This is a genomic window from Fluctibacter corallii (assembly GCF_025751585.1).
GTDB classification, from domain to species: domain Bacteria; phylum Pseudomonadota; class Gammaproteobacteria; order Enterobacterales; family Alteromonadaceae; genus Fluctibacter_A; species Fluctibacter_A corallii.
This window is the reverse complement of sequence record NZ_JAOWKX010000002.1, coordinates 279,662-337,332: the sequence shown is the minus strand read 5'-3', so window position 1 is coordinate 337,332 and position 57,671 is coordinate 279,662. Positions and strand designations below refer to the sequence as shown.

58 protein-coding genes, 4 tRNA genes and 1 riboswitch (1 of these 63 cut by a window edge) are annotated in these 57,671 nt (G+C 43.5%); of the genes, 27 read left to right on the top strand and 35 right to left on the bottom strand.

From position 1 onward, the window contains the following. The 3 genes in view from nrdA to yfaE are tightly spaced (at most 53 nt apart) and all read left to right on the top strand, a layout consistent with a single transcriptional unit that may run on beyond the window. Positions 1-2,299: the 3' portion of a class 1a ribonucleoside-diphosphate reductase subunit alpha gene (gene nrdA / locus OE749_RS05075; protein WP_263711271.1), read on the top strand. Its footprint begins 20 nt before the window's first position; the window shows 2,299 of its 2,319 coding nt (coding positions 21-2,319); the start codon falls outside the window, past its left edge; its stop codon occupies positions 2,297-2,299. Positions 2,300-2,352: 53 nt separating this feature from the next. Further along, a complete protein-coding gene (gene nrdB / locus OE749_RS05070; RefSeq protein WP_263711270.1) occupies positions 2,353-3,483 on the top strand; it encodes a class Ia ribonucleoside-diphosphate reductase subunit beta in 1,131 nt (376 codons plus the stop codon). Between the two features lie 11 nt (positions 3,484-3,494). Further along, on the top strand, positions 3,495-3,764 hold the full coding sequence (gene yfaE, locus OE749_RS05065) for a class I ribonucleotide reductase maintenance protein YfaE (protein ID WP_263711269.1): 270 nt from the start codon (positions 3,495-3,497) through the stop codon (positions 3,762-3,764). A 59-nt stretch (positions 3,765-3,823) separates the two neighbouring features. On the opposite strand, the gene OE749_RS05060 is transcribed toward yfaE, so the two are convergent. From OE749_RS05060 to OE749_RS05040, 5 genes are all read right to left on the bottom strand, one after another. Continuing rightward, a complete protein-coding gene (locus OE749_RS05060) occupies positions 3,824-5,425 on the bottom strand; it encodes a cadherin-like domain-containing protein (RefSeq protein WP_263711268.1) in 1,602 nt (533 codons plus the stop codon). Beyond that, positions 5,419-5,781: a hypothetical protein gene (locus OE749_RS05055; protein ID WP_263711267.1), complete on the bottom strand. Its 363-nt coding sequence runs from the start codon at positions 5,779-5,781 to the stop codon at positions 5,419-5,421. Before OE749_RS05055 ends, OE749_RS05060 begins: the two co-directional genes overlap by 7 nt. A 3-nt stretch (positions 5,782-5,784) precedes the next feature. Next, on the bottom strand, positions 5,785-6,801 hold the full coding sequence (locus OE749_RS05050; RefSeq protein WP_263711266.1) for a fibrinogen-like YCDxxxxGGGW domain-containing protein: 1,017 nt from the start codon (positions 6,799-6,801) through the stop codon (positions 5,785-5,787). A gap of 158 nt (positions 6,802-6,959) precedes the next feature. After that, positions 6,960-7,973, bottom strand: coding sequence for a fibrinogen-like YCDxxxxGGGW domain-containing protein (locus tag OE749_RS05045; RefSeq protein ID WP_263711265.1), 1,014 nt, complete (start codon positions 7,971-7,973; stop codon positions 6,960-6,962). Positions 7,974-8,163: 190 nt separating this feature from the next. Next, positions 8,164-9,804 (bottom strand): hypothetical protein, encoded by a 1,641-nt coding sequence (locus OE749_RS05040; RefSeq protein ID WP_263711264.1) that lies wholly within the window; start codon positions 9,802-9,804, stop codon positions 8,164-8,166. Positions 9,805-10,056: 252 nt separating this feature from the next. Between OE749_RS05040 and OE749_RS05035 the strand changes: the two genes are divergently transcribed. Beyond that, positions 10,057-11,202 carry an FG-GAP repeat domain-containing protein gene (locus OE749_RS05035; protein WP_263711263.1) on the top strand — a complete coding sequence of 382 codons (1,146 nt, stop codon included), beginning with the start codon at positions 10,057-10,059 and terminating at the stop codon, positions 11,200-11,202. A 70-nt stretch (positions 11,203-11,272) separates the two neighbouring features. Here the strand turns inward: OE749_RS05035 and OE749_RS05030 are convergent, their stop codons facing one another. The 3 genes from OE749_RS05030 to dapA form a co-directional block, all read right to left on the bottom strand. Next, entirely contained in the window at positions 11,273-12,379 is a 1,107-nt protein-coding gene (locus tag OE749_RS05030; RefSeq protein ID WP_263711262.1) for a phosphoribosylaminoimidazolesuccinocarboxamide synthase, read from the bottom strand. A gap of 98 nt (positions 12,380-12,477) precedes the next feature. Next, positions 12,478-13,590 (bottom strand): outer membrane protein assembly factor BamC, encoded by a 1,113-nt coding sequence (gene bamC / locus OE749_RS05025; RefSeq protein WP_263711261.1) that lies wholly within the window; start codon positions 13,588-13,590, stop codon positions 12,478-12,480. A 10-nt stretch (positions 13,591-13,600) separates the two neighbouring features. Beyond that, positions 13,601-14,482, bottom strand: coding sequence for a 4-hydroxy-tetrahydrodipicolinate synthase (dapA, locus tag OE749_RS05020; protein ID WP_263711260.1), 882 nt, complete (start codon positions 14,480-14,482; stop codon positions 13,601-13,603). A 297-nt stretch (positions 14,483-14,779) separates the two neighbouring features. Between dapA and OE749_RS05015 the strand changes: the two genes are divergently transcribed. Continuing rightward, the gene (locus OE749_RS05015; RefSeq protein WP_263711259.1) at positions 14,780-15,307 is read left to right on the top strand and encodes a glycine cleavage system protein R; all 528 of its coding nucleotides are present in this window, start codon (positions 14,780-14,782) and stop codon (positions 15,305-15,307) included. A gap of 8 nt (positions 15,308-15,315) precedes the next feature. After that, the gene (gene bcp / locus OE749_RS05010) at positions 15,316-15,777 is read left to right on the top strand and encodes a thioredoxin-dependent thiol peroxidase (RefSeq protein WP_263711258.1); all 462 of its coding nucleotides are present in this window, start codon (positions 15,316-15,318) and stop codon (positions 15,775-15,777) included. A gap of 63 nt (positions 15,778-15,840) precedes the next feature. Here bcp and OE749_RS05005 read toward each other — a convergent pair whose 3' ends face one another. Further along, entirely contained in the window at positions 15,841-16,902 is a 1,062-nt protein-coding gene (locus tag OE749_RS05005; protein WP_263711257.1) for an AI-2E family transporter, read from the bottom strand. 330 nt (positions 16,903-17,232) lie between these two features. On the opposite strand from OE749_RS05005, the gene bepA reads away from it, so the two are divergent. Beyond that, positions 17,233-18,711, top strand: a complete 1,479-nt coding sequence (bepA, locus tag OE749_RS05000) for a beta-barrel assembly-enhancing protease (RefSeq protein ID WP_404828126.1) — start codon at positions 17,233-17,235, stop codon at positions 18,709-18,711. On the opposite strand, the gene OE749_RS04995 is transcribed toward bepA, so the two are convergent. Next, positions 18,697-19,176 (bottom strand): TlpA family protein disulfide reductase, encoded by a 480-nt coding sequence (locus OE749_RS04995; RefSeq protein WP_263711256.1) that lies wholly within the window; start codon positions 19,174-19,176, stop codon positions 18,697-18,699. The genes bepA and OE749_RS04995 overlap by 15 nt on opposite strands. An 80-nt stretch (positions 19,177-19,256) precedes the next feature. Between OE749_RS04995 and arsC the strand changes: the two genes are divergently transcribed. Genes arsC through OE749_RS04975 form a run of 4 tightly spaced genes read left to right on the top strand, consistent with a single transcriptional unit; the run spans position 19,257 to position 22,568 of the window. Then, a complete protein-coding gene (gene arsC / locus OE749_RS04990) occupies positions 19,257-19,610 on the top strand; it encodes an arsenate reductase (glutaredoxin) (protein ID WP_263711504.1) in 354 nt (117 codons plus the stop codon). After that, positions 19,610-20,224, top strand: coding sequence for an NAD(P)H:quinone oxidoreductase (gene wrbA / locus OE749_RS04985; protein WP_263711255.1), 615 nt, complete (start codon positions 19,610-19,612; stop codon positions 20,222-20,224). The genes arsC and wrbA overlap by 1 nt, the downstream gene beginning before the upstream one ends. Before the next feature lie 32 nt (positions 20,225-20,256). After that, positions 20,257-20,679, top strand: coding sequence for a DUF2069 domain-containing protein (locus OE749_RS04980; RefSeq protein ID WP_263711254.1), 423 nt, complete (start codon positions 20,257-20,259; stop codon positions 20,677-20,679). Further along, complete coding sequence (locus tag OE749_RS04975) at positions 20,679-22,568, top strand: hypothetical protein (protein ID WP_263711253.1); 1,890 nt, start codon at positions 20,679-20,681, stop codon at positions 22,566-22,568. The genes OE749_RS04980 and OE749_RS04975 overlap by 1 nt, the downstream gene beginning before the upstream one ends. 775 nt (positions 22,569-23,343) lie before the next feature. Here OE749_RS04975 and hda read toward each other — a convergent pair. Continuing rightward, positions 23,344-24,045 carry a DnaA regulatory inactivator Hda gene (gene hda, locus OE749_RS04970; protein ID WP_263711252.1) on the bottom strand — a complete coding sequence of 234 codons (702 nt, stop codon included), beginning with the start codon at positions 24,043-24,045 and terminating at the stop codon, positions 23,344-23,346. Beyond that, complete coding sequence (locus OE749_RS04965) at positions 24,045-25,139, bottom strand: DUF2066 domain-containing protein (protein WP_263711251.1); 1,095 nt, start codon at positions 25,137-25,139, stop codon at positions 24,045-24,047. Before OE749_RS04965 ends, hda begins: the two co-directional genes overlap by 1 nt. A 365-nt stretch (positions 25,140-25,504) precedes the next feature. Between OE749_RS04965 and purM the strand changes: the two genes are divergently transcribed. Genes purM through OE749_RS04950 form a run of 3 tightly spaced genes read left to right on the top strand, consistent with a single transcriptional unit; the run spans position 25,505 to position 27,926 of the window. Then, positions 25,505-26,542: a phosphoribosylformylglycinamidine cyclo-ligase gene (gene purM / locus OE749_RS04960; RefSeq protein WP_263711250.1), complete on the top strand. Its 1,038-nt coding sequence runs from the start codon at positions 25,505-25,507 to the stop codon at positions 26,540-26,542. Between the two features lie 3 nt (positions 26,543-26,545). Next, on the top strand, positions 26,546-27,196 hold the full coding sequence (gene purN / locus OE749_RS04955) for a phosphoribosylglycinamide formyltransferase (RefSeq protein ID WP_263711249.1): 651 nt from the start codon (positions 26,546-26,548) through the stop codon (positions 27,194-27,196). Beyond that, positions 27,156-27,926 carry a DUF3108 domain-containing protein gene (locus tag OE749_RS04950; protein WP_263711248.1) on the top strand — a complete coding sequence of 257 codons (771 nt, stop codon included), beginning with the start codon at positions 27,156-27,158 and terminating at the stop codon, positions 27,924-27,926. Before purN ends, OE749_RS04950 begins: the two co-directional genes overlap by 41 nt. 98 nt (positions 27,927-28,024) lie before the next feature. On the opposite strand, the gene OE749_RS04945 is transcribed toward OE749_RS04950, so the two are convergent. Then, positions 28,025-28,807 (bottom strand): class II glutamine amidotransferase, encoded by a 783-nt coding sequence (locus tag OE749_RS04945; protein WP_263711247.1) that lies wholly within the window; start codon positions 28,805-28,807, stop codon positions 28,025-28,027. 349 nt (positions 28,808-29,156) lie between these two features. Between OE749_RS04945 and fadE the strand changes: the two genes are divergently transcribed. Beyond that, a complete protein-coding gene (fadE, locus tag OE749_RS04940) occupies positions 29,157-31,619 on the top strand; it encodes an acyl-CoA dehydrogenase FadE (protein WP_263711246.1) in 2,463 nt (820 codons plus the stop codon). A 78-nt stretch (positions 31,620-31,697) separates the two neighbouring features. Here the strand turns inward: fadE and add are convergent, their stop codons facing one another. Together add and acs are read right to left on the bottom strand one after the other, a co-directional pair. Continuing rightward, the gene (gene add / locus OE749_RS04935) at positions 31,698-32,708 is read right to left on the bottom strand and encodes an adenosine deaminase (RefSeq protein WP_263711245.1); all 1,011 of its coding nucleotides are present in this window, start codon (positions 32,706-32,708) and stop codon (positions 31,698-31,700) included. Between the two features lie 102 nt (positions 32,709-32,810). Next, entirely contained in the window at positions 32,811-34,754 is a 1,944-nt protein-coding gene (acs, locus tag OE749_RS04930; RefSeq protein ID WP_263711244.1) for an acetate--CoA ligase, read from the bottom strand. Between the two features lie 256 nt (positions 34,755-35,010). Between acs and cmoA the strand changes: the two genes are divergently transcribed. Together cmoA and cmoB are read left to right on the top strand one after the other, a co-directional pair. Beyond that, complete coding sequence (cmoA, locus tag OE749_RS04925) at positions 35,011-35,733, top strand: carboxy-S-adenosyl-L-methionine synthase CmoA (RefSeq protein WP_263711243.1); 723 nt, start codon at positions 35,011-35,013, stop codon at positions 35,731-35,733. A gap of 5 nt (positions 35,734-35,738) precedes the next feature. Further along, positions 35,739-36,710 (top strand): tRNA 5-methoxyuridine(34)/uridine 5-oxyacetic acid(34) synthase CmoB, encoded by a 972-nt coding sequence (gene cmoB, locus OE749_RS04920; protein WP_263711242.1) that lies wholly within the window; start codon positions 35,739-35,741, stop codon positions 36,708-36,710. A gap of 207 nt (positions 36,711-36,917) precedes the next feature. Here cmoB and OE749_RS04915 read toward each other — a convergent pair whose 3' ends face one another. Next, on the bottom strand, positions 36,918-37,487 hold the full coding sequence (locus OE749_RS04915; RefSeq protein ID WP_263711241.1) for a hypothetical protein: 570 nt from the start codon (positions 37,485-37,487) through the stop codon (positions 36,918-36,920). 251 nt (positions 37,488-37,738) lie between these two features. Between OE749_RS04915 and OE749_RS04910 the strand changes: the two genes are divergently transcribed. Together OE749_RS04910 and OE749_RS04905 are read left to right on the top strand one after the other, a co-directional pair. Further along, on the top strand, positions 37,739-38,317 hold the full coding sequence (locus tag OE749_RS04910) for a hypothetical protein (protein WP_263711240.1): 579 nt from the start codon (positions 37,739-37,741) through the stop codon (positions 38,315-38,317). A 123-nt stretch (positions 38,318-38,440) separates the two neighbouring features. Beyond that, positions 38,441-38,980 carry a MerR family transcriptional regulator gene (locus OE749_RS04905; protein WP_318527865.1) on the top strand — a complete coding sequence of 180 codons (540 nt, stop codon included), beginning with the start codon at positions 38,441-38,443 and terminating at the stop codon, positions 38,978-38,980. 23 nt (positions 38,981-39,003) lie between these two features. Here the strand turns inward: OE749_RS04905 and OE749_RS04900 are convergent, their stop codons facing one another. From OE749_RS04900 to moaA, 9 genes are all read right to left on the bottom strand, one after another. After that, on the bottom strand, positions 39,004-39,315 hold the full coding sequence (locus OE749_RS04900) for an AzlD domain-containing protein (RefSeq protein WP_263711238.1): 312 nt from the start codon (positions 39,313-39,315) through the stop codon (positions 39,004-39,006). Continuing rightward, complete coding sequence (locus OE749_RS04895; protein ID WP_263711237.1) at positions 39,312-40,031, bottom strand: AzlC family ABC transporter permease; 720 nt, start codon at positions 40,029-40,031, stop codon at positions 39,312-39,314. Before OE749_RS04895 ends, OE749_RS04900 begins: the two co-directional genes overlap by 4 nt. Next, on the bottom strand, positions 40,019-40,666 hold the full coding sequence (locus tag OE749_RS04890) for a LysE family translocator (protein WP_263711236.1): 648 nt from the start codon (positions 40,664-40,666) through the stop codon (positions 40,019-40,021). Before OE749_RS04890 ends, OE749_RS04895 begins: the two co-directional genes overlap by 13 nt. Next, entirely contained in the window at positions 40,663-41,079 is a 417-nt protein-coding gene (locus tag OE749_RS04885; protein ID WP_263711235.1) for a hypothetical protein, read from the bottom strand. Before OE749_RS04885 ends, OE749_RS04890 begins: the two co-directional genes overlap by 4 nt. A 237-nt stretch (positions 41,080-41,316) precedes the next feature. Further along, positions 41,317-41,763, bottom strand: coding sequence for a molybdopterin synthase catalytic subunit MoaE (gene moaE, locus OE749_RS04880; RefSeq protein WP_263711234.1), 447 nt, complete (start codon positions 41,761-41,763; stop codon positions 41,317-41,319). A 1-nt stretch (position 41,764) separates the two neighbouring features. Further along, on the bottom strand, positions 41,765-42,010 hold the full coding sequence (locus tag OE749_RS04875; protein ID WP_263711233.1) for a MoaD/ThiS family protein: 246 nt from the start codon (positions 42,008-42,010) through the stop codon (positions 41,765-41,767). A 1-nt stretch (position 42,011) separates the two neighbouring features. Continuing rightward, positions 42,012-42,515 (bottom strand): cyclic pyranopterin monophosphate synthase MoaC, encoded by a 504-nt coding sequence (gene moaC / locus OE749_RS04870; protein WP_263711232.1) that lies wholly within the window; start codon positions 42,513-42,515, stop codon positions 42,012-42,014. Continuing rightward, positions 42,515-43,024 carry a molybdenum cofactor biosynthesis protein B gene (moaB, locus tag OE749_RS04865; RefSeq protein WP_263711231.1) on the bottom strand — a complete coding sequence of 170 codons (510 nt, stop codon included), beginning with the start codon at positions 43,022-43,024 and terminating at the stop codon, positions 42,515-42,517. The genes moaC and moaB overlap by 1 nt, the downstream gene beginning before the upstream one ends. A 90-nt stretch (positions 43,025-43,114) precedes the next feature. Then, on the bottom strand, positions 43,115-44,083 hold the full coding sequence (gene moaA / locus OE749_RS04860) for a GTP 3',8-cyclase MoaA (protein ID WP_263711503.1): 969 nt from the start codon (positions 44,081-44,083) through the stop codon (positions 43,115-43,117). Continuing rightward, a riboswitch (molybdenum cofactor riboswitch) is annotated at positions 44,076-44,239 on the bottom strand. Its footprint overlaps the gene before it by 8 nt. 377 nt (positions 44,240-44,616) lie before the next feature. On the opposite strand from moaA, the gene OE749_RS04855 reads away from it, so the two are divergent. Genes OE749_RS04855 through OE749_RS04840 form a run of 4 tightly spaced genes read left to right on the top strand, consistent with a single transcriptional unit; the run spans position 44,617 to position 45,591 of the window. Beyond that, the gene (locus OE749_RS04855; protein ID WP_263711230.1) at positions 44,617-44,823 is read left to right on the top strand and encodes an EF-hand domain-containing protein; all 207 of its coding nucleotides are present in this window, start codon (positions 44,617-44,619) and stop codon (positions 44,821-44,823) included. A 55-nt stretch (positions 44,824-44,878) separates the two neighbouring features. Beyond that, positions 44,879-45,085, top strand: a complete 207-nt coding sequence (locus OE749_RS04850) for an EF-hand domain-containing protein (protein ID WP_263711229.1) — start codon at positions 44,879-44,881, stop codon at positions 45,083-45,085. Positions 45,086-45,142: 57 nt separating this feature from the next. Continuing rightward, a complete protein-coding gene (locus OE749_RS04845; protein ID WP_263711228.1) occupies positions 45,143-45,346 on the top strand; it encodes an EF-hand domain-containing protein in 204 nt (67 codons plus the stop codon). A 38-nt stretch (positions 45,347-45,384) separates the two neighbouring features. Then, the gene (locus OE749_RS04840) at positions 45,385-45,591 is read left to right on the top strand and encodes an EF-hand domain-containing protein (protein ID WP_263711227.1); all 207 of its coding nucleotides are present in this window, start codon (positions 45,385-45,387) and stop codon (positions 45,589-45,591) included. A 127-nt stretch (positions 45,592-45,718) separates the two neighbouring features. Here the strand turns inward: OE749_RS04840 and OE749_RS04835 are convergent, their stop codons facing one another. The 3 genes from OE749_RS04835 to OE749_RS04825 all read right to left on the bottom strand — a co-directional run bounded on the left by OE749_RS04835 (position 45,719) and on the right by OE749_RS04825 (position 48,063). After that, positions 45,719-46,066, bottom strand: coding sequence for a VOC family protein (locus OE749_RS04835; RefSeq protein WP_263711226.1), 348 nt, complete (start codon positions 46,064-46,066; stop codon positions 45,719-45,721). 63 nt (positions 46,067-46,129) lie between these two features. Next, positions 46,130-47,323 (bottom strand): alginate export family protein, encoded by a 1,194-nt coding sequence (locus tag OE749_RS04830; RefSeq protein WP_263711225.1) that lies wholly within the window; start codon positions 47,321-47,323, stop codon positions 46,130-46,132. 404 nt (positions 47,324-47,727) lie between these two features. Beyond that, positions 47,728-48,063 (bottom strand): DUF3718 domain-containing protein, encoded by a 336-nt coding sequence (locus tag OE749_RS04825; protein ID WP_263711224.1) that lies wholly within the window; start codon positions 48,061-48,063, stop codon positions 47,728-47,730. A 369-nt stretch (positions 48,064-48,432) separates the two neighbouring features. Here OE749_RS04825 and OE749_RS04820 point away from each other — a divergent pair, with 369 nt between their 5' ends. The 3 genes from OE749_RS04820 (at position 48,433) to OE749_RS04810 (ending at position 52,118) form a co-directional block, all read left to right on the top strand. Continuing rightward, on the top strand, positions 48,433-49,308 hold the full coding sequence (locus tag OE749_RS04820; protein WP_263711223.1) for a TraB/GumN family protein: 876 nt from the start codon (positions 48,433-48,435) through the stop codon (positions 49,306-49,308). 194 nt (positions 49,309-49,502) lie between these two features. Then, complete coding sequence (gene moeA / locus OE749_RS04815) at positions 49,503-50,744, top strand: molybdopterin molybdotransferase MoeA (RefSeq protein ID WP_263711222.1); 1,242 nt, start codon at positions 49,503-49,505, stop codon at positions 50,742-50,744. 24 nt (positions 50,745-50,768) lie between these two features. Continuing rightward, positions 50,769-52,118 (top strand): MATE family efflux transporter, encoded by a 1,350-nt coding sequence (locus OE749_RS04810; RefSeq protein ID WP_263711221.1) that lies wholly within the window; start codon positions 50,769-50,771, stop codon positions 52,116-52,118. 130 nt (positions 52,119-52,248) lie between these two features. Here OE749_RS04810 and OE749_RS04805 read toward each other — a convergent pair. The 6 genes from OE749_RS04805 to dnaQ form a co-directional block, all read right to left on the bottom strand. Next, a tRNA-Asp gene (locus OE749_RS04805) sits at positions 52,249-52,325 on the bottom strand. Between the two features lie 32 nt (positions 52,326-52,357). Continuing rightward, a tRNA-Asp gene (locus OE749_RS04800) sits at positions 52,358-52,434 on the bottom strand. A gap of 30 nt (positions 52,435-52,464) precedes the next feature. Continuing rightward, positions 52,465-52,541, bottom strand: a tRNA-Asp gene (locus OE749_RS04795). A gap of 33 nt (positions 52,542-52,574) precedes the next feature. Then, positions 52,575-52,651 (bottom strand) — tRNA-Asp (locus OE749_RS04790). Between the two features lie 181 nt (positions 52,652-52,832). Continuing rightward, entirely contained in the window at positions 52,833-54,290 is a 1,458-nt protein-coding gene (locus OE749_RS04785; protein WP_263711220.1) for a TIGR03503 family protein, read from the bottom strand. A gap of 5 nt (positions 54,291-54,295) precedes the next feature. Continuing rightward, positions 54,296-54,997 carry a DNA polymerase III subunit epsilon gene (gene dnaQ, locus OE749_RS04780; protein WP_263711219.1) on the bottom strand — a complete coding sequence of 234 codons (702 nt, stop codon included), beginning with the start codon at positions 54,995-54,997 and terminating at the stop codon, positions 54,296-54,298. A gap of 157 nt (positions 54,998-55,154) precedes the next feature. On the opposite strand from dnaQ, the gene rnhA reads away from it, so the two are divergent. Next, positions 55,155-55,619, top strand: coding sequence for a ribonuclease HI (gene rnhA / locus OE749_RS04775; RefSeq protein ID WP_263711218.1), 465 nt, complete (start codon positions 55,155-55,157; stop codon positions 55,617-55,619). A 224-nt stretch (positions 55,620-55,843) separates the two neighbouring features. Here the strand turns inward: rnhA and OE749_RS04770 are convergent, their stop codons facing one another. Further along, the gene (locus OE749_RS04770; RefSeq protein ID WP_263711217.1) at positions 55,844-56,800 is read right to left on the bottom strand and encodes a TolB family protein; all 957 of its coding nucleotides are present in this window, start codon (positions 56,798-56,800) and stop codon (positions 55,844-55,846) included. Positions 56,801-57,671 lie beyond the last annotated feature (871 nt).

Genomic DNA, 57,671 nt, shown 5'->3' with positions numbered 1-57,671 from the left:
GACAAAACGCAATGGAGAACGTGAATCCATTGATCTTGATAAAATCCATAAAGTCATTACATGGGCAGCGGAAGGCCTTAATAACGTATCTGTATCTCAGGTTGAGATAAAAGCTCACCTGCAATTTTATGACGGAATAAAAACTGAAGATATTCATGAAACGCTAATCAAGTCAGCGGCGGATCTTATTTCAACAGAGTCACCAGACTACCAATACTTAGCTGCACGTTTGGCAATATTCCACCTACGTAAAAAAGCCTACGGTCAATTTGAGCCGCCCGAATTGTATGACCATGTAGTCGATATGGTTGAGCGCAATAAGTACGATGCTCACCTTCTTGATGATTACACAAAAGAAGAATTTGCCGAGCTAGATGAATACATTGATCACTGGCGTGATATGACGTTCAGCTACGCCGCGGTTAAACAACTTGAAGGGAAGTATCTGGTTCAAAACCGAGTAACCGGTGACATCTACGAAAGCGCACAGTTCTTGTACATCTTAGTGGCCGCTTGCTTGTTCGCCAAATACCCGAAAGAGACACGTCTAGATTATATAAAGCGCTTCTATGACGCTGCCTCTAAGTTTAAAATTTCACTGCCTACACCTATTATGGCAGGGGTAAGAACACCAACGCGTCAATTTAGCTCATGCGTACTCATAGAAACTGACGACAGCCTTGACTCTATCAACGCGACAGCCAGTGCCATTGTGAAATACGTAAGCCAACGCGCAGGTATTGGTGTGAATGCCGGACGCATCCGTGCTTTAGGTAGCCCAATCCGTGGCGGTGAAGCATTCCATACTGGGTGTATTCCGTTCTACAAGTATTTCCAAACTGCAGTGAAAAGTTGCTCTCAAGGCGGCGTACGTGGTGGTGCAGCAACCCTGTTTTACCCTCTTTGGCACCGGGAAGTTGAATCTCTGCTTGTGTTGAAAAACAACCGCGGCGTAGAAGAAAATCGTGTTCGTCATCTCGACTATGGTGTGCAGTTCAATAAGCTGATGTATCAGCGTTTAATTAAAGATCAGCACATTACATTATTTAGCCCATCTGATGTGCCAGGACTCTACGATGCTTTCTTCTCTAATCAAGAGGAATTCGAGAAGCTGTACGTCAAATATGAACAAGACGACAGCATCGAAAAGCGCACCATCAAGGCAATTGAGCTATTTAGCTTATTCATGCAAGAGCGCGCAAGCACAGGTCGAATTTATCTGCAAAACGTTGACCATTGTAATACCCATAGCCCGTTTAATGCGGAAGTAGCGCCAGTACGTCAAAGTAACTTGTGCCTTGAAATTGCGCTTCCAACGAAACCGCTTCAACACGTAAATGACGAGAACGGTGAAATTGCGCTGTGTACCCTGTCGGCATTTAACCTAGGAGCAATAAAGAACCTTGACGAGTTAGATGAGTTATCTGATTTAGCAGTACGTGCACTAGATAGCCTATTAGATTATCAAGACTACCCCGTGCCTGCCGCTTACAACGCCACCATGGGACGCCGTACACTAGGTATTGGTGTGATTAATTTTGCCTATTACCTTGCTAAGAATGGAGTGAAATACTCTGACCACAGTGCAAACGGCCTTGTTCACAGAACGTTTGAAGCCATGCAATACTACTTGCTGAAAGCATCGAACAATCTTGCAAAAGAAAAAGGCGCTTGCCCTAAATTTAATGAAACTACTTACTCGCAGGGCATCCTGCCTATCGATACGTACAAAAAAGATTTAGATCAGGTCTGTAACGAACCTCTTCACTATGACTGGGAAAGCCTGCGTAAAGAGATCGTTGATCACGGTTTACGTAATAGCACCCTATCAGCGCTTATGCCATCTGAAACATCGTCTCAGATTTCTAATGCGACGAATGGCATTGAGCCGCCACGTGGTCATATTAGTGTTAAGGCAAGTAAAGACGGTGTGTTAAAGCAAGTTGTACCTGAATACGACACCCTGAAAGAAAAATACGAACTACTGTGGGATATTCCGTCAAATGATGGCTATCTTCAGTTAGTGGCTATTATGCAGAAATTTATTGACCAAACCATTTCGGCTAATACCAGCTATGATCCGAGTAAATACGAAGGCAATAAAGTGCCTATGAAGTTGTTGCTCAAAGATTTATTGACTGCATATAAGCTCGGTGTCAAAACCATGTACTATCACAATACCCGTGATGGCGCGGCTGATACAAGTCAACAAGAACAGGCAACACAATCTCAACCACACGCTCAGACAGCGGTTGAAGTAGAAGATGATGGCTGCGAAGGCGGCGCGTGTAAAATTTAATTAGCATTATCCCCCACCTCGATGTGGGGGTAATTGATTGATAAGAAGTCGACATGAAATATACAACGTTTAATCAACAAACGACTAATCCTCTTGCTGAGCCGATGTTTTTCGGGAATCCCGTTAACGTTGCACGCTACGACCAGCAAAAACATGAAATTTTTGAGAAGTTAATCGAAAAGCAAATCAGTTTTTTCTGGCGTCCGGAGGAAGTTGACGTTAGTAAAGATCGCATGGACTTCCAAAAGCTAAGCGACTCTGAAAAGCATATCTTCATTTCAAACCTGAAATATCAGACCTTACTCGATTCAGTACAAGGCAGAAGCCCAAACATTGCATTTTTGCCTATTGTGTCACTGCCAGAATTAGAGACATGGATTGAAACTTGGTCGTTTTTTGAAACAATACACTCGCGCTCTTACACGCATATTTTGCGTAACCTATATACAGAGCCAGGCGAAATTTTTGAAGACATCGTAGTAAACGAAGAAATCAAGAAGCGCGCAGGTGATATTTCTAAGTATTACGATGACCTCATCTTTTACACGCAGCTATGGCAAACTCAAGGCGAAGGCAAACATTCCGTCGATGGCATTGAATACAACGTTACCATGCGCGAACTTAAAAAACGCCTGTACCTTTGTATGAATTCAGTCAATGCGCTTGAAGCGATTCGCTTTTATGTATCTTTTGCCTGTACATTTGCTTTCGCAGAGCGTGAATTAATGGAAGGTAATTCAAAGATCATTCGTCTTATTGCTCGTGACGAAAATGTTCACTTAACCTCTACTCAGCATATCTTGAACCTGTGGCAAAAAGGTAAAGATGATCCTGAGATGGCAGAAATTGCCGAAGAGTGCCACGAAGAAGCGAAGCAAATCTTTTTAGGTGCAGTAGAACAAGAAAAACAGTGGGCACGTTATTTGTTTCAGCATGGCTCTATGATTGGCTTGAACGAAGACATTCTGTGTCAGTATGTCGAGTTTATTGCTAACCAGCGTATGTCAGTGATTGGTATGGGCAAACCGTTCGACATTTCAAGTAACCCATTACCGTGGATGAACAACTATCTGAATTCTGACAATTATCAGGTTGCACCTCAAGAAGCGGAAATTAGCTCGTACTTGGTGGGTCAAATTGACTCAGAAGTCAATGCTGGTGATTTTGGCGACTTCGATTTGTAATTTCCTTTTACATGTCTTCCGACAATCAACGTTTTGTGATCCAAGTCATTGATCACAAAACGTTTGAGGCCACTCAAGAAAAAACCTTACTTGAACACGCAGAAGCCCACGGCGTAGAGATTCACTATCACTGCCGCGAAGGTTTTTGTGGTGCATGCCGAACCAAGTTAATTTCAGGTAAGGTTGAATATACGGTTGATCCCCTCGCCTTTATAGATGACGACGAAATTTTGCCTTGCTGTTGCAAGGCAAAATCAGACTTGATACTACAAATCGAATAGCTGTCTAAATATCACATTGGCAACTAGACTAGAATCTCCCAAAAAGAAAGCAAGGCTAGTTACTGATACCTCAAACGTGGGCCAGGTATTTTTTCAACAAGAAGTGGCGATTCAAATTGTTGCACAACTTGCCCTATCCAATTCTTACAAACCCATTTTTTAAGGGGCTTTCCTTGGGGTGTGGGCGAGAAAAACCTTACCATATTTAATGTTAAATCTATCGAAAACTCAGGATACCCCTCAGCATGACAATAAGTCGCCAAAGAGTTCACATCGTTTAAAAATGTTGGCTCACCAATACTCACTACTGATTTTTCCCAACTAGGAGGGCGGTTAGATTCGACTGCCAATACGACTTCACCAATCTCTGTTGAACGCTTGCCCTCATTGTCAGCAACAGTAAAGAAAAACACATCTAATCCAACAAAGCCTGGATCAGGCGTGTATAGATACCAATGATAAACAATACCGTTTTTTAATGTTCTTGACAGAGGTTTCAACGTCCCATGTCTTGTTCTTTCTGGATCATCCGTAGGAAATTGCCGATTCTTAGAAATATCGTATTTAAATGACTGAAATAATTCGAGTGATTGATGCGCTTCAGGATCAAAGTATAAGGCTTGAAAATTAAACCGATATTGACTTCCTTCAACGACTTCTAGCCTTATGTGAGCAAGATCTCTTGGAGCATCATTGATTGAGTTAACAGTAATTTTTGCATCAAACGGCGCTGATTCATATTCACCGTCTGATAAAACGACAGATATAACCCTCTCACCATGAGCATCTTTGTAAGGCTTGACTCGTAGCGTTTCAGACAGCGTACCTAATCCGTCATCAAGTTTAAAATAAAATTGACTCGAGTCAGGGTCTTTAATAGTAAACATGGATGGAGTCAGCTCTATCCATTCGTCTTCATCGAAACGAATTGGCTGTTGCCCAATTATTTTAGGTGCTGGATGTTCAAGAATAGATAAAAGCCTTTCGATAAATTGCGGCGGATTGATACCATCAGTTATCCAAAACGACAATACTACATCGCCAGCAAAATCCTCTGGCGCGAAGTACGTTAAAGAATTTGACATCATACTCACTGACCCTTCAGATACGGCTAAATCATAAATCTGAGTAGCATCGCTTTCAGCATCAAATACAGTTAAAGAAATTGCGTTTTCAGGGCCTCCTGAGTAAAGCTGTTCATACTCAAAGTTAACTTCAGGTATATCATTGATAGGCTCCACTGTAACCCTAGCGTAGGCGTTTTTAACATGACCTACGCCATCAGAGACATGATAAGTAATAATTGCTTCACCGTAAAAATCTGTTGCTGGTGTAAAGGTTAGTGTTTGGTTAGTATTTATTGAAACCTGTCCAAATTCATTCGCATAAGCAGCCACGATACGAAGCGCATCATTGTCGGGGTCACTGTCATTTTCTAAAACATTGATGTCTGACAGAGTTTCGTCTTCCAAAATAGTAAATCTCTCATCGACTAATACCGGAGGTTTGTTGTTCTCATCAATATCAAGATTGACGAAATACGTTAGCCAAGCATTAGGTTGCCCCGCATAAAGTTCGCCAGAAATAAACGCAATTAAACAGAGACTTATTGATCTGAAAATCCCACAAACTAACTTTGAGGTGTTGCTCAAGCTTACCACTGAGTCACCTGCGAATATTGATAGTGTATTTCAACGCGGTTCAGACGTTCATAACCAGGCGCTAGTGCACAGTCATTTGCCGACACTATTGTGGCTGAATAGCCGTTTTGCAACGCAATTATCAAAGAGCTGTACTGGGCTTTACCACCTGCAGATTCAAGCGAAAAAGTCCAAAATTGTGATACATCCTCCTGAACACACTCTGGCAACTGATTCTCTTTTTCTTCTTGAAGGGTAAAAAAAACGATACCGTCTTGAATATATAACGCTTTCAACGGTGAAGAGTTGGCATACACGTTGGTAATACCCAGCAGAAGCCAGCATACGAGCACAGCAAAGATTAGGTTTATACGCACGGCCTATCGCACCCACATGGTAAATGAAGAGTCATGTTTCTGTGTACCTTGATCTAAATTAGGGAGGTTTGATTGACCAGAGCCATAGCTATAATTGTAGGGTTCTGGTGAACCTACATACCAGCTAGCGCCAAAGTTTGAATCTACATTCGTGGCGAGCCAAATCTTATGGTCGCCTTGATAATAATAAAAACCACGTAAAGCAGTTGTACTGAGGCTCCCCCTCTCATTTTTGTAAGTGTGGATTTTGCTCAGCATCGGTGAATGCAACACGAGATTAGTACTAGAGCGGGCAGCTTTAGGATTAGTAGCATTATGCTGATAGCTGGACTTAAAATACAATGGGTGAGGCCACACATCGCTATCAGGCCGAACCACATACCATTCGCTAAATAACGAATTCATTACGTCATCAGAGAATTTAAATGTTCCACCTGAAGGATTGGTGGCCCGTTCAAAATTCAGAAACTTATTAGTCTTCCACCCTTCAACATCCCCTTGCTTAGCGCGCATCACCAATGTCCAGCCACCGCCATCGCGGGTCATATCGCAATAGGCTTTAAACGGTTTTGACGGGCCAATTAAATCAATATCAAGCAAATACACGCCGTCTGGCGCTGAGGGCTTAGCACGCTTTATTGCTTGGCACGAGGTATAGTAGGTAGGTAAGCTCACGTCTACGTTATTGCCTAAAATCGAAATTTTCGCTGCACGCTCAGTATCGCTAATATCTGCGCAATCGTTTGCGCCTTCTACGCGCACGTGCAAGCGTGAGGATAACGCCGACATTATCAAGGCATAATAGGCTCGGCCATCACCCGTTTGTAAATTGACCGTATAATCGCGCGTCGATGCACACGCAGGACCGGCTATTTGAGATTGTGTATTAAGATTAAATACCGCAACATTGTCTTGTACGGTTAATTGCTCTACCGTTCCTGTTGTCGATGCAGCTAACGCTGATACTGACGTGAATAATGCACCACATAGCATGCCAACACACGCATTCCTTCGACTCATTGACATTATGATTCTCTACTACTTAAATTTAGATGTAAAAAGACCGAACTAATGCGCTAACGCACCTTGATAGTAAAAGTGCTTTAGCGCATATAAAATTGGGCGGGATTCTATATAAATCAGATAATGGGTTCAAGTACAGAAAGCAATCGAGTCCATTAGCGCACCCACATGGTGAAGGATGCTTCGTGCTTTTGCGTACCTTGGTCTAAGTTTGGCACACTTGATTGCCCTGAGCCATAACTATAATCATACTGTTCTGGCGATCCCACGTACCAACTTGCACCAAAGTCTGGGTGAACATTGGTTGCAACCAATATTTTATGCTCCCCTTGATAAAGGTAAGCGCCACGTAAAGCATTGCGCATAACGATGTCACGATCATCTCTATAGAAATGCTGAGTGCTACTGACCCCTCTTCTTTCACCATTAATCAATTCTGCCCCAGAGCGATACCGGGTAGACATATGATCATAAGGCCCTCCGAAAAAAAGTGGATACTCCCAGATATCCGCATCAGGCCTCACCATAATACCGAAGGTGGTAAGCGCATTTATCAACGCATCAGAAAACTTAAACGAACCGCCATAAGGGTTGATTGCTCTTTCGAAATGAAGAAAGTTGGTTGTATCCCATCCATCAACATCACCCTGCTTTGCGCGCATTACCAATGTCCAACCCCCGCCATCTCGGGTCATATCACAGTACACGTTAAATGGTTTAGACGGGCCGACCAAATCAATATCAATTAAATACACGCCATCAGGCGAGTTAGGCTTATCTGCTTTGATAGCTTTACACGACGTATAATACGTAGGTAATGACAGGGCTGCATCACTACCCAAAATAGAAATCATTGCTGCACGCTCGGTATCACCCCTATCAGCACAATCACGCGCCCCATCAACTTGAACCTGTAAACGCGATGATAACGCAGACATAATCAGGGCGTAGTTGGCTTTCCCCTCTCCGGTTTGTAGATTCACGGTATAGTTATCGGTTGTTGCACAGGCTGGGCGTGACACTGGCGCGCTGGCACTCACGCTAAATACGGCAACATTATCTTGAATTCGTAATCGTTCAACCGTGCCCGTCGCAGACCCAGCTAAGGTAAAAAATGGCGTACACAGGGCGCTGAAACAGATGCCAACGCATGCTTTCCTTAAACTCATTGACATATCACTATCTACTTCCGTCAGACAAAATTTAGTTGGAGAAATGCTTAAACAGGATTAAAAAGCCTACACAGGCTTACTGCGCGCGCAGTGTATGCAATCAGCGTGAATAGTGCAAGCCGAGGCAACCATTGTTATCGCTAGCTACAGACTCATTTCTATCGTTCACATGCACTCATGTTAATTGTTAACGCACTGCAAATTGCAATGTTTCAAGCAATAGCTCTTCAATATTCTCTGATACGGCTTCGCCGAGCGCTTGTTTAGACGTAAGTATTTGGTACTCAGTGTACGCTTGCTGATTTTGATAAAGTGACAGGCGCGACTCAAACTCCTCTAACATCCAATTAAGCGACGCGTCCTGTGCCACTTGTTGTGCCAATATTGCATTGGCTTTTTGCTGTGTTTCAATCGCCTTTTCAAATTGGCCAGCCGCCGCCATCGCCGCAGCTGCCGTATCTATATAGGCATAACTATTTTCGTATTGAGGATGATCAATCACTCTTTGCGCCAATTCCAAAGCAAACTCTGGCCCAGTCAGCGTATTATTTTCCAGTGTGGCTAAAAACCAAGCAACTGCGTTCGTGCCTTGAGGAAAATACCGATTGGCCAGTTGCTCCATCACGTTAACCGCTTTTTTACGATCCGCTTTAACGGTAATTCCACTGGCATACATACTGACCAATAAATCAAAAGGAACAATATCAGGATCAACACGGTGGCTTGACGTCAACGCCTCTTTCACTGTCATGGTCTCAAGATCTGCAATATCATTCGTTAGATACAAAGAGGCCAAATAGGCGTCAGCAGGCTTGAAGCCCTTCTCCATCATTGCATTTATGCGCGCCTTGCCATTTTCTATATCGTTTTCGCTATCACCTAACTTGTACAATAAAATGCCTGTCAGAAGGGCTGCTTCTTGATTTCGGTTAGAGGCTTTTACGGCCCAATCAAACGTCTTTTGCCAACTGTCTTCAGCATCACTTTGTGAATACAGCCATGCTAATCGCATTTGCGCGGCTAAATGCCCTTCTTCAGCAAAGGTCTTACATTGCGCAAATTCATCAGATTCATCAGGCTTAGTGATTTTATTGCAGACTAACAGGGGTGACGGAGGCGTAGCGTCTACGTGCGTGGTCTCCCTGTCGTTACCGACAACATAGTCAAAGCCAAACATCATTAGCCTGATAACAATAAACCAAATAACAACCAGTTTAACAATCCGCCACAGCCACGCACTTGAGGATGCTTTTTCTGACTCTTCAAATACGGCCGCTTTGTTACCAAAAGTGTGAACAAATAGCACGTCTAATTGCGCAGGGTTAAATATCTGGTACATGTCTGAGCGCCGTTGTAACCAGTTAAATCGGTTAGCAATCAGCGCTAGAATAGGTTGTGGAAGCCGACTATGCGCTTGCTCGCTAGACTCGCCAACCTCAATTTCAAGCAGCGTAGGAAGGATAGCATCATTGACTTTATGACGAACAGTGGGGTCGTTTAATTCAGACGCGTGAGTAAGGTGCTGCCAGTTCGCAATTTCATTGCGCTCATCGGGTTTATTCAGTAGCGCTATAAATCTAGCAACAATGGAAGATGTATTTTCTTCGGCCTGTTCTTTGTCTGGCTCGTTTTCGATGGCAAGCTCCCTTTTCATCATCGCATCCTGTTGGGCAAGTTCAATCGCTTGATTGTAGGCTTGACCAATCAGTTCAATGTCACCTGAATTGTCGGTTTTGCTCAGTAATGCTATTTTATTTTCATACGCGTGCGTAATTTGATCTAAGTCGTGTGTGGGTTCAATACCGAGTATTTGCCAACATTTCATCATACGTAATACTATCTTTTTACATGCTGCGGCGTTCAAAGCCAGTTCATTGAAATCATCTTGATGAGTTTATCAATCTTAATTAAGAAAGAAAATGCCAACGACTTCATCACTATAGAGGTGGCCTGCATGAGGTGGCCTGCATAACGTGGCCTGCATACTGTACATGACCACAGCACCGTCTTTAACAATGGTAAACAAGGCGCGCCACTGCTAAGGTGAGTTATTAATTGCAACACTATTTAGGTTAGTAAGATGATCACCCGTGCTGGTTATGTATTTATACTCCTAACAACCTTAATCGGTTTTACATCCCAAGCTAATAACCCCATTAAAGTAGCGAACACGCATTATACGAAGACCTTACTTGACGTCGGCAAAGGCCAACCTTCGGTGTCTATTTCTGACATAAATTCAGATGGCAACGCAGATGCTATTTTTACTTCTTATGAGAATGGAAAAGCCAGCGTTTTTCTCGGAAATAAGCAAGGAAAAATGACATTACACGGCATCTTTTCTGCGGGAACAAATCCAACAGATATCGCAGTATATGACTTTACCAATGACGGCAATGATGACATTGCTATCGCCAACCATGAAACGTCTTATATTACCTTGCTTAATGGTGACGGAAATGGAAATTTCTCACCAACCCCCCAATCTCCATTGAATATTGGCGCAACCCCTCATCCCCATGCAGTTAAACTGCGTGATCTTGATGGCGACAATAAACCAGAATTAATTATTGATAGCCGCGATAATCTCGGATTGATGATACTTAAAGGATTAGCGAACGGAACATTTAGCAATGAGAAACACATTATTGCCATGGGAGGCGATCCATACAGAGGATTCGCAATTAACGACATAAACAAAGATGGTGCGTTGGATCTCGTTACCCCCAATCAGCGTGACATTGGCATCGCACTGAGCTTGCATCAGAGTAATATGACCTTTTCTTTAGACACATTAACGCATGCGGATTCACCGTTCACTGTTGAGTTAGCCGATCTCAACGCAGACACCCATCTAGATTTAATTGTTCTTACAAATGGCAATACCGTTACGGTATATTCTGGAAACGGACAAGGTCAATTCAACGTCAAGTCAAAAACCACTATTCCATTTTATTCAGGCGCAAAGCAAGTCGCAATTGGCGATATTAATGGCGATAAAATAGATGATGCACTCATCAGTAATTGGTCAGGTGAGATATTGATTATTTTGGGAGATGACAGTGCTTTTCTTACCGCTACATTTACACTCGAAGACATCGCCAAGCCTTGGGCTGTCGCACTTTCTGATCTGAATAGAGACGGAAAGAGTGACATGATAATAGCAGACGGAAGCAGCAACCTCGCTGCTGTCTATGTGAGCGAGAAAAATAATGGCCATGAATAGCGCAGGCTAACTGTCAATCAAATGCGATAGTCAGCCTTACACTGTTCGTTACCACAAACGCTATTACGCTTTACTCATTGATCAGTCCGTATTGATCTTTCAAAACATGAATAATTTCTTGCCTCGGATTATCACTGATAGCTATTTTATGGCCCGTGATTGTTTCGGCAATTGAGGTATACACATCAGATACCTGCATAAGCACATCAATAGGCAACGGATTATTCTTTGCCAACTGCGTTCTTTCGTCCATTCTGTCTTTATTAAGTAAAATATCAGGATCGGGGAAATGGTTTAGTAACAACTGCCTAAACCCCTCTTTAGAGTTCTCAACTACCTTGCCTTCTTTATACGCTGCAGCATCCCAAATGCGTGAAGAGTCTGGCGTGCCTACTTCATCCATATAAATAAGCTTTTTGTTTCCTTCACGGTCATGTACGTAGCCAAATTCAAACTTTGTATCAACAAAAATTTGTCCGCAAGATGCCAGCGCATCACTGATTACGTTGAAACCGTTCTGTAGCAAAGATTCATATAACGACACGTCATCTACTGAGTTAAAGTTGAACGCGCCATAATTTGCAACAATATCATTTCTTGAAATATTCACGTCGTCAGCTTCTGGCACACCTGGAATACCGCGCAGGATTCCTTTTGTAGACGGCGTCATCAGCAATGAAGGTAATTTACTATCTTTTGCAAGCCCTTCGGGCAGCTCCACCCCACAAAAAACACGCTCGCCTTTTTCATAAGCCCGCCACATCGACCCCGTAATATATTGACGACAAATCGCTTCTATTTTCACGGGCTGTGCCGAACGCACAATCCATACCAAAGGATGAGGAACGTCCAAAATATGGCTGTCAGCCAAACCTTTTTCTTTGAATAATGAAAACCAATGGTTTGAAATTGCATTTAACGCTGCACCTTTACCAGGTACACCGTTTAATCCATCTTCACCTGTCCATATGCAATCAAACGCAGAAATTCGGTCGCTAATCACCATAATTGCCAGCGGTGTATTATCTGGCACATCATAACCACGTTCTCGAATCAATCTAGCGCTATCTTCTTCAGTGAGCCAATAAACGGAACGCACTTTTCCGCTATGTACCGGTTTACGGGTTCTAATAGGCAGGTCATCATTGACTGCAAGCACTTGATCTGCGTGTGCCATGGTATATTGGTCCTCATGAAATTGTGCCGAGATGCACATAAACTAATTATCTGTTTCTAAAAAAAATAAAGGCCGCAATGCGGCCTTTATTAACATCATTAACGAATATCTAAATCGTCGTCTGCCATTGTTTTGGCAAATGCTGCATATAATTCTGTGATTTTAGCAGCATCAAATGGGACACTTTCGTTGTCCATCAATGTGATGGCTGTTCTATCCTCACTAAGTGAAGACACCTGCATTCGGTATTCATCTTTTTCTAGATTAAACTTCTCATCATCACTGGAAAATAGAGAAGACCACCAACTGCTCTCACTATTACCATACGACACAAATAGCAGCCCATTGGATTGGTCTAAATCTTTTACATTGAAACCTAGTTTACGTAAAACAAGCAACAATCTTGGCCAAACAACCTCATATTTTCCATTTACTACGTAGGCGGAGTCACCATTTTGATTGAAGCCCAGCTCCATCGGCAAACCACGACGAATTTCTCGAATACGCTTCATATCAGCAACACGAATTTGATGTTGATAGTGGCTAATGACGCGGTTAAGTACATTCACTTCATTGCGACGTTCAGATTCTGCGTCTAATTCAGCAATTACGTCTTCCCCTACCGTCTCCATGTAATCTTTCATGTTCACTTTTAAGGCTGCTGTGCGCCCATGAGGCTTTAGTGTTAGCGTAAATTCAAATCGCTTGCCGATACTTCTTTCAGTTGATGTCCAATCAAACCACCCGTTACTTTCACTCTCTTCGATAATAAGCCAATCGGTAATTAAGGTTTGATTATCTTTATCAAAAGACGATACGCCAATACCCTGCTCTTCCAAAAAGCTAAGTAAAGAGTTCCATATTGTTTCATCAAGTGGTTTGCTGTCGTCAATTTGATCAAACCAGACCGTCGCTTCTTTTTTTCCTTCTTCAATATGAGAGCCAGACACCAACGGTAACACCAATGCTGGAGACACCACCGTGATGTTGTCACCAAGCAAATCAGAGGGTGCATTCGCGCCAACACTGGGTAAATCATAATCGCCTGAATAATCAGGTTGATCTAATTCTTCGGGTACTTTAAATGAGCTTAAACGTGATTTTTCAAGATATTCAAAATCACCATTTGCTGTTTGTCGTTCATGTAAACTAGTACAGGCCGTTATACACGTTAGTCCTATACCAGCAACTATCGCTGAAATCCGAGTCATGCTTTCTCCTCTATGATATAACGCCTATTTCGCGCATGACTTGTTCGAGTGCGTTTTGACTTTGGAGTTCCGGAGTGACCAGAGGTAAACGCAAATTTGCACAGGGTATCATGCCCATTTTAAATAATGCCCACTTAGGCATAACAGGGTTTGATTCCAAAAATAAGGTTGTATGTAATTGCTTGATGCGACCATTGATATCCATCACATCATCAAAACGTTTGTCTAATGCTGCTTCACACATATCAGACATTGCTTTGGGGACGATATTTGCTGTTACCGAAATAACACCATCGCCACCCAACGTTAAAAATTCTGCGCCTGTAGCGTCATCTCCGCTAAGTAATACGAAATCATCTGGTACTAATGCTTTCGTTTCCTTGTAGCGAGACATATCTCCGGTTGCATCTTTAAGTCCGACAATATTTTTATGCTCTGCCAGCTCTGCAACGGTTTCGGGTAACATATCTGCAACCGTTCTTCCGGGCACATTGTAAAGCAGTACTGGCAGGTCTGCTGCATCGGCAATAGCCGAAAAGTGAGCAACCATGCCACGCTGTTGTGGCTTATTGTAGTAAGGCACAACACTTAAAAAGCCAGCAATACCGGTATTCGCTAACTTGTTACTTAGAAATATTGCTTCCTCGGTAGAATTTGCACCGCTTCCCGCGATTATCGGGATGTTGCCTTGCGCAAATTGAACCGTTTTTTTCACCACATTGATGTGTTCTTCGAAGGGTAACGTAGCAGATTCGCCCGTTGTACCTACTGAAACGATACCATGGGTGCCATTTTCAACATGAAACTCGACCAGCTTTTGCAAAGCGGTATAGTCTACTTTACCAAGGTCGTCCATTGGTGTAATTAGCGCTACATAACTGCCCTTGAACATGCTGTCTCCCGTTAAAATGAGCGACTTATGGTAATGACACCTATGCGTAAAAACAAGGGATTATTCGCGTAAAATAGGGCTAAACGGTAATTTAGAATCATTCCTCTATTTATGCGTCTATTTTTCGTACACTTTTAAGGCGCTACAACGACTAGTGTCATGTCACACTAAATATAAAGATGTGCAAAAATAAGGGGTTATGTGGTTCTAAAGGCGATGATCTAACCATTCGTAAAATATTAATAAACTGTGATAGACTACGGCACTTTTATTTAGCGTCTAACACACGTCAGAAACATGAAGCATCAGTTAATTGTTACCATTCTCGGCTCAGATCGTGTCGGAATATTAAGTGCCTTAGCCTCTGCTGTAAGCGAAGCAGGGTGCAATATCCTTGACAGTAGACAAGCGATTTACGGGCAGGATTTCTCTCTTACCATGATATTAGAGGGCACGCAATCTTCCATTACAAAAGCAGAGCTAAAGCTACCCATGGTATGCCAGCAGTTAGATCTTTTGTCTATGATGAAACGTACTCAGAAACACAGTAAGCAAAATCTTAAACATATGGTGGACATAAAGCTTTCTGGTGTTGACACCGTAGGAGTTATGCAAAAGGTTACCTCATTTCTTGCTCAGTTCGATATTGCTGTGAATGCGTTTCGTCAAAAAACGTACACAAACAAAGAGACGCAACAAGAAATGATGCAATGCAAAATGGTAGCTAGCGTACCTGACGGAATCGAACTAACGGACGTAAATCTGGCCTTTCAAACCCTGCTTGATGCGTTAGGGCTGCAAGGGCAGATTTCAGAGAAATATTAGAGGACATTATGAAAAGATTACAAGCAGGCGACAAAGCGCCCGCATTTTCACTGCCCAATGAAAACGGTGACACAACCTCATTGGCAGATTTTAGCGGTAAAAAAGTACTGGCTTACTTTTACCCTAAAGCCATGACACCTGGATGCACTGTTCAAGCTCAAGGCTTACGCGACAGTCAGCAAGAGTTGGAAAAGCACAATGTTGTCGTGCTGGGTATTAGTCCCGACCCGGTAAAACGTTTACCTAAATTCATCGAAAAAGAATCCCTCAACTTTGCCCTGCTTTCTGACGAAGACCATGCCGTAGCAGATCAATTTGGCGTGTGGGGCCCCAAAAAGTTTATGGGTAGAGAATTTGACGGTATTCACCGCATTACATTTTTAATTGATGAGAATGGCATGGTCGAACATGTCTTCGATAAGTTCAAAACCAAAGAACACCACAATGTCGTGTTAGATTACTTTAATTAAAATAATCTAACAGAAGTTGCTGACGTTGCGTGAAACAACTGAGCAGCAACTTCTCTTTACTCATTACTGAGACAATTGAGGTTCACTAGACCACGCATTAAAGACAGCTTTCACCAGCGTTGCTAACGGGATAGCGAAAAACACCCCCCAAAACCCCCACAATCCGCCAAAAAATAGCACCGCGACAATAATATAGACTGGATGCAGGCTTACCGCTTCGGAAAATAATAACGGTACTAACAAGTTACCGTCTAATGCCTGTATTACGCCATAGGCAATCATCAAATACCAAAATTCAGGCGAAATGCCCCACTGAAACAAAGCTACAATAGCAACAGGAATAGTCACTACCGCCGCGCCAATGTAGGGAATCAACACAGAAAAACCAACTAGCACGCCAAGTAAAACAGCATAACGTAAATCCATAAACGCAAACGTAATCGCAGACACTCCGCCTACAATGATGATTTCAATCACTTTTCCGCGAATATAGTTCGCAATTTGCGCATTCATTTCAGAACCGACTTGGTTTATTAATCTCCGTTCTTTTGGCAATAGACGAGACACGTTTGTGATCAGTTCTTTTCTGTCTTTTAACATAAAAAAGACCATTAACGGCACAAGAATGAGGTAGATCAGTAGGGCCGCAATATCCACAATTGAGCTCACAGATGCAGTGATAAGTTGCTCACCAAATGCTGCGACGGTCTGATCAAACTCTTCCAGCATCTGTTGAATGTGGCCAACACGCACCAGGCCAGGATAGGTGTCTGGCAAGGTGAGTAGCCATGACATTCCCTGATCCCATATCTGCGGTAGCTCTTTGAGTAAGTTTGCGCTTTGTTGGGTAACCACAGGGACTAACCCAACAAAGGTAAATATCGAAACACCAATAAAGGTTACCAATACACCGATGACAGACAGTGTTCTTGATGCACCCAATTGGCACAGTTTATTCACCGGCCACTCCAATAAATAAGCGATAACAAACGCGACAAGCACGGGCATTAAAATATCGCCCCAAAGGGCCAAAACTAAAAATGTGAATACCAGCAAAAAAAGAAGTGTTACTGAATCTGGATCTGAGAATTTTCGCTTATACCAGCGCCCTACGACACCAATCATGCATATTCCTTATTGGTTTATCTCACAAGGATTAGCTATTTCCGAGATTCGGAATTATCGACAATGCGATTCCATTTGGAAAGAACTAATTACAAAAGTTGCGGTCACAAATATTTCTTATTCATGTTAAGAATATGTGTTGCAACAAAAACGCTAAGTCAAATTTAGGTGTCAGATAACGGAGACATAACCTATTAGTAGACCTTGATTTTTATCATAACACGCACATCTAAAGTAGATACACCTGTTTCAAAGTACTATGCAAGGGTTTATAGTAAAGCGTTGAGACGGATGTAAGCTCGACAGGCACGAAGACAGTAGGAATTATCGTTGATTAGAGTATTTTTTAAGACCATTTCCCTTGCTCTAACGTCTGCATTGGCAGCCGTAGCATTGTATAGTAGTGCGCAATCCATCTCGGGCGTTGGACAAAGCTCTAAAAACAAATTACCTGAAATTGGCGTGGTAGCCGCCGACGCTATCAGCATAGACAAGGAAATGGAAATTGGGGATATCCTCATGCGCCAAATGCGTGCGCAAGCCCCCGTCATTAGTGACCCATTACTTGATGAATATTTACAAGACATTGGCAATCGCCTCGTCGCTCAAGCACAAAATGTTAAATTTCCCTTTACCTTTTTCCTGTTAAACAATAAAGATATTAACGCTTTCGCTTTTTTCGGTGGTCATATTGGTATCCATACCGGACTCATCTTTCATGCAGACAATGAAAGTGAGCTTGCATCAGTTTTGGCTCACGAAGTAAGCCACGTGACCCAACGACATATCGCCAGAAGCATTCAAGCCAGACAAAAATCAACGCCGCTGCAAATCGCCTCAATGTTTGGCGGCTTATTACTCGCGATGGCGAGTCCAGAAGCGGGCATTGCAGCCATACAAGCCAGCAACGCCGCCGCAGCGCAAGCGTCTATTAATTACACGCGCTCAAACGAAAAAGAAGCCGATAGAATCGGCATTCAAATATTGGCACAAGCAGGATATGATCCTCGGGCAGCAGCCAGCTTTTTTGGCAAACTTGCCAGCCAAACACGAAACCGTTCTAAACCTCTTGCCTTTTTGTTAACGCACCCGTTGCCAGAATCACGTATCGCTGATGCACGCACACGTGCAAATACAATGGGAGGCAATTTCAATAGCGACTCAATGAATTTTCACTTGGCGAAAGCACGTGTGATAGCTCGGTATTTCTCAGCACCAAACACCAATATTGCATTATTCAAAGAGCAGCTTGACAAGCAAAGTTATGTGTATGAAGAAGCTGCAAAATATGGTTTAGCGTTATCTTACCTTGCCAATGATAATATTGAGGCCGCAGATGCTATTATCACTCAGTTGCGCCAGACCTACCCTGACAACTTATTTTTTGTTGACACTGCTACAGATATCGCACTGGCTCAACATCAACATGACAAAGCCTTGTTAATGTTAAGTACAATGCAAAAGCGTTATCCCAACAACCAAGTGGTCGCACTAAATTATGCTAATGCCGCCATTGAAGCGAAACATTACGACACAGCGATTGAAGTATTAAAAGATTTTTTACTGCTAAAGCCCAATCATTACCTCGCCATCCAATTGCTTACTGAAGCATACCGCAAAAATCAGCAGCCCCTAGAGATGCACCAACATAAAGCCGAAATGTTCGCTTTGGCGGGGGCATACAAACGGGCAATTGATGAATTACATACCGCTTACAATTTTGCAAATGAACGACACCTTGAAAAGCAACGAATCAAAGCACGTATCGACCAATTTCGCAGTGCACAAGACCGACTAAAGGCCTTGTAATGCAGCAAGTTTGGCAGACAGTTTTTCTTTAGTTTGCTCCCCATATAGCGTAATCACATCTCCTCCGTTAGGCGGGAATATAAACGTAGCAGGTAGCCCTCTAGGGTTCACCGCCTGTGGAAGTATTACATCACCGTCTATAAGCGGGAATTGCATATTGTAGTTCAACTTGATTGTCTTAAGTTCGTTTCCTGTTATGCCATCGAAATTCACGGCAAAAAAGGCAACGTCTGCTGCGCTTTCTCTCTGAAGATCTGCATAAAATGCGTTAAGCTCTGGCACTTCACGAAGACATGGCGCACACCACTCCGCAAAATAGTTAACGATAACCCATTCATCAGACAATGAAGACCAGCTGTATGCTTCACCACTCACTGTCTTAAAGTCAGTACGCATACTCTGAAAGGTAAAAAAACCAAGAATAAGCGCAAATAACGCGGTGAAAATAATAACTATTTTTTGCAATCTCGATCCCTGCCCTTTACGTAAAGAGAGTCTCGAAGATAGAATACAACTAACGAAACTCATTGAAATTACTCATTACTATGTCTGAAATTAAAATTTTGCACAATCCTCGCTGTTCAAAAAGCCGTCAAACTTTGCAGCTTCTTGAAGAAAAAGGGGTATCTCCCGTTATCGTTGAATATTTAAAAACACCGCTTGGCGTGGAAGAAATCACCAGCATTATGAAAAAGTTAGGCATTTCTGACCCTCGCGAAATGATGCGCACAAAAGAAGACGAATATAAAGCGCAGAATTTGAAGGACAATGCATTGCTTCCTCAGCAATTAGTTGAAGCAATGGCGAATACCCCCAAACTGATTGAGCGTCCTATCGTTATTCATGGCGATAAAGCCAAAATAGGCCGTCCTCCAGAGAGCGTGTTGGATATTCTATAATGACCGAATCATTGGCCTCGTCAGCGAATGTGTTAGTGCTGTATTACAGTAGAAACGGCAGCACCAAAAACCTGGCTTACAAAATTGCACAGGGAATTGAAAAAACAGGGGCACAAGCCACTATACGTACCGTCCCCCCTGTTTCTGATAATCTATCAACGACACAGTCATCTGTGCCAGAAACAGGCGATCCCTATGTTACTAAGCATAATTTAATGACATGCTCAGGACTTGCGTTGGGAAGTCCGACTCGTTTTGGCAATATGGCCTCTGCTATGAAATATTTCTGGGACAGCACGTCAGACACATGGTTGTCAGGGCATCTTGAAGGTAAGCCCGCCTGTGTATTTACGTCAACTGGCAGTATGCACGGAGGGCAAGAGTCTACTTTACTGACAATGATGATCCCACTGCTGCACCACGGTATGATTTTGTGTGGTCTACCCTACTCTGAGCCCGCTTTACACACTACGCAATCCGGAGGCAGCCCTTACGGCGTAAGTCATGTGTCTGGCAATAAAGAAGATGCTACATTAACCGCTGAAGAAACCGCACTGGCTATCGCACAAGGCGAACGACTTGCGGCTCTCAGTATCAAATTAAACGATAAATAGGGCGCAAAACAGCGCAATAAACATTCACTATTATGACCGACACCACTAAGATAAAACGTTATCGTATACTCGCGCTGACAGGCTATTTCGGCCTACTCATTTTCGTTGCACTTTGGCAATGGGTTTTAGTTGAATCTCCGCAAACCTCTTTACTGTTCCGTTCGTTGTGGATTATTCCACTACTTCTTCCTTTAAAAGGCATGATTACTGGTAATCCCTACACGCATGCGTGGGCCAACTTCATCGTGCTCATCTACTTCTTACATGGGCTAACGGCAATTTATGCTGTTCAGGAAGAATGGTTTTATGCTTTATTGGAACTACTTTTTGCCAGTATGATGTTTATTGGCTGCGTTTACTACGCCCGCCTAAAAGGAAAAGAAACAGGTTTAGGCTTAAAGAAATTAAAAGACGTAATGGCAGAAGAAAAACAGCGATTTGAAGGAAAAGAATAATGAGATATTGGGCGTGTTTGTTCACTAGTATCCTCCTCGCATCATGCGGCGGCGGAGGTAGCGGAAACGACTCGCCCAACTCCCCCACTCTTCCACCCGCTCCGGCTCCCTCAGTGGGTGACGTTACCCCACTTAAAGACACGGATACCTATACCCTATATGGTTCGACTCGTGCTCAAGTAGGTGAGTCTATATCCTTTGCGATTGTGACGAAAAACACCCCAATTACCCAAATAGCGTGGCATCAATTATCAGGGCCTGACCTTACTTTTTTATCCGAAACCAGCCAACTTATTGCCTTTGACGCGATAGAGGAAGGGAATTACGACATCTTCCTGTCTGCTACGCTCAGTAACGGAACCGTCATAGAAGAGTCCCTTGAATTTAGCGCTGTCAGAAACAGTCAAGCATTAGCTAATCTGCGTCTTGATCACGAAGCAACTGAACTGGCTACCGCGTCATTGCGCGTTGATCATACTGAAGAAAAAGACATCGATAACATCATATGGAAACAGCTTGCAGGCCCAAAAATCAGCACCTTTAGCCAAGACGGTGCTTACGCATTTTTCACGCTTCCTTCTGTGAGTCGTGATGCCATTATTGAGTACGAAGCAACCGTTCAATTTACGGATGGCACTGAAGCAAAAGACCGTGCCTACGTCTTAGTAAAAGACACCACGTTTAGTGCCAATCGATACTTTAATCGCGCCGTTGCAACCACATTTCCCTATCGCAAAGACTCACCGTACCAGTCTGTATTACAGCCATGTATTTATAACAACACGCTGGAGACGTCTTGCGCATTTTCAACGTTGCCGCTGATTGGCATGAGCGCCAATGCCGTTCCAACCAATGAAGACATATTAAACAGACTTTTAGTATCTCACTCATGGATGGGCGATGCTTTCAAAACGTTTCTGGAAAATTCAGCCTCTTCTCAAGATATTAAAACCTTGTTGGGCGCGACCACCGCGATTGTGATTTCTTATGATATTAACCCGTCGTTTTATACCGCTCAAACAGGCGCAATTTACCTTAGCGCGAACCACTTCTGGCAAACGCCAGCACAACGAGATAGCGTCAATGACACGCCCGATTATCGGAGTAACTTTGGAGAAGAACTCGGTTTTGTAATGCCTTGGCGATATGTTAAAGACGGCAAAAACTACATTGACAGAGACGGCTATCCTGCCAGTGCGAGACTCACCCGCACATTTTCCGACATGGAGGCAAATGTTGTTTGGCTGTTGTATCATGAACTTGCTCACGCGAACGATTATTTTCCACCCTCTGTGTGGGCATCGATTAACAAATCAACGACCCCACTTGCGTATTGGCGAGACAATCCGCCACTGTCTGAGCAATTTAGCCAACAATACCCACTTAACTCAGAACAAATGAAAAGCCTGGCACAGGTTCGATTTCAAGGTGAACAAGCCACTGCCAGACAACAAGCTTACACTGGCGATGATGTAACCTTATTCTTTAAAGATGATCGCGCGCTGGAATTTTATAGTTATTCCACTGAACGCGAGGATTTTGCGCTTCTTGTAGAACAGTTTATGATGGCCCACAGAATGCAAGCATTAGCCGATGTTGCCATTATTGATAAAAACCAACCCGCCGATGAAGATGCAATCAGCTGGGGGGAGCGTAACAGGGTCAACCATCCAGACATTCAAGCCCGAGCCAAGGCGGCGATAGAGCGCATTTTACCCAACTTAGATGCGACGACAATTCAATCAAACCTGCCTGAATCAATCATACTCAAGCGAGGAGAATCTTGGTCAGGGTTAGTCGCGCCCAGCGAATCACCTAGCCGACATATTGAAGGTAGTGAAAAAGGATGGTTACGCAGACATGAATGGCGTCATGGTTCGTTTCACTAAAAACTGAACCATCAAAATGAGTTGCATAGTTAAAGAACGCCTCTAATTAAAAAGAAATGCAAGAATACTGTCGCTTATGTGTCGGGGGCATTCTACAAATGGTACTAATAGCGTTAGAAAACTACAATGCGCTTGCGGTAAGGCAGAATACAGACATTCTCTTCTCAAATTTTACCTAAATTTTTTTGCATAACGTACAATGAGCAGACAAGTTGTAGTTCTTACTGTAATGGTGGATAACGAGTGTATAAGAGCCAAGCTAAAATAGGCAGACTAACAAGTCCAATAAAACTAATGTGTATAATTCCGTAGCGACCTAACAATTTAGCTAATGGTAAAAAAATGAGAGGATGAAGCATGGCCGCGATAAATAGCAACAAAGCACCAATCCATGAAAAATTATATCCCCACATTATCAAATAAATAAAAAATCCAATAGAAAATATATTTGAATTAATGGTAATAAAAATACGTACGCTTTTAGGTGTGCCTCCCCAACTAGAATGCTTTGATTGGCACACAATGAAACCAGTCAAGAGTATCCAGTAAATTATTTGATTAATTTCCAGAGTATCCATATACACCTATGAACTTTCTTAGCGACATCAATTACTATTAAAACCCCATATCATGAGTTTCATCGGAAAGAAATTAGGAGAACTCTTTGGCACACTATCAAGCCATTGTGCTCGCTCATATGCTCCCACACAACCATCTATCAGAATAACACTCGCTCAATTATTGAAAATCTCAAGCCGAGTGGTATTGAAACTACTTAAAGTGACAAGACATCTTTAATAAAGGGAATCGTTAGCCGTCTTTTCTGTTGCAAAGAGATATTGTCTAGTTTTTCCAGTGCTTTCATTAGGCTCGCCATGTCACGTTGCATGTGGGTCATCATGAATCTTGCGACATCCATTGACAAAGCAATACCTCGTCGTTCAGCACGGCTAATCAGCGTCAGCAATCTTTCGTCTTCAGACAAAGGCTGAACATGATAGGCAACTCCCCAACTCAGGCGTGATGCCAAGTCGGGCAGCTCAACCCCCAACTGCTTGGGGCCTGCGTTTGCTGTCATAATTAACAAGCTGTGTTGTGCCTCTCGCACACGATTAATTAAATCAAACAAGGCTAACTGCCAAGCAGGGTCATGAGCGATCGCATGCACATCATCGATACAGATAACTTTGACGTTCTCAAGATCGTTAAGAATAGACGTCGACCATTCCGAACGCTGACTTAAGTTAAGGTAAAAGTGCGAATAGTGGCGTTTTTCTGCACGATGGCAAACACTATACAACAAATGACTCTTACCAGCGCCTTGGTCACCGCTAATAAAGGTTAAGAATGGCTGATCACTGTCAGGCTCTAATAGTTCGTTAAGATACGTAACCAGCTGGATATTTTGCCCTGTCATAAAACTTGAGAAGGTTTCATCATCAGGCAGTTGAACAGGCAAAGACAGTTGTTTGGCCATTAGGGCACCCATATGAACTTAAGTTCATCAGACACTTGTCCAAACGCATCGCGTGTAGGGCGAATTTTATCATCCAACTTAAAGGCATTTTTTAGGTCATCCACATTGCCAAATAACGTCAGTGAATAAATCGCTTGTGTACCAGATTGCTGCTTTAAACTGACTTGTTGCACCACGCTAAGGCTTTGCAAAAACTGACTTACGGCAACATAGGTTTGTAGGTTGCTAACGTTAGCCATGGTAATATCGACGACATTCCCCTCTTCACGGCCCGCCGCAAGATCTATCGCATACCGTTTAGCCAACGTATCAGCCAAAATCGTCATCAGCATGGAAGCAAGATTTTCCTTCGTCGATGCTGAGATAGATTGCTGCGTCACATTCCCTCCAGAAATTAAAGAGTAATCTGCAATCCAGCCAGTGAGGGAATCACTCTGAGGATCTTCATAATCGAGCAACCACTGCGGCGTGTCTTGCTGCGCTTCAACGGCACTGTTTAAGGGCACTTCTCGCTTTTCGGAGGCGTTTGCTTCGTCATCACGAAAGTACACCCGAGCTGAGAGAATATAATCCGCCCGATAGCGTTCACTTGCCCGCTGTATTGACGTGACAAATTGTCCCCATACGTCAAACACACTTAGCGCATCAATATCGGTTAAATCATAAAGTGGAAATGCCAATGGAATCCCGCGGCTTTGTGCGGTACGCTTAGCCATCTCAGAAAATGGGTCTTGCTGTGCTTCAGACAAAATCCGTCGTTCGCCTGACTCTATATCTTCTAATGCGATCCATAGCAGACTGTCGGGACGCCTTGCCCCCCAGATAGAAAAACCACTGGCTAAAATCGCGCTTTCAACCCGCTGCTTATCAAACTCTGCAAGAAGAAACTGAATGCCTTTGTCATTATCGAAGCGGTAAGATGTTAAAAACGATTGGCTATTCTTGAGTTGCTGCTTGATTTGGTCATGCTGCAAGATTAAATCAGATCCACTTACCTTTACCAGTACCCGCCCTAGTGCGTCTTTGACCGCACGCGATTGCGCTCGTTCAGATTGGTCTGATACCTCTACTTTGGCTTGGTATAAATTCGTCATCACGGCACTCATCGCCGTGGCAGAAAAAAAGCACAGGCTGACAATCGCCAAGCAACATATAGTTCGAAACGGTGAATGAGGCCGAATTGTATTCATCACGCAAATATACTCGCCAGTGTATTTTGTATCGCTGAGTTGGGGTAGTTTTCTACCACGAAACAGACAACCTAAAATGAACCCCTAATTAAACCATAAACGAGGCCATTTTGCTTGCGAAATCAAGGTATTGAGCAACTTTTTTTAAACGTCGTTAAAAATAGTCATATCAATAACATAAGAATACTATAAACGCTGGAAATTTGACGTCGGAAAGATTAAACTCCGCACAATTTTTCTGCCGCCCTGAATAACTGTCGGAGTATACTGTGAGCGACAACAAGCCCTCTCTAAGCTACAAAGATGCAGGCGTTGATATCGATGCCGGAAATCAACTCGTCGAAAGAATTAAATCAGTCACGAAAAAGACACATCGCCCCGAGGTAAAAGGCGGACTTGGTGGGTTTGGCGCACTGTGTGCGATTCCTGAAAAATACAAAAAGCCGTTGTTGGTGTCAGGCACTGATGGCGTGGGTACCAAACTTAGACTCGCCATGGATCTGAAGAAACACCGTGGTATTGGTATCGACCTTGTTGCAATGTGCGTTAACGATTTGATTGTACAAGGCGCTGAGCCATTGTTCTTTTTAGATTATTATGCAACGGGCAAGCTGAATGTCGACACAGCCGCCGAAGTGGTCACGGGAATCGGTGACGGCTGTGAATTGTCAGGTTGTGCGTTGATTGGCGGCGAAACAGCCGAAATGCCAGGCATGTACCATGGTGAAGACTACGACGTAGCTGGCTTCTGTGTCGGCGTAGTAGAAGCAGACGACGTCATTGACGGCAGCAAGGTTGCTGAGGGTGACGTGCTTATCGCGCTTGGCTCTTCTGGCCCTCACTCAAATGGGTATTCGCTGATTAGGAAAGTACTTGAAGTGTCAGGCGCAGACCCGCAAGAAGCATTAGAAGGCAAAGCCATCGCTGAGCATTTACTAGAGCCAACACGCATCTATGTGAAGTCTGTATTGGCACTTCTTGAAGCGCATCCTATTCATGCGATTTCTCATATCACTGGAGGCGGGTTCTGGGAAAACATTCCTCGCGTACTACCTGACAATGCAAAAGCCGTCATTGATGGCAGCAGTTGGCAGTGGCCAGCCATATTTAACTGGCTACAAGAGCAAGGTAACATTACTACACACGAGATGTACCGTACATTCAACTGTGGCGTAGGGCTAATCATAGCCATGCCTGCCTCTCATGCTGAATCGGCAATATCTCTTCTTAATAGTTTAGGGGAAAATGCTTGGCAAATTGGTACAATTGCAAATGCAGATTCTGGCGAGCAAGTGGAGATAAACTAAGCGATGTCTGATACTAAGAAGCGTATTGTTGTCCTGATTTCAGGTAATGGCTCAAATCTACAGGCTATTCTAGACCGTTCACTGGAACAGAATATTCATGGTCAGGTCGTAGCGGTCATTTCCAACCGCCCTGATGCCTACGGGCTCACGCGGGCAGAACAACGTGAAGTAGACACGCAAGTGCTCGACCACACTGAATTTGAAACCCGTGAAGCCTATGATTACCAGCTGAAGAATCTGATCGACAGTTACCACCCGGATTTAGTGGTGTTAGCTGGCTTTATGCGTATCCTATCGGATCCGCTGGTGATGCACTATCACGGCCGAATGTTGAATATTCATCCTTCATTATTGCCCAAATATAAAGGACTAAATACCCATAGCCGCGCAATAGAAGCAGGTGACACCGAACATGGCGCGTCTGTGCATTTTGTTACACCAGAACTTGACGATGGCCCCGTTGTCATCCAGTCTAAAGTACCTGTGTTCAAAGACGACACTGAACTCGAATTGGCTGCACGCGTCCAAGAACAAGAGCGAAACATTTATCCGTTAGTGATAGAGTGGTTTTGCCGTGGAAGATTAACCATGGAAAACAATAAGGCGTATCTTGATGGAAATGAAATCCCTGAAAATGGTTATGCAGCAGATTAAGCAATACATGAACAAACGACTGTGCTCTGTCGCATTGACTATGGCACTAACCACAGTCAGTACCCTTTCCTTTGCATTAGAAGCCTTTGATGCACAATACAAAGCATTTCGTCATGGCAGAGAATTAGGAACAGCGAGCATCGAATTAGATGCGCTTGGACGAGATAAATACCGTTTAACATATCATTCAAAGGTATCGTTGTTTTTCTTATCTGATGAACGCACTGAAACCAGCTTATTCTCGGTACGTGACGATAACATTGTGCCTCATACATACGAATTTGTACGCACAGGCACAGGTAAAGACCGAAAGCTAGAAGCCCAATTTGACGCTGAAAACAGCACAGTTACCTTTGCCCGTAAACCCCCAGTTGACTGGAACGGCGAACTAGATAATCAACTTTACCGACTAGACGTTCAACAGAAACTGGCAGAAGGGCTTGAGCAGTTCGACTATACCCTCATCAACTACCGAGGGGAGAAGCGTCATTACGGTATTGAAGTGCTTGGCAAAGAAACGCTTACGCTACCATATGGAAACATTGAAAGTGTCAAAGTTAAGATAGTTCGCGAAAGTAAGCGCAGAGAGACCTTTGCGTGGTTTGCCCCTTCACTAAACTATCAGTTGGTGCGCCTTCAACAGTTCAAAGATGGTGACGAACAAGGCGACATCCGATTAAGCCAGTTCACATTAGCATCTGATGACCAAACAACGGCAGCTAACAAATAATATACTTACGCGCGCCACAATTAATCACTGTGGCGCCACAATGCAAACTCAGCTCCACATTTTCACATAATAAAACATGTCCGACTACGTTAGCGTGGTCACTCACCACCACGAGAAACCAGTTCACCTTGCTTAAACAACACCCACTCCCCTGAATTCATTTTTTGCCAACGTTCATCGCCTGTTAGGGGTTGCGTTGCGATCACCGTTACGACGTCATTTTCAGTGGTTTCCTGTTGAAAATCTATAACCCAGTCAGAATCAATCAATGTGGCTTTTCCAAACGGTGCACGACGCGTCAACCAATGTAAATTGTTGGTGCAATAGGCAAGCACATAAACCCCATCGCTCAACAACATGTTAAAAACACCTAATTCTTTTAACGTTGGACACAACGAGGCAATAAATCGAAATACGGGAGCCATATTCGACGGGCGCTTAGGGTACTTCTCTCTTACTTGATCCAGTAACCAACAAAATGCGCGTTCACTGTCGGTATTGCCAATGGGTAAAAAATGATGGGACCGCAGCGCGCGTTGATATTGACTCAGCTGACCATTGTGCGCATATGTCCAATTCCGTCCCCACAACTCTCTGATAAAAGGATGGGTGTTCTCCAGCTTCACCGCCCCACGGTTTGCCTGCCGAATGTGACTCACCACCGCACATGACTTAATCGGGTAACGTTTGACGAGTTCTGCGATTTCAGACTCACTGCTAGGTAGTGGATCTTTGAAACTACGACACCCCTTACCTTCATAAAACGTGATTCCCCATCCATCACGATGTGGGCCAGTTCGCCCTCCTCGTTCGAGTAAACCTGCAAAACTAAAACAAATATCAGTAGGCACGTTTGCTGACATGCCAAGTAACTCGCACACGAAATAGTATCCTCACGTCAAATAACATTGAATTACTGCCGAATCAGGCCATGCTTATATTAGAGCGTGTTGGTCTTTGCTGTAACATTAATCAAGGCGTTGAGCTTTATTTATACGATATTGTACGGCTGAAAAACAGGAATCGTTACAGCGACAAAATCCAGTCGCAATAATAAAGCGTAAACATAACGTGATGTGTTAAAGCGGTCTACAACAAAGATCAACACGCTTTGGGTAAACCGACTCTGTCGATACGACAGAGATTGCGCATAAGATATCACTTGATCTTTTATGCACTTGATTATACTTTGTTTTCCACATTCTGGTCTGACCTCATGGGAGAGTCGTTATGGAAACCTTACTTTGGCTGTTGACCATTCTTTTTGCTGTTGGCGCAGTCAGCTACTTTAGATTACAGCTATTACATGCAACCCTCGCTGTCGCCGGCGCATTGTTGCTAGGTGCAATTATGGGATACGTTGGCTTTATTACGCTACTCGTTTTCCTTGCTATTGCCATTCCACTAAACATGGACAGTATTCGCCAGGAATACCTTACTAAACCGATGCTAAAAGTGTATCGCAAATTGATGCCTGAAATGTCTCGTACTGAGCAAGAGGCCATTGATGCAGGTACAGTTTGGTGGGACGGTGAAATATTTAGTGGTGATCCCGATTGGGACAGCTTACATCGCATTCCACAAGGCCGATTATCGCCTGAGGAGCAAGCGTTCTTAGATGGCCCAGTAGAAGAAGTCTGTCGCATGATGGACGAATGGGACGTGCACCATAACCGTGCCGACCTATCGCCGGAAGTATGGCAATATCTCAAAGACAACAAATTCTTCGCGATGATCATTAAGAAGAAATACGGTGGTCTTGAATTTTCTGCTTATGCCCAATCACGCGTCTTGCAAAAATTGTCGGGGTGCAATGCTGTACTGTCGTCAACCGTTGGTGTGCCTAACTCGTTAGGCCCAGGCGAACTGTTGCAACACTACGGTACCCAAGAGCAGCAAGACCATTACTTGCCTCGCCTTGCAACAGGTGAAGAAATTCCATGCTTTGCATTAACGAGCCCTGAGGCCGGTTCAGATGCCGGTGCGATTCCTGATACAGGCATCATTTGCAAAGGCGAATGGGAAGGCAAAGAAGTCATTGGTATGCGTCTCACATTTAACAAGCGTTACATTACGCTTGCACCTGTTGCGACTGTGATTGGTCTAGCCTTTAAACTTTACGATCCAGACGGCTTGATCGGCGATAAAGAAGAACTGGGCATTACTTGCGCCCTGATTCCTCGTGACACTGACGGCCTAGACATTGGTCGACGCCATTTGCCATTGAACGTTCCTTTTCAAAATGGCCCGATTCGCGGTGAAAATATCTTTGTTCCGCTTGATTTTATCATCGGTGGACAAAAAATGGCTGGACAAGGCTGGCGCATGCTAGTTGAGTGTTTGTCTGTGGGACGCGTTATCACACTGCCGTCATGTTCTGCAGGTGGCGCAAAAACGTTGGCACTCGCGACTGGGGCGTATTCACGTATTCGCCGTCAATTTAAACTTCCTGTAGGTAAAATGGAAGGGATTGAAGAAATGCTTGGTCGTATAGGCGCCAATGCCTATATGATGGATGCTGTGACTACTCTGTCTACAAAAGCAGTAGATTTGGGCGAAAAGCCATCGGTTATCTCTGCCATCTGTAAGTATCACCTTACCGAAAAAATGCGTACAGCAGTCATTGACTCAATGGATGTGCATGGTGGTAAAGGCGTTATGCTTGGCCCCAACAATTACTTGGGCCGCGCTTACCAAGGCGCGCCTATTGCGATTACGGTTGAAGGTGCAAATATTCTGACTCGTAACATGATGATTTACGGTCAGGGTGCTATCCGTTGCCATCCTTACGTGCTGAAAGAAATGCAGGCAGCCGCGCTGAAAGACAAAGAAGAAGCCTTAAAAGAGTTTGATGCTGCAGTGTTTGGTCATATTGGCTTTGCTGTCAGTAACTTTTTCCGTAGCTGGTGGTTTGCCCTATCTGGCGCGCGCTTTACCTACGCCCCGTTCAGTGACGAAACGAGCAAGTATTATCGTGCGATGACTCGCTACAGCAGCAATATGGCGCTACTGTCTGATATAGCCATGGGTGTACTTGGCGGAGAATTAAAGCGAAAAGAGCGTTTGTCTGCCCGTTTGGGTGACATGTTAAGCTACCTGTATCTGGGTTCTGCTATTCTGAAACGTTACGACGACCAGGGACGACAGAAAGAAGATCTGCCTATGGTTCACTGGGCAATGCAAGATTGTATGGCCAAGCTGGAAGAATCAATGGAAGGGCTGCTTCACAACTTCCCATCAAAGCCATTAGGTATCTTCTTAAAGGCGATCATTATGCCATTTGGCAAGTCGTTTAAAGCACCTGAAGACAAGCTTGATCACGAAATTGCGAAAATTCTTCAAACGCCGTGTACAGCTAGAAGTCGTTTGGGCGAAGGTCAATACCTAACTCGCGAAGAAGGCAACCGTATGGGTGAACTTGAGCAAATTTTGGATGACATTCTTGCTAGTGAGCCACTGTACGACAAAGTATGTGCAGCAGCAAACGAGCGCTTCCCCTTCACTCAACTACACAAAGTAGCAGAAAAAGGGCTGGAGCTTGGCGTAATCAATGAGCAAGAAGCTGAGTTACTAAAACGTACTGAAGAAGGCCGATTGAAAACCATCAATGTTGATGATTTCGATAACGAAGAACTCGTAGCCGACAAATCACTTCTCAAAACATCACGTAAACGCAGCACCAAAGCGGCTTAACAACAGCCGCTTAAAAGTAACATGAAAAAAGCCCTGCAATTGCAGGGCTTTTGGTTTCAAGGGAGTAACAGTGTGTTATTAAACAGCTTGGTGTATGTGTGTTTTTCGAAATAAACGTTGTTTGTCAGTCTCACTCAAAAACGCGGCGTTTACGGCATTGCGCTGAATTTCAGCAAGAGTTGCTTGGGTAAAACCAAAGGTATCTCTTGCGAGCTGATATTCATGAGCAAGGTCAATCGCCGATACGCCCGGATCATCAGTATTGAGTGTCACTAGCAATCCGCGCTTAACGAAATCAGGTAAAGGGTGTGAAGACAACGCGGGCACGGCAGCGGTTTGAAAGTTTGACGTAGGACACGATTCAATCGCAATATTATGCTCAAGCATATAATCCATCAAAGCAGGATCATGGATTGCTGCAACACCATGGCCGATGCGTGTTGCCCCTAATATGTTAATCGCCTGCCATATGCTGTCTGGGCCACTTGCCTCTCCTGCATGAACGGTTATTTTCCATCCGGCATCTCGCCCTTTGGCGAAATGAGAAGCAAATAGCTCAGCAGGATACCTCACTTCATCTCCAGCAAGGTCTAGCCCACAAAATGCAGCGCCGTAGTGAAGTAACGCCTTGAGTTCTTCCATGCATACGTTAACACCGTTTGTACGGCTTAATATACCGATTAAATTTACGCGCACAGGGTACGCTTTCATACCATCTTTAACACCCGCTATGACAGACTCAATCACATCATACATCGACAAGCCGTGAGAATTCGCCATGTAATGAGGTGAGAATCGCAGCTCAACGTAATCTAATTTCTCGCTATACGCGTCTTGTACATTGGCATACGCGACGTCGTAACACGCCTCTGGAGTGCTAAGCATCGACACGCCCAGATCTAGCTTTGACAAAAACGCGACTAAATCCGCAAGCTGGCCAGACACGCTCTCCATATCAAGCAACTGTTGTTGATCGTTGTCTGATAACGGTAAATTATATTTCTCTGCTAATTGCCGAATAAGTTGGGGCTTAATATTGCCGTCTAAGTGCCTGTGTAAATCTACGACAGGTAAGTTGTAATCAATCATATGCTGCTCGGATTGGGACACGCATTGTGCGTAAAACGCGAACCACGAGTACAGGTAGCGTCTCGTGGTTCATCTTTGTTTATCTATGTCTTAAAAAAACTTTTATCGATTAAGTCGGTTATCTATCAAAGACTGCACAACAGTAGGGTCTGCCAACGTCGACGTATCACCTAATTGTTCAAACTCGTTAGCAGCAATTTTACGCAAAATACGGCGCATAATTTTTCCAGATCGGGTTTTTGGCAATCCATGTGTCCATTGTATCTTATCTGGTGTGGCAATCGGGCTAAGTTCATCTCGCACACACTGTTTTACATCTTTAGTCAATGCATCTGACACGTCATACCCTTCGGTAGGAAGCAAGAACACATAGATACCCTGCCCTTTGATGTCATGAGGATACCCCACTACCGCCGCTTCGGCCACAGCAGGATGAGCCACCAACGCACTTTCAATTTCAGCTGTCCCCAGTCGATGACCCGACACATTCAATACATCATCTACGCGCCCCGTAATCCAAAGGTATCCATCTTCGTCCCGACGCGCGCCATCGCCCGTAAAATACACCCCGTCATACGTACTAAAGTAGGTTTGGATAAATCGCTCATGATCACCCCATACAGTGCGAGCCTGCCCAGGCCAAGAATCGGTAATAATTAAATTGCCCTCGGTTGCGCCCGACAATTCTTTACCATCTCCATCCACCAGCTTCGGTTGCACGCCAAAGAAGGGACGCGTTGCAGAACCCGGCTTCAATGCTGTTGCGCCAGGTAATGGCGTGATCATAATGCCGCCCGTTTCAGTTTGCCACCACGTATCCATAATCGGACACTGGCTGTTTCCCATTGTTTCGTAGTACCAATGCCACGCTTCAGGGTTAATGGGTTCCCCTACGCTTCCCATAATGCGTAAAGAGGCGCGTGTACTGCCTTTAGCGGGTGCGTCTCCTGACGCCATTAGCGCGCGTATGGCTGTTGGCGCCGTGTATAAAATAGAGACACGGTGTTTATCAATGATTTGACCGACACGAGATACATCTGGGTAGTTGGGCACGCCCTCAAACATCAACGTCGTTGCACCATTCGCTAATGGCCCGTATACAATGTAAGTATGTCCTGTAATCCAACCCACATCAGCCGCGCACCAGTAAATATCATCAGGGTGATAATCAAACACATATTGGTGCGTCAAAGATGCATACACTAAATACCCTCCAGTTGTATGCACCACACCTTTGGGCTTTCCTGTAGAACCACTTGTATACAAAATAAATAAGGGATCTTCTGCATCCATCACTGTGGGCTCACATTCCGCAGAACAGCTTGCCGTCAACGAGCGCCAATCAACATCTCGCCCTTCGTGCCAATCAATATCGTGCTTAATATGCTCGAACACAACAACATGCTCAATTGATGCTGCCTTTTCATTCGCCAGCGCTTTATCAACATTGTGTTTGAGTGGAACAACTTGGCCGCCGCGACGTCCTACATTAGCGGTTATAACCACTTTAGCCTGACAGTCCTCTATACGATCAGCAATCGCATTGGGTGAGAAGCCGCCGAAAATAACAGAATGCACCGCACCTATGCGCGCGCAAGCGAGCATTGCGTATGCAGCTTCCACCACCATTGGCATATAAATAATGACCCTGTCACCCTTTTTTACCCCAAGGGATTTTAATCCGTTAGCTAACTTGCACACCTCATCATGTAGGGTCTGATAAGAGATATGTTCATCCCATTGTGGTTCATCCCCTTCCCAAATGATGGCCGTTCGATTTGGATCCGTCTTAAGATGGCGATCGATACAGTTGTAACTAACATTGAGTTTGCCCTCTGCGAACCATTTAATATCGACATGGTCACGTTTGAATGAGGTTTGTTTCACCGAAGTAAAAGGCGCATACCAATCAATACGCTTGGCTTGTTCTTGCCAAAACGCATTTGGATCATCGATAGATTGGCGGTACAAACGTTGATAGTCATCATCATTAACGTAAGCATGTGTCGCTAAAGACTCAGGGACGGGATAAAGGGGCGCACTCATTGCATCTCTCCATGTTGTGTGAGCGAACATTTGCACATGAAATTGCGCGATATTATCGAAGTGTGCAAAGCTGCTAATTTGTAATCATTTTGTTCAACTAAGGTATAGGAGCTGTAAATAAATGGCAAGACGGGTTTCGTCTGTCAGGTAAATCTTATTCAATCCTGTTCTATGTAACGGCTCGTTAGGATTTGAGAATTGCGATGATGATATGAGACAGGTAGAATTGCGCCACTTTTTGAGCCAGACTGCTAGTATGAAAGACGCAATATACTCACAGCCGAGAAAACAAGTTGGCGACTTTCGTTTTGACGAAAGCGTAGCGGAAGTGTTTCCGGATATGATCCAACGATCTATTCCAGGATATGACACTATTGTTGATGCCATTGGCCAGCTTGCGGGCAAATATGCCCAATCCAATTCCACTCTGTATGATTTAGGGTGTTCTTTAGGTGCGGCCAGCATGGCCATGCGCAGATATGTCTCAGCTGAAAACTGTCAGCTAGTGGCAGTCGACAATTCACCCGCCATGGTGGAGCGATGCGAGCGACACATCAACGGATTTAAAAGTGATCTTCCCGTTCAGGTGATTTGCGACGATTTACAGAATGTCGATATTCACGACGCATCTGTCATTGTCATGAACTTTACGCTCCAGTTTATCGCCCCAGAGCAGCGGCAAACAATCATTAACCGTCTATATCAAGGGTTAAAGCCCGGTGGTATACTGATTTTATCAGAAAAGCTGCGCCATAATACGCAAGCAGGCAATGAGCTGATTATCGATTTACACCATGAGTTCAAGCGCAGAAATGGCTACAGCGAATTAGAAATCAGCCAAAAGCGAACAGCACTAGAGAATGTGATGTTAATAGACGACTTCGCCACACACGAAGAACGGCTGACACACGCTGGATTTAGCGATACCGTACTGTGGTTTAAATGTTTTAATTTTGCCTCTTTCGTAGCAATTAAGTAGTAACTATGACAATCAATTGGTTTAACGACTTTTATAAACACATTGCCGACTCGCCGCTTAGTCACTGGCTGGAAGTGCTACCCGCTCAGGTCGCACAGTGGCAGCAAGCGCAGCTACATGGCGATTTTGCCAAATGGGTAAAATTGCTCAATAAGCTTCCTGACACCAAGCCTAGCATCATTAATTTAAAAGACCGCGTTGAAATCGGCTCTCAAAACGATATCGACGAGTATACTCAACGTCAAATTGCCGGTTTGATGAAACAATTTATGCCGTGGCGCAAAGGGCCTTTTCATATTCACGGTGTGCATATCGATACAGAATGGCGCTCAGATTGGAAGTGGGATCGCGTTAAACCACATATTGCCGATTTGACAGACCGCTATGTTCTCGACATTGGCTGTGGGAGCGGTTACCACATGTGGCGCATGTTGGGTGAAAACGCCAAAATGGTGGTGGGTGCAGATCCTACGCAGCTATTTTTAATTCAGTTTCAGGCAATTAAGCATTTTTTGCCGCACGCTAACGTGCACTTAATGCCCATTGGCGTAGAGCACTTGCCTGAACTTAATACTTTTGACACCGTCTTTTCGATGGGCGTGCTATATCACCGTAAAAGCCCGATCGATTTTCTTTATCAGCTGAAGCAGCAACTTCGCCCAGGTGGTGAACTTGTCTTAGAAACTTTGGTAGTAGAAGGCGATGAACAAACGGTATTGATGGCTGGCGAACGCTATGCACAAATGCGAAATGTTTGGTATTTACCGTCTACAGACGCACTGAAAGTATGGATGTCTCGTGTGGGCTTTAAAAATATTCGCGTTGTTGATGTTGACCAAACCCGTTTGGAAGAGCAACGCGCAACCGAATGGATGACCAATCAATCCCTCAAAGATTTTCTTGATCCCAACGATATCAATAAAACCATTGAAGGTTATCCCGCACCGCTTCGTGCTGTGCTGATTGCTGAGAAATAGCCAGAAACTCGTAACATGAGGCCATAAGCATATTGCGCTTTCGGCCTCAAACAACGTAACAAGGGCTTTAGACGCCGTAACGTCAGCGGCGATAACTCGTATTTGTTCTTACCGTTCAACGAATCACATTGCGATTTCATTTAGCGGGTTGTCATGAGCGAAAAGTAGACCTTCAATAATTAAATATGAAGTTCTGCTTGAAAATCTTTATGTATTAACCGCCTTTTGATTTTTTATGTAATTTTCTGCTTTTTCTGCATAACGCTCTACTATAGCTTTTAGGTTTCCACCCTCAACAAAATCAGACACCATTGATACTCCTCGTTCATGAATACCTGCATTTCGCTCTGTCCAAGTGACCTCTGTTGAAGTTTTATCGTGGCCTGCTACACAGGTGATATCGATTCGTTGAAGTTCAAAATCATCCCAAAGGACTAGATACTGCATATAACCATCTTCAGGTTCGTGCTGAGTTACAAGCAGCAATATTTCATGATCTGAGACTCCTGATACTGTCATTAAGCCTTTTAATGTATCCCCTTTTGGTTTCCTTAAAGTAGTTGGTTCCCACCACTTATAAATTAGGTGCCTACCGCTTGGTTCAAACAATGGACAAACTTCTTCGGTTGAGTAAGGGATATTTACTTTATGCGTTTCTTCAAAGCCCACTGTGGGGAACTTAGTGGTCTCACCGATTATTGTAGGTTGCGAATTGCAGGCGATTGCGAGAAATATCGAAGCGCCTATAGATGTAATTAGTTTTAGTTTTTTAAACATAATGATAACACCTAGTTAGTTTATGATTAATAAAGTCTTTCTTCATGCTTCAATCAAAACTAAGGTATTAACCTTTAAACAGGTCAATAAATTTTCTATAACGTAGCGATTAGCTTCACCTGTAACCCCTTAGACAGGCCAAATAATTTATTCCGTATCAATATCGGTACATCAATCATTGACCTGACTATGACTTCATACTTTAGCCTTCGATTAACTTCACCAAAGACAAAAGCTATGAGGAAAAGAAAATGAATAAATACCATTTTGTTACAGTGACTTGTGTAGCAAGTTTATTTTTAGGAAGTAATGCCTTAGCAAACCATAATAATGCCATTAAAGCCGACTTATCTAAATTTGACTTTATTAAACAAGACGCTGTTACTGTCGAGAGAATAAGTTCATTTGAATTGAGCATGCCACCTGAAAAAGCCTTACCATTATTTACTGCTCCCGGTGAAATTTTGTGGGCACCGGGTTGGAATCCAAATATATTAAGTGGTGACGGTTTTGAAAAAGGTACAGCATGGTTAACTCAGCATGGCAATATCACAACATATTGGCATGTTTCAAAATATGATATAGAGAACAAGCAAGCGATTTATACCATGATAACACCTGACGAAACTATGGGTACTGTAAGCGTAGCAATTTCTTCCAATGATAAAGGTGGTTCGGTAGTATCTGTCACGTATAAACTGACCGGCTTATCTAAAGCAGGTAACAAGAAGCTGACAACGCATTACAGCAAAACGCATTACCCGAAAATGATCGCACAATGGAAGAGTTGGATAGAGTCGAATATGGACAAAATCAACGCTCACCACTAAGTAGACTGGGGTGATAATTTATTGAGTTAGATTATGTTTAAACTAGCTCAATGCTTTCCGTGAGATCTTGTTTTATACATACGATAAGTAGTTTCACGGAAGACTTGTACTTTGATTTAGATAATGTTGGGAGTGTCAATGTATACCGTCAATCAATTAGGAAAGAAATACAATTTATCACGCAGCACTTTGTTGTATTACGACAAAATAGGACTTTTGAAACCATCGGCAAGATCCGAAGCAAATTACCGCCTATATTCGAAAAACGATGTTAACCGGATGGAAAAAATAGCAACCTATCGAGATGCTGGTTTGTCTCTTGAATCTATTGCTGACATCTTAAATTCTGATGACACAAGTTCAACCAATATACTTGAGCAGCGACTGCATAGCTTAAATAGTGAAATCAGTGAACTCAGGCAACAACAGCAGCTTGTCGTAAAGCTATTAGGTAAAGATTCTTTAGTCAGAACAGCAAAAACGATGAGCAAAAATCAGTGGGTCAATATTCTTAGATCTTCAGGTATGGATGATGAAGCAATGCACCGTTGGCATATTGAATTTGAGCGTGACCTACCAGAAGTCCACAAAGACTTTCTTGAATCTTTAGGATGTAGCCCAGAAGAAGTCAGTAGTATTCGAAAATGGTCTCAACAGAAGTAGCTATTCCTGACTACTGCTAGTTTTTAAATTAAGGCTTGAATACCAAAAAAACAAGCAAGCCCAGCAATTACACTTAAAGATAAGTTCTTAGTCTTATAAGACAGCGACATGGCAAGTAACATACTACCAAACATCAATAGAATATATTCAAGAGAGCCTTTGTTTTTAGCAAGATCACTCACCGTTGACACTACAATAGCAGTCAATACTACTTGTGGCGCAAAAGTCATTGCCTCAATCATTTTCTTAGGTAAACTGTGCCTCTCTGGGAGCATTATGAATAACGCTCTGGTAAAGAAAGTAACAAGCGCCATTCCCAAGATTATGGAAATCATTTTTCATCCTCTTTCAAAAATTTTTCAGCAAAAGCGCCAATGGCCACTCCAACAACCGAGGCAACGAATAAGCCACTCTGATTGGGTAACTCTTTAGTGATGAGCATTATTATTCCAGTAACAAAGACCGCTAAAATAGATGTTTTCGATTGAGTCATCACAACAACCATACAAGCGAAAGTAATTGGCATAGCGACCTCTAATCCAAGCTCATAGATTTGAGGAAACTGATCTCCAACGATGTACCCTGCAACCGAAGATACCGTCCAAATACACCATAAAAATAAAACGGAACCTAAAAAGAAAAAGTGGCTAAATTCATTCCTATTTTCAGTGTAGTGTTGACTGACTATGGCAAATACTTCATCCACCAATCCAAACGACAAAATAGACTTCCAACGCAATGACAGGTGCTTTGTATACGGTTGAAGCCACACTGAATAGATAAGGTGCCTTAAATTTGTCACTAAAGTAGTAAGCGCAATAAGCCATAATTCTGATCCTAAGGATATCAACCCAAGTGCAACAAATTGTGCTGCACCAGCGAATACAAAGAAGGACATTGAAAAGGTCGCCATCATAGATAGTTCATTTTGCAACGCTAATGCACCAAAGATAAATGCAAAAGGGAATGCCCCGATTGCTAGAGGCAGTGTGAAAGCCCCTCCCTTGACTAGCTCACCAATAGGAGAAAACGAACTTGTTATACATTCCATATGTCGTTCCCTCCAGATAAATTGATTAATGCACTAAGACCAATAACCAGAAGTACAGAAGCAGTCACTTTCTGGGTTATTGCCAGTGCATTGCTATTAAAGAGTTGCAAATGAGCCATATTTGCTAACCAAGCATACATATAAAGAACTGCACCAACAGCGATAACATCAATCACAATGATTAAGAAGACATTTGCAATAGTCATATTGGATAAATCGATAAATGCAGGAAGAAAACCGATATAGAAAACAATAATTTTGGGATTCCCAAGTGTAATAAATAAACCACTTAATATACTGCTAATTGTTCCTGAAAATTCACTACTATTAATTACAAATTTATCACTCGAAGTTTTATTTCTCCATCCTTGTATTCCAAGCCAAATAAGGTAAAAGCTACCAACCAATTGAATTAACAGAAATACACAATCTAAACTTGAAACGGCATAATTCACAGTTGCAATGGCCATCACTATAAAAAAAGCATCCCCGATAAGTATGCCGACTGAGGTAAGCACACCTCTCCTGAGGGAGTTACTCACTGTTCTAGATACAACCGCAATCACTCCTGGGCCGGGCAAAATGGCTAATAGTATAAATGCGAAGAAAAGTGAGATTACTGAAACTAAGGTCATTGAAAATCCTTAATGTCAGGTAAAATTAACTGCTTTCTTGCATCCTCTGAAAATAGCGTGCTTTTATTGTAATGCTTACAAAGAATGCCCAAAGCATCGTCTGCAAGGTCTCTATTTTTGTTTAGAAAGTTTTGCCAATTACTTTGTTTTTCTGCATTCATTCTATTTGAAATAATCATTACTAGCGCGTAGCTAATGGTAAAATTGAATTTATCTTTTGCACCTAAACTCTCTGCGTAAGAGCGAATGCCATTGCAAGTTGAATCAACGGCTTGTTCAAGGTCACTTTGCATTAAATACAACCAAGCAATTCTTAAATGCCCTAGATGATCAAAATACTGATGATCTAATGTCAATTTTTCAAATTGATTTTGAAAGTCTTTATCTGAAATAGTTTGGTGGGTATTGGACATGTGGCCTCTGATTTAGTTAAGTTTAAAATCGTATTCAGAAGCCAGCGTAAAGGATGAACCCGTAGTCAACTCAAGGAGTAATAATAATCTAATATTAAAAATTAAAAGTGTTAAAAAGTCGATTTTCTCGCATGTTCGAACTTCCGCTTAAAGAATATTCGCCACTGCCATTGTATTGGCCAGATTTAAACAGCGCTGATTGCTCTCGCTTGTTCACACCTACTCACCCAAAAATCATCACGACCATTTATCTGCCGCCAGTGTGTCTGACTCTCTTGCTTCAATCCACTTTTCGCCTTGTTCAGAACGCTCTTTTTTCCAAAACGGTGCCTGAGTTTTTAGTTTATCCATAATAAACTCGGCTGCGTTAAACGCATTGTGTCGGTGAGTGGATGTGACTCCCACGAAGACGATTTCTTCCCCGACCTGAATTGGCCCTACACGGTGGATTACCGAGATGCGATTGAGAGACCAGCGCGCGCGTGCGGCTGAAATAATCTCTTCAATAACGCGCTCTGTCATGCCGGGGTAATGCTCTAACGTGAGCTGATACACGGTAGCGTCTACATTGTTGTCTCGTACTTTGCCAACAAAAAAGACGGCAGCGCCATCAGCATCGGTATTTTCTGTGAGTGAAGAATACGCCGCATTCACATCTATGGGCGTTGATTGAACCGAAACCACGCTACCCACCTGTTACGGGCGGAAAAAACGCCACTTCATCATTTGCTGAAATCGCACAATCATCGCTAGCCATTGTTTGATTAACCGCTACCAATGTTTTTCCCGATTGGAGCTGCTCTGCCCAAACATCGCCTCGTAACTGCAACTTAGCACGCAGCTCTGCCACATTTGACGCTGGCTCTTCAAACAAGATTGATGGTGTGTTGAGCACCTCTCGTGTTTGTCCAAAAAAAACAACTTTCACCATACTACCCTTGCCTATCGTTGGTTTCTCTTTGCCAATGACCGGTTTTACCGCCCTGCTTCTCTCGCACGTGAATGTTAGAAATGATCATGCCAGGGTCGACCGCTTTACACATATCAAATATGGTCAAACAGGCCACAGATACGGCTGTTAGCGCCTCCATTTCAACGCCTGTTTTGCCATCCAGTTTACACAACCCATGAATGATTAAGCCTGAACTATCTGATGCAAATTCAAAATCGATTTGTACCTTAGTTAGCATTAGCGGATGACATAGAGGAATCAAATCTCCACACTTTTTAGCCGCCTGAATTCCCGCAATGCGAGCTATCGCCAGTACATCACCTTTTTTGTGGCTGTTGTCTTTAATCATTTTCAACGTTGAGGGTTGCATCAGAACCTGACCTGACGCTATCGCGACGCGGTGGGTCACGGCTTTATCAGACACATCCACCATATTCGCCTCTCCATTGGCATTAACATGGGTAAGTGAATATGACGTACTCATTACTTTTCCTTCACGTCGGTAACACTGAAATGTGTAACGAAATTACAGGGTTTATGGGTACTGTCTAATTGAGACTTTAAAATCCCTTCCCACGCTGTTTTGCATGCGCCTGTTGAGCCGGGCAAACAAAATATCGCCGTTTTATTTGCCATTCCAGCCAACGCACGAGATTGCACAGTTGAGGTGCCAATTTCTTCGTATGAAATGTGTCTGAATAACTCCCCGAAACCCTCTATGGCTTTATCAAATAAGACAGAAATCGCCTCTGGCGTTGAATCTCGTTCGGTGAACCCTGTGCCGCCAGTAAGAATAACGCTATGAATATCATTATTCGCGATATGGTTAGACACGACTTTACGCAGTTGGTATTTGTCGTCTTTTACAATATCTCGCGCAGCGAGTGTATGGCCGGCCGATGCGATAGCATCCGCCAAGTACGCACCTGATGTGTCAGTATCTATATTGCGCGTGTCTGATACTGTCACGACCGCGATGTTTAATGGGATCATAATTTCTACCTGAATATTTTATAGTGCGAATATCGGATGACGCGTATTAACACCTTTCATCATCTCGTGTTTCTCTATGTATGCCTTAATTTACCCGCCCAACATGGCCAAGTGTTTAGTTGCACCGGTTTTACGCTCATCCAGCCAATGTTTTTGCTCTTTTTGAGTCAATAATGATATGAGACGTTGCTGCAATACAATGGGATCAGAATGATTTATCGCATCGCGAATATCTAAGCCCTCATCGGCAAATAAGCATAAGTGGAGTTTACCGGTAGACGACACACGTAAGCGATTGCACGTAGCACAGAAATCTTTACTGTATGGCATGATAAGCCCGATACGCCCACGGTAGTTTGCGTGACGATACTCCAGTGCGGGGCCGCTATCAAATTGCCTATCAACAGAGACCCAACCCTCACGAAGTAGCTTAGATTGAATTCGCTGTCCAGATACATGCTCGTCTTCAAAGAAACGCGGGTTATCCCCTGTTTCCATTAATTCAATAAAGCGTAAGCTAACTGGCGTGTGCTTCACCCATTCCATGAATGCAGACACACCAGAATCTGTCAGCGATTTAAGTAACACAGCATTGACCTTTACAGGCAAACCCAACGTTAACGCCTTATCGATGCCAGAAAGGATTGTCTCGAGTTTATTGTGTCCAGTAATGCTGTGAAACTGACGAGGGTCAAGGTTATCAATACTCACATTCAGCTGCGTTAACCCGGCGTCATACCAATCTTGCACCTGTTCATCCAGCCGAAAGCCGTTGGTGGTCAATGCAACATTGTTCACACCCTGGGTTTGTACACATGCGGCAATGATGTCTGGTAAATCTTTTCGTAAAGACGGCTCGCCGCCTGTAATTCGAATTTTGCTTGTACCTAACGCGGCAAACCCATTAACCACTCGACGTATTTCGTCTAATGAAAGAAAGCCTCGGGTTTGCTGCGGGTCATAGCCATCAGGCAAGCAATAGGTGCAACGAAAGTTACACACGTCGGTTACAGACAATCGCAAATAATGAAATTGCCTGCCAAATTTATCTGTTAGCACGTATTCAACACCTTTCCAAATTAAAGCCGACATTGGCTTTCGGGAGGCTGGCGCATTTCTGATCCAACCCTCGCGCATAAACACCTATGCGCTGGCCACAATCCCTTATTTTTTATACAAAAACGTAGGCAAGATGGCTCGGAGCGATTCACTGACTCTAGCATGCAAATCTCACAAAGTCTTTATATGACCCGCCAAATCACTCAATTCATTCGACAGACGCCTAAATTGAACATTTAGAGAGATATATTTACCCAAATGTTAACAAACAGACACCTTAACCCTCAGAAATACATACTATTTTTTCGTTGCGCAGTGATTGCGTCTGCAAAAACCTACACTTTTTAGGGAGATTTTCATTGATTTACCCAACTCCAGACTTAAAACATTTGTAAATAATTGTTTTATATAACCTTTTAAACTTTGGCACGACTTCTGTAATAGGTCTAGTAAGCGAGAAGCATCAGTCATGTTCTCGTGAAGCAGTAAAAGATAAATCAAGTCAATATTTGATTAACTGGAAGGAAATCGACATGAAAAAATTATCGCTTCTTACCCTAATCAGTGTTTTTTCAATGGTTGCTATTGCCGATCCCGTAAAGCTTACCGTACTCGATACTGACAAAGACGGCAAAATTAGCAAACAAGAAGCCGCAGATGATCCAACACTGTCATCTATGTTTGCCGAACTAGACAAGAATGAAGATGGCTACTTAACCAAAGACGAACTTGACCAGTAGCCACCGTATTCGCCAGTTTTCAATAATTTCATCAAATGTTTTCAGGAGAGTCAGTATGAAAAACATTTCAACCGGTATCTTACTTTTCATCGCGTCCTATTCAGCCTTTGCTGACATGGTCACACTTGCGCAAATTGATGTGAACAATGACGGAAAGATCAGCAAGTTGGAAGCAGCAAAAGATACTGAGCTAAAGAAGAACTTTAGCGAGTTGGATAAAAATAGAGATGGGTATCTGTCTCGTGTTGAACTGGCAGGTTAAAGACAACAATAACATCAATCATCCACCAACAACGCCAAGAGCGTTATGGAGAATCAAATGAAAAATACAGCGCTTATTGCACTTATCGCTTTAGTTTCATTCGCAGCATCAGCAGTTGACTTATCAAACATTGATGCTGACCAAGATGGAAAAATCAGCAAGGAAGAGGCCTCTACTCACCCAATGTTGAAGGAACAATTCGCAGACCTAGACACCAATGGTGACGGATTTATCACCAAAGATGAACTGAAAAACGGCTAATTTTTTAATTTACTCAATACCCATTTCGGAGAACGACTATGAAAACATTTACACTTGCAACCCTACTTACTTTTGTTTCTGCTTTTGCCTTGGCGAACCCAGCTATTTTAACAGAATTAGATTCTAATAATGATGGCAAGCTTAGCAAAGAAGAAGCGGCACATGATGCGACATTGGCAGCCGATTTCGCCAAACTTGACGTCAATGGAGATGGCTTTCTAACAAAAGATGAGTTAGCAGGCTAAGTTTACATCTCTCACTCTCTCTCCCTATTACCATGAGATGTAAACATGTGTTAAACGGTCTGTGCGAATGTGACATGCTACATTTAAGCACAGCCCGTTTACTTTATCTGCGTGTTTGCTTTTATTTTTATGCATCAGACCAAATTGCAAATTCATTGCCGCTAGGTTCGCTAAAGTGAAAGCGTCTTCCACCCGGAAATGCAAAAATATCTTTAATAATTTCCCCACCATGCTTTTTTACCCGCTCGAGGCTATCTTCTAGGTTCTCACTATAGATAACCACCAATACGCTGCCATTTGCTACTGAGGCACAGTGATCTGCACGGTAAAATCCGCCGTCTAATCCTGCTTCATTTATCGCTGCGTAGTCTTCTCCATAGTCAGTAAACCCCCAGCCAAATACCGCCGCGAAAAAGGCTTTAGTTGCATCCATATCACGTGCAGGAAACTCTACGTAGTTAATTTTGTTATGCATCGTACTCTCCATGTTATGAGGTATTAAATTTGCGCTTACATAGTACGCTACCTAATACGCTGATTAAAGACCAGCTTCTAACCAAACCCACCATTTATTGGTGTCGACACGTGAATTGTCACCACTGTAAAACGCCCCTTTAATCCCCATCTTAAACTGCGTGTTAATGCGGTAAAGATAAGATGCATTCCATTCTGATCCTAAGTCATCATCAGCGATAGAGGTGTTATCCTCTGTTTTATACTGATGATACGCGAGCCGCCAATTTCCCCATTTACTTTTCTGTGATGCAAAGACAGATACATCCTCAAGACCCGCGTTTGGCGTAGACAAAAACTGATCTGCCCACCCATTAAATTTGTGCAATGTCGCCAGCGGCGTTGAAAAACCATACTGCCCATCATCAGAGCCCAAGACTTCGTAGCGAATCCCAGTTAGCACGTTTCCTACCATCACGCTACCTGATGCGTGCCAGTAATTGGCGTCATACTTGATAGCGCCTTCAGTAGATTGGGTTGCGTACATCAGGCTCACATTTAACACAGTCTCACCCACTTTGGGTTTTGCCTGATAGCCGACGCCATAAGTATCTAAGCCGTTTGCTATAGGTGAATCAACCTCTAAGAGGTATGCGAAAGCAGTTAATTTTGCAGAAGGTAATGTGGCACTGATATTGAGTATATGGTCTTTACTGTCTAGGTCAGCATCGTCGGCAAATATGCGATTTCGTTGCGAAATATAAGCATACGTGGATGAGAGGGTTTTGCTCCAGTTCAGGTCTATTCTCAGGGCATCAAATGTTTGTCTATCCTGTCGCCACCCAACATGGCCCACAAATCGATGATCATCCAGCGCAATCACTTGCCTGCCTAACTTGATATTCGCACGCTGTGTTTTATAACCAATGTAACCTTGATCTAACTCGGTATGTTCAGGATCGGCAATCACGGAGTATTGACCAGGATTAAAGCCGGTAGGCCCCACTGAATAATCGCTAATGCCTAGCGCGATTCGCGTGTCTTCCATCTCAACACCCACATAAACGTGCTCACTCATTGATGCGGTAAAGCCAATACGCGAGCGAAACGTAAGCGCTTGAGCGTCATCTAAAACATTGTCTTGTTCAACCGATTCAAAACGTAGTCGAAAGTCTGCATCCAATTGACTCGTGGTTTTAATGTGATTCAATATATTTGCTGCGCAAGGCGCTGACATGACAACGACAGACAACGTTGCCAAGAGTGATAATTTAGCCATGTTCTCACCGTATTGCGTACTTAAGTGAATGAGGAAGTTTCACTGCTTAAAAGCGCAGCTGTGTTATAAACATAGCAGTTAACTGTCGTTTTAAAGAAAAAATCCGACCGACCCCCAGGACACGAGAGATCGGCCAGATACTTGCTTTTTGAGCGACGTGCCTACTTGCGTATCAGCACGCCAAAACTCGCTACCGAATGAATACAGGTATTGTTAGTATGCTTCGTATTCATTTTTCACAGCAACACCCACTGTGAAACAGGTAACGTTGTTTCGCATAAAGTTCAATGCAGATACGATGCCAATTAAAATATTCAATAAATTCAATGAGTTGAAATATATTCGTCATTGATTTGCCATATAAATGCGCTATGAGAGTGCATCCCTGCACCAAGACTTGTCACTCAAAGAACACGATGATTAGAAATATATGCATACACATCATGTGCATGTCGCTGTTTTGAAAAGGCTTTGAGAGATTGTCCATTACATTTCACGCCATTTTCACTGACAACACGTGCGAGCACGCGCTTTCTTGATACAGCCAGATCGCCTACTTTTCTGGCGATGGCTTGTTTCAACAACTGCACATCATCACTAACAGCTGCTCGGCAAAATATGGCAAACGCTTTATCACCAGAAAACACAACACGGTGACGAAACTCCTCAGTCGCATTCACTGACGTAATATAAAAAGCACTAAAGGTAATCAAGTAAAGTGGTTTGCGAGTTAACAACATGGTGGTTTCTCCTGTTCAACGAAACCCTTTGGTTTCATTAAACCTATGAACGTTAATGGAAGAAACGTCTGTTATTTACTTGAGGTTATTTTGTTGCTTTATTGTTACGCTTGAGATATGCGCTTTTAATGAGAAATATTTGCCTTGATATCAAAGAGTTGGGTAATCGCTATACAAACGCAAGTTATTTACATTGAGTTTTTATAATAAAAGCGTTTAACCAACTTCTTATTATTTAGCGCAAACCGCTGTTGTTTACTCAATTAGATACAATTTTTTTACATTGTGGATTGTATTCCTTTCTATATTCATTGAACAATACCGACAAAGTCGCTACATTCCTCGCCTCAATTGCAAAGGAGACATCATGTGCAGTATCGATTTTTAGCCTATGGACTCATCAGCTTGTGTGTTAGTTTTTCTAGCCTCGCAAACCCGATTTGGAAAGCAACTAAAGGCGACGAACACGTTTATTTTGGGGGAACAGTTCACGTTTTAAGTGAGGCAGATTTTCCTTTGCCTGATACATTTCACGCGGTCTATAAAGAAGTAGACGAATTAGTGTTTGAAACCGACATGGCCGCCATTCAATCTCCTGAATTTCAACAAGCCGCTATGCAAGCCTTTCAATATCCTAATGGCAAAACCCTTGATCAAGTACTATCGAAGGACACGTTGAACGCACTTCGTACCTATTTATCCTCACGCGGTATGCGCGTTGAGCCATTACTGCCTTTTAAGCCCAGCTACGCGTTCACCACGATTATGTTACTGGAATTACACCGAATGGGATTTACAGCGCAAGGCGTAGACGGATATTTTTTTGAATTAGGGGCAAAAGACAACAAGCGTCTCTCATGGCTAGAGTCACCACAAGAGCAACTCAATTTTATCTCATCGCTAGGTGAAGACAACCCTAACCAAATGGTTCGCTATAGTTTGGAAGAAGTCGATACCCTCCCCACCATGGTCACTAATCTAGTAAGGCACTGGCGCAGCGGAGATGAACACGCCTTAGATAAACTGACCGTTGAGCCAGTAAAAACGGCATTTCCAGAGATTCACGAATCACTTCTTGTTGCACGAAATAACCGCTGGATAAAACACATCGAAGCGATGTTCAATGATGATGATGTCGAGTTTATTCTGGTAGGTGTCGCGCATTTGGTGGGCGAAGACAGCGTGCTGACTCTGCTGAAACAACGAGGATATCATATCGAAAAAGTGTCTCATAACCACAAATAATATCGATAAATACCACACAAAGCAGATACCTCTCATTGTCTGCTTTTTCCTTTTCTTCGCCTTGCTAAACATTGAGAAAATAAACTCGCCATTTGGTTGATTTAAATAGCTTTTTTTAAAATAAACCTGCTTTTAAGCTAAAATACGCGTATATTTTACGTTCATAGAACAGATCTTTTTATTGGTAATCCACTATGTCACTGTGCAACGCTCCGGGCTTGACTCCCATCGAAGACGTTTTAGACACTATGCATGAATATGCAACCGCATTTTTTATAGATAGAAAAGAAACCGTCTCGCTGTTAGACGCTGACAACCGCGTACTGGCCACTGACATCATCTCCCCTATGAATGTCCCGCCGCACAATAACTCAGCGATGGATGGATATGCCTTACGATTTGATCACAATGCCATACACGACAATCGTTTCACGTTAGTGGGCCATGCCTTGGCAGGACAGCCTTTTGGTGGCGAGTTGCTTGCGGGTGAATGTGTGAGAATTACCACAGGCGCGGTAGTGCCCTCAAACACCGATGCGGTTGTAATGCAAGAGAATGTAACCGTAGACAGTGCCCATATCACAGTCAGCACGTTGCCGGAGCCGGGAAACAACATTCGCCTTCAAGGTGAGGATATAACCAAGGGTAATCTAGTGCTAGCCAGAGGAACCCGCTTGCAACCACAACACCTTGCATTACTTGCTTCATTAGGTATTGCACGTGTTGACGTCTTTCCAAGATTGCGCGTGGCGGTTTTCGCCACAGGTGATGAACTCACGTACCCAGGCGAAGCATTAAAAGAAGGTGCGATATATGAAAGCAATCGCTACGCACTAATAGCAAAGCTATCGCGGTTAGGGTGCGATATTGAAGATCTCGGCATCATTGATGACACCCTTGAGGCTACGGTTGCAACACTCAATCACTGTGCGTTACAAAGCGATGTGATTATTAGTTGTGGTGGTGTCTCGGTGGGTGACGCAGATTTTGTGAAAGACGCCGTCAACAGCGTAGGTGAGTTAAACTTATGGAAAGTAGCCATGAAACCAGGCAAGCCCTTCGCATTTGGTCGTGTAGATAAAAGCCTCTTCTTTGGCCTTCCAGGTAATCCTGTATCAGCATTTGCGACCTTCGATATATTGGTTCAACCTATCATCATGCAACTACAGTGTGAGCAGTTGCCAGCGAATCTTATTCTTAACGCTACGCTGTCTGAACCCGCTCGCAAGCAACCTGGGCGCGCAGATTATCAAAGAGGGGTGCTGTCTGTTTCCGATTCTGGGCAGGTTCTTGTGTCTCCCCTACCCAAACAAGGCTCAGGACTGATGACCTCAATCACCCAAGCTAACTGCTATATCGTTTTAGAACAAGATCGCGGGCGATCAGAAGCAGGAGAACGCGTCAACGTTATACCATTTAAAGTGTTACACCCTTAATACAGCCAACAAGAATAAAGCAGCATGTCGATTAAACACGAATTGAAAAAAGTATCCTCTCTCGCTTGGCCACTTCTTATAGCACAGGTCACACAAACACTTATGGGCGTGAGCGATACGATTATGGCGGGTCGTTACAGTGCACAAGACATGGCGGCTGTAGCGATTGGCTATAGCATCACTCTCCCTGTTCTGTTTTTTATTCAAGGCATTATCTTTGCGCTTCCCCCTATCATTTCTCGTCTACAAGGGGCGAAGCAAGACAATAAAATTGCATACGAAGTACAGCAAACGTTTTGGCTTGTACTCCCTTTATCGTTGCTGGTATTCGCCTTTGCGCCATTTCTACCTGTTATTTTTAGTTATATTGAGATGGAGGCAGGCTTAAGAACGATAACGGTTGACTACATTACCTACCTGCTATGGAGCGCGCCCGTTTTTGCGGTTTATCAGGTACTTCGAAATTTTTGTGAAGGCTTATCAGACACCCGTCCTACTATGCTCATTATGCTACTAGGATTAGCCGTCAATATTCCCGCTAACTATGTGTTGATCTATGGCAAGTTTGGCCTACCCGCGATGGGCGGGGCTGGGTGTGGGCTTGCGACGGCATTGGTATTTTTTGCAATGATGATTGCCACCTTTGTTTACATAAAAAAAGCGAAAAAATACCATAGCATTTCTCTTTTCATGCCTATTTCTCCACCCAAATTATCAAAAATGTGGACCATATTCAGGCTAGGATTTCCCATAGCGATGACCATTCTGTTTGAAGTGACGCTATTTGGCGTAGTGGCTTTGTTGCTCTCGCCATTGGGTTCGGATATTGTAGCCGCTCATCAGATTGCCCTTAATTTTTCATCGGTGATGTTTATGCTTCCCCTTAGCATCGGCATGGCAATCAGTATTCGTGTGGGCTATCTAATTGGAGAAAACCAATTACACACATCACATACCGCTGTGAAAAGCGCACTATTATTGGGTATATCAATTTCGCTGTGTACTGCGTCGATTACCGTGTTAGCACGCTTTTTTATTGCTGGCTTGTATACCACCGAACAAGAGGTACTACTGCTTGCCACCAACCTGATGTTTTTGGCCGCGCTATTTCAATTCTCTGATGCAATCCAAGTGATATCTGCCGGTGCGCTTCGGGGCTACAAAGATACTAAGGCCATGCTTTACATTACATTTGTAGCCTATTGGCTTATTGGACTGCCCATAGGTTACAGCTTAGGACGAACCGATATACTCATGCCTGCAATTGGCGCTGCGGGTTTTTGGATAGGCTTTATTTGCGGTCTGACGTCTGCGGCAATTATGCTTGGCATACGGTTATTGTATTTATGGCGCAGTGACAAACATTTAGCGTGAAGCGGGTGTTTTATACTCGCAATATCAAGATCAGATGGATCTTTTAAAAATTTAAATTAGTGTAACAAGCGGTTTGATTTGAATACAGGGAGATTTCAGAAATAAATGTGGCGATGCCATTTGAAGAAAATGGCGGAGCGGACGGGACTCGAACCCGCGACCCCCGGCGTGACAGGCCGGTATTCTAACCAACTGAACTACCGCTCCACATTTTTGAGAAACGTTGATGTCTAGATAAGTGGCGGAGCGGACGGGACTCGAACCCGCGACCCCCGGCGTGACAGGCCGGTATTCTAACCAACTGAACTACCGCTCCACTTTTGGGAAACGTTGCATATCAAGATAATGGCGGAGCGGACGGGACTCGAACCCGCGACCCCCGGCGTGACAGGCCGGTATTCTAACCAACTGAACTACCGCTCCACATCTTGAGGCAACGTTGATATCTAAGAGATTTGGCGGAGCGGACGGGACTCGAACCCGCGACCCCCGGCGTGACAGGCCGGTATTCTAACCAACTGAACTACCGCTCCAATAAACTCTTTTACATCAACCAGTTAAGACTGAGCTTTATGACTCTGTGCCTCAACTGCGGCGCAGATGATACGGATAACCCTATTATGAGTCAACACAATTTTTAAAAAAATATTCATCTTTTAGTGCGTTTGCTCTATATTTGCGCATTCCGACTAATCCCTGCGCAAAATAAGGGTTTTAGGCCTCTATCTCCGGTGCTTTTTCTTCTGTCGAGGTATCGTCTTTTTTCTTTTTACTCGGCAGCATTGCTTTCACTTTATCCATGATACTCATCTTTTCTTTGCTATCTTCGCCCTTCTCTGGCGCTGCAACCGATTCTGCTTTTGGCGATTTGTCTCTCATTAGAAACCATATAATACCTCCACCGACGAGCAACAAACCAAAGTTAATACCTAAAATCCAATACAGCATTTCTGAAGACGACATAGAGGGCGCTTCTTCTTCAACTGGCATCGCATCAGCCGCCGTTGTATCATTTGGCATATCTGCGCCAATTGCACTCTCTAAATCTGTGCCTACGTCTGTGGCTTGCGTGTCAGTGGACTCAGGGACTTCAGCTAAAAAAGTATACTCTGGCACATCCAGAATGAAGTCGCGACCATTCACCGTGTTTCCATATGCTGTAAGCTTGATTCGGTATACACCGTATTCAAAGTTTACAATCATATGCTCGCGGGTATTCGGTGATTGTTGCGTGAGTGAAAAGTTTTGAACATCACCATTGGGAAAACGCACTTTGCCATCAACCAGCAGCGTATTGATGTCAACAAGCTCTCTATCAACATCTATGAGAAGTTTGTGATACCCGTCACCACCGCCATCTTGCACCACATCTATCTTCACAGGATTCGGGTACAGGCGAATCGCCTCATCTATCTGCTCTCGCGAAAACATTGGTGTATTAACTAAAAAAGTAGGCCGCCACTCGCCATCAGCCACTGACAAGTTGAATTGCCCAGTAAATACCCCATCGCGAGGCTCTTCATCCATACCTCGGCCATTATCTTCGAAGGTTGCAATAACTTCTTCGTCAGCACCAAAGTTATTAAAATTGGGATTATTTGTACTTACAAACTTCATTTCGAGGGTAACAACGTCTCGAAACTCTGTGTAATTGATGGGCGCGCCATTATTTGTAAGATAAGCAGTTTGTTTTAGAATCTCGCCCGAGAATAATATAGGCGGCAAAGGTTCTGCGTGAAGCTGAAGGTCGCTTAATACCATCACCCGACTCTCAGGCAGTATCTGTCCGACAGCTTGCCATGGACCCGGCATTGGATTTTTTAAACTAATCATGTCGTAATTGGCAGTGTCGTACCAAAAAAGACCTTCACCATCAGCCTGACTCTGGAATATTTTTGAGCCGTCAGGTCTCACTAGCACAACGGGCGCACTACCAAATCGACGAAAAAAAACCAGAGTTACTTCATCTACGGTGTAATCCACACGGAATCGATTACTCAACAGCTGTATGCTGTTGTGGTATTCATTGCCTAGTTCTCGAATGACACTGGTATCGACCACCGTTTGATTTTGCTCACTTACCGGCACAGGAGCAGGTATATCATCTCGCTCCTGCGCCAACGCGTATCCACTAAGTAAGAACAGAAATGACAGTAACTGGTTATATCGCATAGTTTTTATTGACGCCAAATACAGGGGCTACCGCTTTTTTCAACAATGTCTAAACGGCTTTCGTGTTGTTTTATCTCATCGGCCGTTGCACGAACTATCTTTAATGGTTTTCGATTTGCGCTAAGACGACGAATCACATCTGCTCCCGTACTATTACTGTTATTTCCGCTTCCAGATAAATTAAGATCCGTCTGACCACCAGTCATCATAAGGTACACGTCAGCCAGAATTTCAGCATCCAGCAATGCGCCGTGCAATTCACGATGAGAGTTGTCTATGCCATAGCGTTTACACAAAGCATCCAAGTTATTCTTTTGGCCAGGATGCATTTGACGCGCTAGTGCTAGCGTATCGAGAACTGAGCATATGTCATGGGTTTTTGGCAGACCTGCCAACATCGCGAACTCGTGATCCATAAACCCCACGTCGAACGCAGCGTTATGAATCACTAGCTCTGCGCCAGAAATAAAGTCGATAAAGCCTTGCGCGATATCTTTAAATAGTGGTTTGTCAGCCAGAAATTCGTTTGTAATACCATGCACCTCTATCGCTTCCTGCTCGACAAAACGCTGAGGATTAATATACACATGGTAATGGTTGCCCGTGAGTTTACGATTGATAACTTCCACACAACCAATTTCAATAATACGATGCCCTTCTCTGGGCTCAATTCCTGTCGTTTCAGTATCCAGTACAATTTGTCTCATACCAATTCCAGATGCAATTGCCTTTTCAGCCTATTATACTGAGGCGTTTTTGAAACTCACTGTCTATTTCTTTATTTTGCGCTGTTTCAATTACGCACGTGATACTAAAAAGCGCAATAAAAGAATAGCCAAATACAATGAAAAGTATGACTCCCCAATGAAAGACGTACAGATTTTTACCGATGGTTCCTGCTTGGGCAATCCAGGACCCGGCGGTTACGGCGCAGTATTACAATACGGCAAACATACCAAAGAACTGAGCAAAGGCTTTACGCTCACCACCAATAATCGCATGGAATTAATGGCTCCAATTGCGGCATTATCCGTTCTGAAAGAACGATGCAGTGTCGATATCACAACCGACAGCCAATACGTTAAAAATGGTATCAATCAATGGATCCACAACTGGCGCAAAAATGGCTGGAAAACCTCAGATAAAAAGCCCGTCAAAAATGCGGATTTATGGAAACAGTTAGATGCACTCGTCAGCCAACACGAAGTAAGATGGCATTGGGTCAAAGGTCATTCAGGCCATCCTCAAAATGAGCGCTGTGACGATCTCGCTCGTGAAGCAGCGCAGCAAGACAAGCTGGAAGAGGATAGTGGATTCAATCCAGCCTAAATATGAGTCGATGATGCATTGACCACAAACATGTCACGGTGAATCACACCCAAAGGTTTTGGCGCAATCAGGATTGCGCCTTTTCGACGCAGTGCCTCTTATGGCAGATGCAGACAACATCGAACAGGCAGCTAAAGAAAAGGAGCGGGTATTCTGAGCAAAGATATCACATTACGTCGAGAGTAATTCACATAAACGAATGGCCAAAAGTAAAACGATACTCACTAATTTTTCTCTAACAATCTTGCTTCAAGTGATTTTTCCAAATAACGTTTATCCAGACGATGTACTGTCGCAACTTGCGTTGCACTATTCAATATTCTCTTAATAGCTGTGCCATCCTTATTTGCCATATAAATATCAAAGAAACCATGTACGTTCTCTGATGAAAAAAAGACTTTAGAACCGTCAGTAGACCATGTTGGCCCCCACTCTTGAATATCATTATTTGTTATTCTCTGATGACTGGAGCCATCAACGCGCATGATATATACCTCTTGATTTCCGTCTCTATTTGAAAGGTAAGCGATTTGAGAACCATCGGGCGAAATCTTTGGCATCCTGTTATCTGAATCATCATTGGTTAGCTGAATAATATTACTACCATCTATATTGGCGATCATTATTTGACTTGGGCTAGCTTTGGACTGATAGAGAATTCGTCCGTCTTGCATGAATTCGGGAGAAATTCCTTCAAGCGCTTTTATTTGACGTTGCTCAGTCCCATCGGCATTCATTAGCCAAATTTCTTCCTGCCAAACCCCATTTTCACCTCTATATTCCCGAGCAAACGCTATAGTTTTTCCATCAGGAGACCAAGCTGGAGCGCTGTCCCAAACATTTTTTTCATGAGTTAACCGGCGGACGTTATTTCCATCTATATCTACAGTATGAATAGACCAAGTTTTGTTTTTGTCGTATTTACCATAAAATGCCACGCTTTTTCCTGATGGGGCAACAGCCGGATAACCATCACTGTTTGTTGCATCTACAACTTTTATGCGAGTTTTCCCTTCATCAACACTAAGATAGATTGATCTTTTTTTCTCTTCTTTAAAACTATATATAAGTGAAAAATGCTGAGAATGGACTTGCTTATTGGCTTGGCAAGGAGCCGCTACGCCAAGGATAATGATGAAAAGTAATAATACTCTCACCCTATTAACTGGTTTAGCTAGCATATAACATTTTCCCTAATTTTTATTTTTGAACTAGATTAAGAATGAGTTTAATGGATTCTATCTTCGAAGATAGATAACCCATCACGAAAAACATATGATTCAGCGCTAGCCACGCTTCTAATGACTCATTTACAGAGTTTTTCAGAGCGTCCACTATACTGTTACCTAGGTAAATAAGCTAATGGCCGCATACTAGTCTGGGCTGTCGCAGATACTTAGACGCACCAATACCTAGAATAAGTCTGAAAGAGTCGCATGGAACGTACTTTCTTGCGGCCAAGTATGAGGTGTACTCGGTCTCGTTATCTTCCATCAAACACCAAACGAATTGGGATATTCCGTATGTGAGATATGTTCTGAAGCTTCGATGTCGCGCTTTGCGCTCCACTGTCTTCGCCGTGATGCCCTTCTCATGCCGAGTCAAATGCCCACCTCACCTTGCGCAAACGTTCACTGATGCTTCGATGTCGCGCTTTGCGCTCCACTGTCTTCGCCGTGATGCTCTTCTCAAGCCGAGTCAATTGCCCACCTCACCTTGCGCAAACGTTCACTGAAGCTTCGATGTCGCGCTTTGCCCTCCACTGTCTTCGCCGTAATGCTCTTCTCATGCCGAGTCAGTTACCCACCTCACCTTGCGCAAACGTTCACTGATGCTTCGATGTCGCGCTTTGCGCTCCACTATCTTCGCCGTGATGCTCTTCTCATGCCGAGTCAATTGCCCACCTCACCTTGCGCAAACGTTCACTGAAGCTTCGATGTCGCGCTTTGCGCTCCACTATCTTCGCCGTGATGCTCTTCTCATGCCGAGTCAATTGCCCACCTCACCTTGCGCAAACGTTCACTGAAGCTTCGATGTCGCGCTTTGCGCTCC

Coding starts and splice junctions, on each gene's coding strand:
- OE749_RS04840 (WP_263711227.1), top strand. CDS start 45,385: ATGAAAACATTTACACTTGCAACCCTACTTACTTTTGTTTCTGCTTTT.
- OE749_RS04770 (WP_263711217.1), bottom strand. CDS start 56,800: ATGCTAGCTAAACCAGTTAATAGGGTGAGAGTATTATTACTTTTCATC.
- OE749_RS04835 (WP_263711226.1), bottom strand. CDS start 46,066: ATGCATAACAAAATTAACTACGTAGAGTTTCCTGCACGTGATATGGAT.
- moeA (WP_263711222.1), top strand. CDS start 49,503: ATGTCACTGTGCAACGCTCCGGGCTTGACTCCCATCGAAGACGTTTTA.
- OE749_RS04875 (WP_263711233.1), bottom strand. CDS start 42,010: ATGGTGAAAGTTGTTTTTTTTGGACAAACACGAGAGGTGCTCAACACA.
- arsC (WP_263711504.1), top strand. CDS start 19,257: ATGTCTGAAATTAAAATTTTGCACAATCCTCGCTGTTCAAAAAGCCGT.
- rnhA (WP_263711218.1), top strand. CDS start 55,155: ATGAAAGACGTACAGATTTTTACCGATGGTTCCTGCTTGGGCAATCCA.
- moaB (WP_263711231.1), bottom strand. CDS start 43,024: ATGATCCCATTAAACATCGCGGTCGTGACAGTATCAGACACGCGCAAT.
- OE749_RS04975 (WP_263711253.1), top strand. CDS start 20,679: ATGAGATATTGGGCGTGTTTGTTCACTAGTATCCTCCTCGCATCATGC.
- purN (WP_263711249.1), top strand. CDS start 26,546: ATGTCTGATACTAAGAAGCGTATTGTTGTCCTGATTTCAGGTAATGGC.
- acs (WP_263711244.1), bottom strand. CDS start 34,754: ATGAGTGCGCCCCTTTATCCCGTCCCTGAGTCTTTAGCGACACATGCT.
- OE749_RS05015 (WP_263711259.1), top strand. CDS start 14,780: ATGAAGCATCAGTTAATTGTTACCATTCTCGGCTCAGATCGTGTCGGA.
- OE749_RS05040 (WP_263711264.1), bottom strand. CDS start 9,804: ATGATGAAATGTTGGCAAATACTCGGTATTGAACCCACACACGACTTA.
- fadE (WP_263711246.1), top strand. CDS start 29,157: ATGGAAACCTTACTTTGGCTGTTGACCATTCTTTTTGCTGTTGGCGCA.
- OE749_RS04980 (WP_263711254.1), top strand. CDS start 20,257: ATGACCGACACCACTAAGATAAAACGTTATCGTATACTCGCGCTGACA.
- bcp (WP_263711258.1), top strand. CDS start 15,316: ATGAAAAGATTACAAGCAGGCGACAAAGCGCCCGCATTTTCACTGCCC.
- dnaQ (WP_263711219.1), bottom strand. CDS start 54,997: ATGAGACAAATTGTACTGGATACTGAAACGACAGGAATTGAGCCCAGA.
- OE749_RS04830 (WP_263711225.1), bottom strand. CDS start 47,323: ATGGCTAAATTATCACTCTTGGCAACGTTGTCTGTCGTTGTCATGTCA.
- OE749_RS04905 (WP_318527865.1), top strand. CDS start 38,441: ATGTTGGGAGTGTCAATGTATACCGTCAATCAATTAGGAAAGAAATAC.
- OE749_RS04855 (WP_263711230.1), top strand. CDS start 44,617: ATGAAAAAATTATCGCTTCTTACCCTAATCAGTGTTTTTTCAATGGTT.
- OE749_RS04965 (WP_263711251.1), bottom strand. CDS start 25,139: ATGACGAATTTATACCAAGCCAAAGTAGAGGTATCAGACCAATCTGAA.
- OE749_RS04845 (WP_263711228.1), top strand. CDS start 45,143: ATGAAAAATACAGCGCTTATTGCACTTATCGCTTTAGTTTCATTCGCA.
- OE749_RS05045 (WP_263711265.1), bottom strand. CDS start 7,973: ATGAGTTTAAGGAAAGCATGCGTTGGCATCTGTTTCAGCGCCCTGTGT.
- OE749_RS04900 (WP_263711238.1), bottom strand. CDS start 39,315: ATGATTTCCATAATCTTGGGAATGGCGCTTGTTACTTTCTTTACCAGA.
- OE749_RS04895 (WP_263711237.1), bottom strand. CDS start 40,031: ATGGAATGTATAACAAGTTCGTTTTCTCCTATTGGTGAGCTAGTCAAG.
- OE749_RS04885 (WP_263711235.1), bottom strand. CDS start 41,079: ATGTCCAATACCCACCAAACTATTTCAGATAAAGACTTTCAAAATCAA.
- OE749_RS04890 (WP_263711236.1), bottom strand. CDS start 40,666: ATGACCTTAGTTTCAGTAATCTCACTTTTCTTCGCATTTATACTATTA.
- yfaE (WP_263711269.1), top strand. CDS start 3,495: ATGTCTTCCGACAATCAACGTTTTGTGATCCAAGTCATTGATCACAAA.
- nrdB (WP_263711270.1), top strand. CDS start 2,353: ATGAAATATACAACGTTTAATCAACAAACGACTAATCCTCTTGCTGAG.
- OE749_RS04915 (WP_263711241.1), bottom strand. CDS start 37,487: ATGTTTAAAAAACTAAAACTAATTACATCTATAGGCGCTTCGATATTT.
- wrbA (WP_263711255.1), top strand. CDS start 19,610: ATGACCGAATCATTGGCCTCGTCAGCGAATGTGTTAGTGCTGTATTAC.
- OE749_RS04850 (WP_263711229.1), top strand. CDS start 44,879: ATGAAAAACATTTCAACCGGTATCTTACTTTTCATCGCGTCCTATTCA.
- OE749_RS04825 (WP_263711224.1), bottom strand. CDS start 48,063: ATGTTGTTAACTCGCAAACCACTTTACTTGATTACCTTTAGTGCTTTT.
- OE749_RS04910 (WP_263711240.1), top strand. CDS start 37,739: ATGAATAAATACCATTTTGTTACAGTGACTTGTGTAGCAAGTTTATTT.
- hda (WP_263711252.1), bottom strand. CDS start 24,045: ATGGCCAAACAACTGTCTTTGCCTGTTCAACTGCCTGATGATGAAACC.
- OE749_RS05005 (WP_263711257.1), bottom strand. CDS start 16,902: ATGATTGGTGTCGTAGGGCGCTGGTATAAGCGAAAATTCTCAGATCCA.
- dapA (WP_263711260.1), bottom strand. CDS start 14,482: ATGTTCAAGGGCAGTTATGTAGCGCTAATTACACCAATGGACGACCTT.
- OE749_RS05035 (WP_263711263.1), top strand. CDS start 10,057: ATGATCACCCGTGCTGGTTATGTATTTATACTCCTAACAACCTTAATC.
- cmoB (WP_263711242.1), top strand. CDS start 35,739: ATGACAATCAATTGGTTTAACGACTTTTATAAACACATTGCCGACTCG.
- OE749_RS05030 (WP_263711262.1), bottom strand. CDS start 12,379: ATGGCACACGCAGATCAAGTGCTTGCAGTCAATGATGACCTGCCTATT.
- cmoA (WP_263711243.1), top strand. CDS start 35,011: ATGAAAGACGCAATATACTCACAGCCGAGAAAACAAGTTGGCGACTTT.
- moaC (WP_263711232.1), bottom strand. CDS start 42,515: ATGAGTACGTCATATTCACTTACCCATGTTAATGCCAATGGAGAGGCG.
- add (WP_263711245.1), bottom strand. CDS start 32,708: ATGATTGATTACAACTTACCTGTCGTAGATTTACACAGGCACTTAGAC.
- OE749_RS05050 (WP_263711266.1), bottom strand. CDS start 6,801: ATGAGTCGAAGGAATGCGTGTGTTGGCATGCTATGTGGTGCATTATTC.
- bamC (WP_263711261.1), bottom strand. CDS start 13,590: ATGACTCGGATTTCAGCGATAGTTGCTGGTATAGGACTAACGTGTATA.
- OE749_RS04950 (WP_263711248.1), top strand. CDS start 27,156: ATGGAAATGAAATCCCTGAAAATGGTTATGCAGCAGATTAAGCAATAC.
- OE749_RS04785 (WP_263711220.1), bottom strand. CDS start 54,290: ATGCGATATAACCAGTTACTGTCATTTCTGTTCTTACTTAGTGGATAC.
- OE749_RS04810 (WP_263711221.1), top strand. CDS start 50,769: ATGTCGATTAAACACGAATTGAAAAAAGTATCCTCTCTCGCTTGGCCA.